The sequence below is a fragment of the Arsenicitalea aurantiaca genome (genome assembly GCF_003994485.1).
Taxonomy (GTDB): Bacteria; Pseudomonadota; Alphaproteobacteria; order Rhizobiales; family Devosiaceae; genus Arsenicitalea; species Arsenicitalea aurantiaca.
In genome coordinates, this window is sequence record NZ_RZNJ01000003.1 from 57,672 (window position 1) to 110,574 (window position 52,903).

The 52,903-nt window shown below is 68.1% G+C and carries 63 protein-coding genes (2 of these 63 only partly in view); 14 read left to right on the forward strand and 49 right to left on the reverse strand.

Annotated elements, in window-relative coordinates; all coding sequences use genetic code 11:
- From EMQ25_RS08825 to ccmI, 9 genes are all read right to left on the reverse strand, one after another.
- On the reverse strand, window positions 1-166 hold the beginning of the coding sequence (locus EMQ25_RS08825; protein WP_127188219.1) for a bifunctional [glutamine synthetase] adenylyltransferase/[glutamine synthetase]-adenylyl-L-tyrosine phosphorylase. Its footprint begins 2,612 nt before the window's first position; 166 of the gene's 2,778 nt are visible here — the first part of the coding sequence; it begins with the start codon at window positions 164-166; its stop codon lies off the left edge, out of view.
- Between the two features lie 38 nt (window positions 167-204).
- Window positions 205-1,620 (reverse strand): sensor histidine kinase, encoded by a 1,416-nt coding sequence (locus EMQ25_RS08830; RefSeq protein ID WP_127188220.1) that lies wholly within the window; start codon window positions 1,618-1,620, stop codon window positions 205-207.
- Complete coding sequence (locus tag EMQ25_RS08835; RefSeq protein WP_127188221.1) at window positions 1,613-2,284, reverse strand: response regulator transcription factor; 672 nt, start codon at window positions 2,282-2,284, stop codon at window positions 1,613-1,615. Before EMQ25_RS08835 ends, EMQ25_RS08830 begins: the two co-directional genes overlap by 8 nt.
- A 193-nt stretch (window positions 2,285-2,477) precedes the next feature.
- Window positions 2,478-4,055 (reverse strand): Do family serine endopeptidase, encoded by a 1,578-nt coding sequence (locus EMQ25_RS08840; protein ID WP_127188222.1) that lies wholly within the window; start codon window positions 4,053-4,055, stop codon window positions 2,478-2,480.
- 99 nt (window positions 4,056-4,154) lie between these two features.
- The gene (locus tag EMQ25_RS08845) at window positions 4,155-4,913 is read right to left on the reverse strand and encodes a sulfite exporter TauE/SafE family protein (protein WP_127188223.1); all 759 of its coding nucleotides are present in this window, start codon (window positions 4,911-4,913) and stop codon (window positions 4,155-4,157) included.
- A 75-nt stretch (window positions 4,914-4,988) separates the two neighbouring features.
- A complete protein-coding gene (locus EMQ25_RS08850) occupies window positions 4,989-5,480 on the reverse strand; it encodes a cytochrome c-type biogenesis protein (protein ID WP_127188224.1) in 492 nt (163 codons plus the stop codon).
- Entirely contained in the window at window positions 5,477-7,459 is a 1,983-nt protein-coding gene (locus tag EMQ25_RS08855) for a heme lyase CcmF/NrfE family subunit (protein WP_127188225.1), read from the reverse strand. Before EMQ25_RS08855 ends, EMQ25_RS08850 begins: the two co-directional genes overlap by 4 nt.
- Window positions 7,456-7,911 carry a cytochrome c maturation protein CcmE gene (gene ccmE, locus EMQ25_RS08860; RefSeq protein WP_127188226.1) on the reverse strand — a complete coding sequence of 152 codons (456 nt, stop codon included), beginning with the start codon at window positions 7,909-7,911 and terminating at the stop codon, window positions 7,456-7,458. The genes EMQ25_RS08855 and ccmE overlap by 4 nt, the downstream gene beginning before the upstream one ends.
- Window positions 7,908-9,011, reverse strand: coding sequence for a c-type cytochrome biogenesis protein CcmI (ccmI, locus tag EMQ25_RS08865; RefSeq protein ID WP_127188227.1), 1,104 nt, complete (start codon window positions 9,009-9,011; stop codon window positions 7,908-7,910). Before ccmI ends, ccmE begins: the two co-directional genes overlap by 4 nt.
- A gap of 129 nt (window positions 9,012-9,140) precedes the next feature.
- Between ccmI and EMQ25_RS08870 the strand changes: the two genes are divergently transcribed.
- Both EMQ25_RS08870 and EMQ25_RS08875 read left to right on the forward strand, forming a co-directional pair.
- A complete protein-coding gene (locus EMQ25_RS08870; RefSeq protein WP_127188228.1) occupies window positions 9,141-10,244 on the forward strand; it encodes an FAD-binding oxidoreductase/lyase in 1,104 nt (367 codons plus the stop codon).
- Window positions 10,241-12,712, forward strand: a complete 2,472-nt coding sequence (locus EMQ25_RS08875) for an FAD-dependent oxidoreductase (protein ID WP_127188229.1) — start codon at window positions 10,241-10,243, stop codon at window positions 12,710-12,712. The genes EMQ25_RS08870 and EMQ25_RS08875 overlap by 4 nt, the downstream gene beginning before the upstream one ends.
- Here the strand turns inward: EMQ25_RS08875 and EMQ25_RS08880 are convergent.
- The 21 genes from EMQ25_RS08880 to EMQ25_RS08975 all read right to left on the reverse strand — a co-directional run bounded on the left by EMQ25_RS08880 (window position 12,596) and on the right by EMQ25_RS08975 (window position 29,315).
- A complete protein-coding gene (locus EMQ25_RS08880) occupies window positions 12,596-13,813 on the reverse strand; it encodes a hypothetical protein (RefSeq protein WP_127188230.1) in 1,218 nt (405 codons plus the stop codon). The genes EMQ25_RS08875 and EMQ25_RS08880 overlap by 117 nt on opposite strands.
- Before the next feature lie 158 nt (window positions 13,814-13,971).
- Window positions 13,972-14,475, reverse strand: a complete 504-nt coding sequence (locus EMQ25_RS08885) for a hypothetical protein (RefSeq protein WP_127188231.1) — start codon at window positions 14,473-14,475, stop codon at window positions 13,972-13,974.
- Between the two features lie 55 nt (window positions 14,476-14,530).
- Window positions 14,531-15,898: a sensor histidine kinase gene (locus EMQ25_RS08890; protein WP_158626011.1), complete on the reverse strand. Its 1,368-nt coding sequence runs from the start codon at window positions 15,896-15,898 to the stop codon at window positions 14,531-14,533.
- 9 nt (window positions 15,899-15,907) lie between these two features.
- Window positions 15,908-16,567: a response regulator transcription factor gene (locus EMQ25_RS08895; protein WP_127188233.1), complete on the reverse strand. Its 660-nt coding sequence runs from the start codon at window positions 16,565-16,567 to the stop codon at window positions 15,908-15,910.
- A 78-nt stretch (window positions 16,568-16,645) separates the two neighbouring features.
- Window positions 16,646-16,933, reverse strand: coding sequence for a hypothetical protein (locus tag EMQ25_RS08900; protein ID WP_127188234.1), 288 nt, complete (start codon window positions 16,931-16,933; stop codon window positions 16,646-16,648).
- Between the two features lie 50 nt (window positions 16,934-16,983).
- Window positions 16,984-17,757: a glycoside hydrolase family 108 protein gene (locus EMQ25_RS08905; RefSeq protein WP_127188235.1), complete on the reverse strand. Its 774-nt coding sequence runs from the start codon at window positions 17,755-17,757 to the stop codon at window positions 16,984-16,986.
- Window positions 17,750-21,565, reverse strand: a complete 3,816-nt coding sequence (locus EMQ25_RS08910) for a baseplate multidomain protein megatron (protein WP_127188236.1) — start codon at window positions 21,563-21,565, stop codon at window positions 17,750-17,752. Before EMQ25_RS08910 ends, EMQ25_RS08905 begins: the two co-directional genes overlap by 8 nt.
- 192 nt (window positions 21,566-21,757) lie before the next feature.
- Window positions 21,758-22,189 (reverse strand): NlpC/P60 family protein, encoded by a 432-nt coding sequence (locus EMQ25_RS08915; protein WP_127188237.1) that lies wholly within the window; start codon window positions 22,187-22,189, stop codon window positions 21,758-21,760.
- Window positions 22,186-23,076: a DUF2163 domain-containing protein gene (locus tag EMQ25_RS08920; protein WP_127188238.1), complete on the reverse strand. Its 891-nt coding sequence runs from the start codon at window positions 23,074-23,076 to the stop codon at window positions 22,186-22,188. Before EMQ25_RS08920 ends, EMQ25_RS08915 begins: the two co-directional genes overlap by 4 nt.
- Entirely contained in the window at window positions 23,073-23,699 is a 627-nt protein-coding gene (locus tag EMQ25_RS08925; RefSeq protein WP_192895650.1) for a DUF2460 domain-containing protein, read from the reverse strand. The genes EMQ25_RS08920 and EMQ25_RS08925 overlap by 4 nt, the downstream gene beginning before the upstream one ends.
- Before the next feature lie 330 nt (window positions 23,700-24,029).
- Window positions 24,030-24,587, reverse strand: coding sequence for a phage tail tape measure protein (locus EMQ25_RS08930; RefSeq protein ID WP_127188683.1), 558 nt, complete (start codon window positions 24,585-24,587; stop codon window positions 24,030-24,032).
- Window positions 24,587-24,790 carry a rcc01693 family protein gene (locus EMQ25_RS08935; RefSeq protein WP_127188240.1) on the reverse strand — a complete coding sequence of 68 codons (204 nt, stop codon included), beginning with the start codon at window positions 24,788-24,790 and terminating at the stop codon, window positions 24,587-24,589. The genes EMQ25_RS08930 and EMQ25_RS08935 overlap by 1 nt, the downstream gene beginning before the upstream one ends.
- Window positions 24,787-25,101: a gene transfer agent family protein gene (locus EMQ25_RS08940; protein WP_127188241.1), complete on the reverse strand. Its 315-nt coding sequence runs from the start codon at window positions 25,099-25,101 to the stop codon at window positions 24,787-24,789. Before EMQ25_RS08940 ends, EMQ25_RS08935 begins: the two co-directional genes overlap by 4 nt.
- A gap of 87 nt (window positions 25,102-25,188) precedes the next feature.
- Entirely contained in the window at window positions 25,189-25,599 is a 411-nt protein-coding gene (locus EMQ25_RS08945) for a phage major tail protein, TP901-1 family (RefSeq protein WP_127188242.1), read from the reverse strand.
- 24 nt (window positions 25,600-25,623) lie between these two features.
- Complete coding sequence (locus EMQ25_RS08950; protein ID WP_158626012.1) at window positions 25,624-26,031, reverse strand: DUF3168 domain-containing protein; 408 nt, start codon at window positions 26,029-26,031, stop codon at window positions 25,624-25,626.
- On the reverse strand, window positions 26,028-26,369 hold the full coding sequence (locus EMQ25_RS08955; RefSeq protein WP_127188244.1) for a phage head closure protein: 342 nt from the start codon (window positions 26,367-26,369) through the stop codon (window positions 26,028-26,030). The genes EMQ25_RS08950 and EMQ25_RS08955 overlap by 4 nt, the downstream gene beginning before the upstream one ends.
- A complete protein-coding gene (locus tag EMQ25_RS08960; protein WP_158626013.1) occupies window positions 26,366-26,944 on the reverse strand; it encodes a head-tail connector protein in 579 nt (192 codons plus the stop codon). Before EMQ25_RS08960 ends, EMQ25_RS08955 begins: the two co-directional genes overlap by 4 nt.
- A 280-nt stretch (window positions 26,945-27,224) precedes the next feature.
- Window positions 27,225-28,451, reverse strand: coding sequence for a phage major capsid protein (locus EMQ25_RS08965; RefSeq protein WP_127188246.1), 1,227 nt, complete (start codon window positions 28,449-28,451; stop codon window positions 27,225-27,227).
- Between the two features lie 7 nt (window positions 28,452-28,458).
- Entirely contained in the window at window positions 28,459-28,953 is a 495-nt protein-coding gene (locus EMQ25_RS08970) for an HK97 family phage prohead protease (RefSeq protein WP_127188247.1), read from the reverse strand.
- Window positions 28,953-29,126 (reverse strand): hypothetical protein, encoded by a 174-nt coding sequence (locus tag EMQ25_RS18040; RefSeq protein ID WP_158626014.1) that lies wholly within the window; start codon window positions 29,124-29,126, stop codon window positions 28,953-28,955. Before EMQ25_RS18040 ends, EMQ25_RS08970 begins: the two co-directional genes overlap by 1 nt.
- Window positions 29,127-29,315 (reverse strand): hypothetical protein, encoded by a 189-nt coding sequence (locus EMQ25_RS08975; protein ID WP_127188684.1) that lies wholly within the window; start codon window positions 29,313-29,315, stop codon window positions 29,127-29,129.
- A gap of 85 nt (window positions 29,316-29,400) precedes the next feature.
- Here EMQ25_RS08975 and EMQ25_RS08980 point away from each other — a divergent pair, with 85 nt between their 5' ends.
- Both EMQ25_RS08980 and EMQ25_RS08985 read left to right on the forward strand, forming a co-directional pair.
- Window positions 29,401-29,643 (forward strand): DUF4160 domain-containing protein, encoded by a 243-nt coding sequence (locus EMQ25_RS08980; RefSeq protein ID WP_127188248.1) that lies wholly within the window; start codon window positions 29,401-29,403, stop codon window positions 29,641-29,643.
- Window positions 29,618-29,881, forward strand: coding sequence for a DUF2442 domain-containing protein (locus EMQ25_RS08985; protein ID WP_127188249.1), 264 nt, complete (start codon window positions 29,618-29,620; stop codon window positions 29,879-29,881). The genes EMQ25_RS08980 and EMQ25_RS08985 overlap by 26 nt, the downstream gene beginning before the upstream one ends.
- Window positions 29,882-29,884: 3 nt before the next feature.
- Here the strand turns inward: EMQ25_RS08985 and EMQ25_RS08990 are convergent, their stop codons facing one another.
- Complete coding sequence (locus EMQ25_RS08990) at window positions 29,885-31,033, reverse strand: phage portal protein (protein ID WP_127188250.1); 1,149 nt, start codon at window positions 31,031-31,033, stop codon at window positions 29,885-29,887.
- Between the two features lie 70 nt (window positions 31,034-31,103).
- Between EMQ25_RS08990 and EMQ25_RS08995 the strand changes: the two genes are divergently transcribed.
- On the forward strand, window positions 31,104-31,367 hold the full coding sequence (locus EMQ25_RS08995; protein ID WP_127188251.1) for a type II toxin-antitoxin system Phd/YefM family antitoxin: 264 nt from the start codon (window positions 31,104-31,106) through the stop codon (window positions 31,365-31,367).
- Window positions 31,364-31,780: a type II toxin-antitoxin system VapC family toxin gene (locus EMQ25_RS09000; RefSeq protein ID WP_127188252.1), complete on the forward strand. Its 417-nt coding sequence runs from the start codon at window positions 31,364-31,366 to the stop codon at window positions 31,778-31,780. The genes EMQ25_RS08995 and EMQ25_RS09000 overlap by 4 nt, the downstream gene beginning before the upstream one ends.
- On the opposite strand, the gene EMQ25_RS09005 is transcribed toward EMQ25_RS09000, so the two are convergent.
- Complete coding sequence (locus EMQ25_RS09005; protein WP_127188253.1) at window positions 31,777-33,033, reverse strand: DNA-packaging protein; 1,257 nt, start codon at window positions 33,031-33,033, stop codon at window positions 31,777-31,779. The genes EMQ25_RS09000 and EMQ25_RS09005 overlap by 4 nt on opposite strands.
- Window positions 33,011-33,424, reverse strand: coding sequence for a hypothetical protein (locus tag EMQ25_RS09010; protein WP_127188254.1), 414 nt, complete (start codon window positions 33,422-33,424; stop codon window positions 33,011-33,013). Before EMQ25_RS09010 ends, EMQ25_RS09005 begins: the two co-directional genes overlap by 23 nt.
- Before the next feature lie 69 nt (window positions 33,425-33,493).
- Here EMQ25_RS09010 and EMQ25_RS09015 point away from each other — a divergent pair, with 69 nt between their 5' ends.
- Complete coding sequence (locus EMQ25_RS09015) at window positions 33,494-33,718, forward strand: KTSC domain-containing protein (protein WP_127188255.1); 225 nt, start codon at window positions 33,494-33,496, stop codon at window positions 33,716-33,718.
- Between the two features lie 36 nt (window positions 33,719-33,754).
- Here EMQ25_RS09015 and EMQ25_RS09020 read toward each other — a convergent pair whose 3' ends face one another.
- The 3 genes from EMQ25_RS09020 to EMQ25_RS09030 form a co-directional block, all read right to left on the reverse strand.
- A complete protein-coding gene (locus tag EMQ25_RS09020; RefSeq protein ID WP_127188256.1) occupies window positions 33,755-35,020 on the reverse strand; it encodes a DUF2254 domain-containing protein in 1,266 nt (421 codons plus the stop codon).
- Window positions 35,021-35,093: 73 nt separating this feature from the next.
- On the reverse strand, window positions 35,094-35,294 hold the full coding sequence (locus tag EMQ25_RS09025) for a hypothetical protein (protein ID WP_127188257.1): 201 nt from the start codon (window positions 35,292-35,294) through the stop codon (window positions 35,094-35,096).
- Window positions 35,295-35,411: 117 nt separating this feature from the next.
- The gene (locus EMQ25_RS09030; RefSeq protein WP_127188258.1) at window positions 35,412-36,182 is read right to left on the reverse strand and encodes a glutaredoxin family protein; all 771 of its coding nucleotides are present in this window, start codon (window positions 36,180-36,182) and stop codon (window positions 35,412-35,414) included.
- Window positions 36,183-36,234: 52 nt separating this feature from the next.
- On the opposite strand from EMQ25_RS09030, the gene EMQ25_RS09035 reads away from it, so the two are divergent.
- Window positions 36,235-36,663 (forward strand): MerR family transcriptional regulator, encoded by a 429-nt coding sequence (locus tag EMQ25_RS09035; RefSeq protein ID WP_204569955.1) that lies wholly within the window; start codon window positions 36,235-36,237, stop codon window positions 36,661-36,663.
- Here EMQ25_RS09035 and blaOXA read toward each other — a convergent pair.
- Together blaOXA and EMQ25_RS09045 are read right to left on the reverse strand one after the other, a co-directional pair.
- A complete protein-coding gene (blaOXA, locus tag EMQ25_RS09040) occupies window positions 36,660-37,478 on the reverse strand; it encodes a class D beta-lactamase (RefSeq protein ID WP_127188260.1) in 819 nt (272 codons plus the stop codon). The two genes, EMQ25_RS09035 and blaOXA, sit on opposite strands and share 4 nt — an antisense overlap.
- Before the next feature lie 2 nt (window positions 37,479-37,480).
- Entirely contained in the window at window positions 37,481-37,936 is a 456-nt protein-coding gene (locus EMQ25_RS09045; RefSeq protein ID WP_127188261.1) for a YcgN family cysteine cluster protein, read from the reverse strand.
- Between the two features lie 151 nt (window positions 37,937-38,087).
- On the opposite strand from EMQ25_RS09045, the gene EMQ25_RS09050 reads away from it, so the two are divergent.
- The 3 genes from EMQ25_RS09050 to EMQ25_RS09060 are packed head-to-tail and all read left to right on the forward strand — an operon-like array spanning window position 38,088 to window position 41,323.
- A complete protein-coding gene (locus EMQ25_RS09050) occupies window positions 38,088-40,196 on the forward strand; it encodes a transglycosylase domain-containing protein (protein WP_244606538.1) in 2,109 nt (702 codons plus the stop codon).
- Window positions 40,197-40,199: 3 nt separating this feature from the next.
- On the forward strand, window positions 40,200-40,772 hold the full coding sequence (locus EMQ25_RS09055) for a DUF1214 domain-containing protein (RefSeq protein WP_127188263.1): 573 nt from the start codon (window positions 40,200-40,202) through the stop codon (window positions 40,770-40,772).
- Entirely contained in the window at window positions 40,772-41,323 is a 552-nt protein-coding gene (locus EMQ25_RS09060) for a DUF1254 domain-containing protein (RefSeq protein WP_127188264.1), read from the forward strand. Before EMQ25_RS09055 ends, EMQ25_RS09060 begins: the two co-directional genes overlap by 1 nt.
- Window positions 41,324-41,327: 4 nt before the next feature.
- Here EMQ25_RS09060 and EMQ25_RS09065 read toward each other — a convergent pair whose 3' ends face one another.
- Window positions 41,328-42,170 carry a hypothetical protein gene (locus tag EMQ25_RS09065; RefSeq protein ID WP_127188265.1) on the reverse strand — a complete coding sequence of 281 codons (843 nt, stop codon included), beginning with the start codon at window positions 42,168-42,170 and terminating at the stop codon, window positions 41,328-41,330.
- Window positions 42,171-42,508: 338 nt separating this feature from the next.
- Here EMQ25_RS09065 and EMQ25_RS09070 point away from each other — a divergent pair, with 338 nt between their 5' ends.
- Window positions 42,509-43,651: a DUF2336 domain-containing protein gene (locus EMQ25_RS09070; RefSeq protein WP_127188266.1), complete on the forward strand. Its 1,143-nt coding sequence runs from the start codon at window positions 42,509-42,511 to the stop codon at window positions 43,649-43,651.
- A gap of 204 nt (window positions 43,652-43,855) precedes the next feature.
- Here EMQ25_RS09070 and EMQ25_RS09075 read toward each other — a convergent pair whose 3' ends face one another.
- The 3 genes from EMQ25_RS09075 to EMQ25_RS09085 are packed head-to-tail and all read right to left on the reverse strand — an operon-like array spanning window position 43,856 to window position 47,235.
- A complete protein-coding gene (locus EMQ25_RS09075; RefSeq protein ID WP_127188267.1) occupies window positions 43,856-44,191 on the reverse strand; it encodes a DUF1491 family protein in 336 nt (111 codons plus the stop codon).
- A gap of 3 nt (window positions 44,192-44,194) precedes the next feature.
- Window positions 44,195-45,445 (reverse strand): peptidoglycan-binding domain-containing protein, encoded by a 1,251-nt coding sequence (locus EMQ25_RS09080; RefSeq protein ID WP_127188268.1) that lies wholly within the window; start codon window positions 45,443-45,445, stop codon window positions 44,195-44,197.
- Entirely contained in the window at window positions 45,442-47,235 is a 1,794-nt protein-coding gene (locus EMQ25_RS09085) for a sensor histidine kinase (RefSeq protein ID WP_127188269.1), read from the reverse strand. The genes EMQ25_RS09080 and EMQ25_RS09085 overlap by 4 nt, the downstream gene beginning before the upstream one ends.
- Before the next feature lie 319 nt (window positions 47,236-47,554).
- Between EMQ25_RS09085 and EMQ25_RS09090 the strand changes: the two genes are divergently transcribed.
- The gene (locus EMQ25_RS09090; protein WP_127188270.1) at window positions 47,555-47,857 is read left to right on the forward strand and encodes a hypothetical protein; all 303 of its coding nucleotides are present in this window, start codon (window positions 47,555-47,557) and stop codon (window positions 47,855-47,857) included.
- Between the two features lie 105 nt (window positions 47,858-47,962).
- Entirely contained in the window at window positions 47,963-48,394 is a 432-nt protein-coding gene (locus EMQ25_RS09095) for a SufE family protein (RefSeq protein ID WP_127188271.1), read from the forward strand.
- Window position 48,395: 1 nt separating this feature from the next.
- Here the strand turns inward: EMQ25_RS09095 and EMQ25_RS09100 are convergent, their stop codons facing one another.
- The 7 genes from EMQ25_RS09100 to EMQ25_RS09130 form a co-directional block, all read right to left on the reverse strand.
- Entirely contained in the window at window positions 48,396-49,160 is a 765-nt protein-coding gene (locus tag EMQ25_RS09100; protein WP_127188272.1) for a DUF6456 domain-containing protein, read from the reverse strand.
- A complete protein-coding gene (locus EMQ25_RS09105; RefSeq protein ID WP_127188273.1) occupies window positions 49,150-49,578 on the reverse strand; it encodes a helix-turn-helix domain-containing protein in 429 nt (142 codons plus the stop codon). Before EMQ25_RS09105 ends, EMQ25_RS09100 begins: the two co-directional genes overlap by 11 nt.
- Before the next feature lie 135 nt (window positions 49,579-49,713).
- Window positions 49,714-50,139: a Ros/MucR family transcriptional regulator gene (locus tag EMQ25_RS09110; RefSeq protein ID WP_127188274.1), complete on the reverse strand. Its 426-nt coding sequence runs from the start codon at window positions 50,137-50,139 to the stop codon at window positions 49,714-49,716.
- Between the two features lie 171 nt (window positions 50,140-50,310).
- Window positions 50,311-50,622 (reverse strand): monovalent cation/H(+) antiporter subunit G, encoded by a 312-nt coding sequence (gene mnhG, locus EMQ25_RS09115; protein WP_127188275.1) that lies wholly within the window; start codon window positions 50,620-50,622, stop codon window positions 50,311-50,313.
- Window positions 50,619-50,939 carry a cation:proton antiporter gene (locus tag EMQ25_RS09120; RefSeq protein ID WP_127188276.1) on the reverse strand — a complete coding sequence of 107 codons (321 nt, stop codon included), beginning with the start codon at window positions 50,937-50,939 and terminating at the stop codon, window positions 50,619-50,621. Before EMQ25_RS09120 ends, mnhG begins: the two co-directional genes overlap by 4 nt.
- A complete protein-coding gene (locus tag EMQ25_RS09125) occupies window positions 50,936-51,415 on the reverse strand; it encodes a Na+/H+ antiporter subunit E (RefSeq protein WP_127188277.1) in 480 nt (159 codons plus the stop codon). Before EMQ25_RS09125 ends, EMQ25_RS09120 begins: the two co-directional genes overlap by 4 nt.
- On the reverse strand, window positions 51,412-52,903 hold the 3' portion of the coding sequence (locus tag EMQ25_RS09130) for a proton-conducting transporter transmembrane domain-containing protein (protein ID WP_127188278.1). Its footprint extends 98 nt past the window's final position; 1,492 of the gene's 1,590 nt are visible here — the last part of the coding sequence; the start codon falls outside the window, past its right edge — the gene reads right to left on this strand; the stop codon is at window positions 51,412-51,414. Before EMQ25_RS09130 ends, EMQ25_RS09125 begins: the two co-directional genes overlap by 4 nt.

Sequence of the window (52,903 nt, forward strand, 5' to 3'; positions counted from 1 at the left end):
CTTCGGTCTGGGCCTCGCGCCCCGCACCGGCCGTAACCTTGAGGATCGCGGAAAAGGCTGCATCCGGCTCCGCCTGGGGTTCGTCTGCGAGCCATTCGCCATGGGTCACGGCAAGGCCGGCGAGATAGGGGGAAGCGGACAGAAGCGTTTCGAGAGGGACGGTCATCGGTCCGGCATAGCCCCGCCCGGCGCGGCCGGCAAGCCTTAGGCCTGAGCGGGCCGCGTTTCGGTCTGGGGCAGGTCCATGACGGCACGCACGCCTGGGCCGTTATCCTCGATGCGGAAGCTGCCGCGATGAAGCCGCGCCACCGCCGCGACGAGCGAGAGCCCGAGACCGGACCCCGCATCGGTGCGGCTGCGCTCGAGCCTCACGAAGCGTTCGATCACGCGTTCCCGATCATCCTCCGGAATTCCCGGCCCGTTGTCGCTGACGGTCAGCAGCACCCGGCCGTTCTCGGGCCGAAGCCCCACGATGATCCGCCCGGGCCGGCCCTCGGGGGGCATGCCGTATTTGAGGGCATTCTCGACGAGATTGACCAGCGCCTGCCCGATCAGTTCCCGGTTTCCGCGCAGCACGATGCCCGGCGTCACCGCCGCCTCGATCACCATGCCTTCGTCCTCGGCGAGGGGGCCGTAGAGCTCGGCGACATCGGCAACGATTGCGCTCACGTCCACGTCGGCGAATGCGCCGGAGGGTGCGCCGGCCTCGGCCCGCGCGATCATCAAGAGGGCGTTGAAGGTGCGGATCAGCTTGTCGCTCTCGGCGATCGTGGTTTCGAGCGCCTCGCGCTGCGTCTCGGGTTCGCCGCCGCTCCGCAGCGCCGCCTCGGCCTTGTTACGCATGCGGGTGAGCGGGGTCTTCAGGTCATGGGCGACGTTGTCGGTCACCTCCTTCAGCCCCTGCATCAGCCCCTCGATGCGATCGAGCATGGCGTTGAGGCTCGTTGCGAGCGCATCGAACTCGTCGTTCCGCCGCGTCACGGGCACGCGCTCGGAAAGGTTGCCGGACATGATCTGGCTCGAGGTCGAGTTGATCGCATCGATCCTCTTCAACACCCGGATCGAGGTGAAGACGCCGGCAAAGATCGCCGCCACGATGATGCCGACGACGCCCCAGAGAAAGCCCTGGAAGATGATCGCAGTGAACCCGCGACGCTCCACGACGTCCCGTCCGACGACCAGCAGCAGCCCGCTGTCGAGCACGAGCGAACGCACGAGCGCCGTCCCTTGCGGCGCATCCCCACCCCCATCGAAAGGGCGCTGCCGCGCGTAGTTGAAGCTGTAGCCGCCGGGCACCTGCAGGATCAGCGGGGGAAAGTCATCGACGTTGCCAACGATCATCATGCCCGTGGGGTCGCCCAGATAGTAGATCCCCGGCCCCGGCAACCGGGAGAGGCGCTCGACAGCGCGCACGACTTCCGTAATGCCGCGCACCCGGTCGATGTTTTGGATCTGACGCACCTCCCGCTCGATGTCGGCTGCCTGCTGGCGCTGGATCTGGATGGAGGACTGGAAGGTAATGAAGGCCAGCAGCAGGACCGAAAAGACCGCAAAGATCAGGACAAAAGTCGCCGTCAGCCTGACGGTGCTCGTGCGCCAGATCTGGACCAGCCTATTCACGGATCATGTATCCCGCGCCCCGGATCGTATGCAGCAGCGGCTGGGCGTGCCCCTTGTCGATCTTGCCGCGAAGCCGCGACATGTGCACGTCGATCACGTTCGTCTGGGGGTCGAAATGATAGTCCCAGACATTCTCGAGCAGCATGGTACGCGTCACCACCTTGCCGGCATTCTTCATGAGGTATTCGAGGAGGCGGAACTCGCGCGGCTGCAGGAGGATCACCTCCCCTGCCCGCTCCACCTTGCGGCTCAGCCGGTCCAGAGAAAGGTCCCCGACCTCATATCTGGTCGCGGCCTCCGCCGGGCTCGAGCGGCGCGCCAGCACCTCGATCCGCGCGAGGAGCTCGGTGAACGCATAAGGCTTGACGAGATAGTCGTCACCGCCGGCCCGCAGGCCCGTCACCCGGTCGTCCACTTCCCCGAGGGCCGAAAGAATGAGGACCGGCGTCTGGTCGTCCTCGGCCCTCAGCGTTTCGACGATCGAGAGCCCATCCCGTCGCGGCAGCATGCGATCGACGACCAGCACGTCGTAATCCATGCCCGAGGCCATGGCGTAGCCCGTCTCGCCATCGCTGGCATGGTGGGTGACGTGTCCGGCCTCGTCGAGGGCCTGGATCAGGTACTGGGCGGCTTCCCTGTCATCCTCGATCAGAAGGATCTTCATCCAAGGGGCTCCGGACGGGGTCTGGCGGGTCCCATTCCGGCACAGGCGGGGATCCGTATGGGGCTGGCGGCCGGGCGCGTCGGGGGAAACGCGAAATGACCGGCCGCAGTCCTAGCGGATTCCCGCCTGCGCGGGAATGGCGCCCGAAGGGGCGGGCCGCCCCGGGGATTGCTCCCCGGGGCAGGACGTCTGCTTACTGGGCCGACTCTTCGAGGGGCAGGCCGATGAAGCGGATATTGTCGTTGCGGCTGGTCTTGATCAGCACCGTGCCGCGGTCGCTGTCGCGGACGCCCTGGATGGCGGCCTCGAACTCGGCAGCGGTCGACACCGGGGTGTTGTCCACTTCGAGGATCACGTCACCGACGGCAAGCCCGCGCGATGCGGCGATGCTGGCTGCATCCACGTCCTGGATCAGGACGCCTTCGTCATCGGCATTGGGCACCACGGTGACCCCGATGCTCGACGGCGTGGGCTCGTCGGGCTGCGCAGGCTCTTCGACTTCCGCGGGCGGGGTCGGGGCTGCGGTTTCCTCGAGGGTGTCGAGCGTCACGCGCAGCGTGTCCTCGCGCCCGTTGCGCCACAGGGTCAGTTCGACCTCGGTGTTGGGGCCCTTGGAGGCGATAGTCCGCGACAGGTCGAGCGCATTGCTGATCTGCTGGCCGTCGACGGCCGTGATCACGTCTCCCGAATTGATTCCGGCCCGTTCGGCCGGACCGCCTTCGGCAGGCTCGGTCACGAGCGCACCGCGGGCATTGGGCAGGCCGAGACTGTTGGCGAGGTCGGTGTTCACGTCCTGGATCGACACGCCGAGGAACCCGCGGGTCACCTCGCCATTCTCGATCAGCTGGCCAACGATCTGCTGGACGGTGTTGGCGGGGATCGCGAACGCGATGCCCACATTTCCGCCATTGGGCGAATAGATCGCAGTATTCACGCCCACCACTTCGCCACGCAGGTTGAAGGTCGGGCCGCCCGAATTGCCGGTGTTGACCGCGGCGTCGATCTGCAGGAAATCGCCATAGGACGAGCCGCCGATGTCACGGCCGCGAGCAGAAACGATGCCGACGGTCACGGTGCCACCGAGGCCGAAGGGATTGCCGACCGCCATCACCCAGTCGCCGACGCGGGTTTCGTCGCTGGCGAAGGTGACGAAGGGCAAATCCTCGACGCCGTCGACCTTCAAGACGGCCAGATCGGTCCGCTCGTCGGTGCCCACGATCTCGGCGACGCGCTCGTCACCGTTCTCGAAGACGACCGTCACGCGGGTGGCATCGGACACCACGTGGTTGTTGGTCACGAAATAGCCGTCCGCCGAGATCGCGAAGCCGGAGCCGGCTGCCATGAAGCGGCGCGGCGTGCGCTGCTGGGGCTCGTTGCCGCGATTGCCGAAGCCGTCATTGAAACGGTCGAAGAAATCGCGGAAGGGATGGTTCTCCGGCAGGTCGGGGAAATCGAAGTTGAACCCGCCGCCGCCGCCGCCACCGCCGCCCCGGCGCTGCAGCGAAGGCGCGCGCTGCTCGGATTCGACGACGATCGACACGACCGCAGGCTGCACGGCCTCGACGAGGTCCGCAAAGCTCGCGGGCTCAGCGATCTGGGGCACCTGGATCTGCGCAGCCGGGGTAAACTGGGGCGCGTTGATCTGGGTCTGTGCTGTCGCGATCTGGCTGGTGGTGGCCATGAAGGTGGCACCTCCGCCGACGCCGGCGAGAATCGCAAGGGCCGAAGCCCCGATCCAGCGGCGGGCGCGAGAGAGGAAAGTCGAGCGCATTGTGGTCTCCTTGACGGCTCTCAACAGTAAGTGCCTCCTATATGGACCCCCGCGCCTTTCCTTGAAGTGACGCCAACATTAAACCTTGGTAATCCAGCCTCAGCCGAAGATCGCCCCGCGCAGGAGGTCGAGTCCCACGATCGTAACGACGATCTTGAAACCGATCCGGAACGCCCTGTCCGGCACGCGCATCAGCAGCATGCCGCCGAGCGCCGTGCCCCCGAGGCCGGCGAGAATCATCGCAAGGACCAGCGGCACGAAGTCGGCGAAGGCAAATCCGATGGCGATGAAGACGATGACCTTGAAGGTGTTCTGCAGCGTCATCGCCGCGGCCTGGGTCGCCACCAGCTGGCGACGGTCCGCAAGTCCGCGGAAGAACATTGCGATCAGCGGACCCACCGCGCCGACCAGCATGCTCAGCGCCGAGATCACCGCGCCGCCCACCACCAGCGTCTTGCGGCCGTGAAGGTCGAGCTTGGGCTGGGGCAGCCAGGTCGTCACGATGATGAAGAGGCCGATCGCCATGGCAAAGATGGTCTCGGGGAGCATGGCAACGAACTGCCCGCCGACCACCGTACCCACGGCCGCCCCGATGCCGAGCCAGAACACCAGCCGCCACTGCACGTGGGGAAACTGCAGCGCCACCCGACCGGCATTGGAGCCGAGCTGCACTGCGCCGAGCACCGGCACGACGATTGATGGGGGAAAGACGAGCGCCAGCGCGGCCAGCATCAGCATGCCGCCGCCAAGGCTGAACGTCGCCGTCAGCATGGAGGTGAAGAAGCTGACCACCATCAGCATCAGCGCCACGGTGGCCGAGACGCCCTCGGGCAGGAAGGATGTGAGATCGAAAGGCACGGGCGGGACCGGTTGTTTTTCCCGTGTTAGCCCTCACCCCGCCTGTGAACAAGTCGAGGGCTCTAGCCAATAAGGCTAGGTCGCGCGATCCGAGGGCGTTTCGTTCCGCGCAAGGGCTGCGAGCGCGGCTTCTTCCTCGGCGCTGAGCGTCAGCCCTTCGGCCGCCGGGATCGGTTGAGCCTTCCGCCGCCTGATCCCGAAAAAGATCGCAACCCCGCCGGCGATCAGGATCAGCGGCGCCGCCGACCAAAGCAGGATGGTGTGCCAGCCGAGCACCGGGCGCAGCAGCACGAACTCGCCATAACGGTCGACGACGAATTGCAGGACCTGCGCGTCGCTGTCGCCCTCCACCAGCCGCTCGCGCACGAGCACACGCAGGTCCGAGGCGAGCGGGGCGTCGCTGTCGTCGATCGACTGGTTCTGGCACACGAGGCAGCGCAGATTGGTCGAGATCGACCGCGCGCGACTTTCGAGCACGGGATCATCGAGGATCTCGTCCGGATTGACCGCCAGGGCCGGACCGATGGCGAGCGTCAGCGCCAAGAGAAATGCGATGAGGCCCTTCATTCGGCCGGCACCGTTCGCTCGCCCGGCCGCGCGGCCTTGGCCGGGGCGCCGACGCGCAGGCGGCGATAGCTGAGCGAAAGCAGCCCGCCGGCGGCCATGATCAGCGTGCCGATCCAGATCAGGGTTACATAGGGCTTGTACCAGAGCCGGACGACGTGGCTTTCCCCGCTGCCGTCCTCGCCGAGCTGCATGTAGACCTGCGAAAAGCCATAGGTCAGGATCGCGGCCTCGGTCGTCGGCTGGCCCGATGCGGTATAGATCCGGCGTTCCGGATGCGCAGTTCGCGTGCCCCCGTCGGGCGCGGTCACGCTGAACGTGCCTTCCTCGGAAACGAAATTGGGACCGGGCACGTCCTGAATGCCGTCAAAGGCGATGCTGTAGCCTGCGATCTCGGTCACGTCGCCGACATTCATGGTCAAGACCCGCTCGGTCTCCCAGGCGGTGACCGAGACGACGCCGATAACCGTCACCCCGACCCCCAGATGAGCGATGGCCGTCGCCCAGGCCGTACGCGGCAGGCCGAAGAGCCGGCGCATGCTTTCGCGGAAGGGAAGCCGGCCGATGCGCGCCCGGTCGATCAGCTCGGCGATGGCGCCGAAGCCGACCCAGAAACCGAGCAGCAGGCCAAGCGGCGCAAGGGAGATCGAGGCGCCCGACAAAGCGAAGATGAGAATGGCGACGAAGAGCGCGAGCCCCGCGGCGCCCGCCAGCCGCTGCGTTACCGCCACGAGGTCCCCGCGCTTCCAAGCGAGGAAAGGCCCGAAGGGTAGCACGATCAAGAGTGGCACCATGATCGCGGCGAAAGTCAGATCGAAAAAGGGCGCGCCGACCGAGATTGAGCGACCCGTCAGCGCATCGAGCACGAGCGGATAGAGCGTGCCCACGAGGATCGCCCCGGTCGCGGTCGCAAGGAAGAGATTGTTGAGGATCAGCGAGCCTTCCCGGCTGATCGGCGCGAAGAGCCCGCCCTGGCGCAGGCTCGAGGCGCGGAAGGCGAAGAGGCTGAACGCACCGCCGATCAGGATGGCGAGCATGGTGAGAATGACGAGGCCGCGCGTGGGGTCCGACGCGAAGGTGTGCACCGAGGTCAGGATGCCCGAGCGCACGAGGAAGGTGCCCAGGAGCGAGAGCGAGAAGGTGATGATGGCGAGGAACACCGTCCACACCTTCATCGCATTGCGCTTTTCCATGACGAGCGCCGAATGGAGAAGCGCGGTGCCCGCGAGCCAGGGCATGAAGCTTGCGTTCTCGACCGGATCCCAGAACCACCAGCCGCCCCAGCCGAGTTCGTAATAGGCCCAGTACGACCCCATCGAGATGCCGAGGGTGAGGAAGACCCAGGAGAGGAGCGTCCATGGCCGCACCCAGCGTGCCCATGCCGCGTCGATCCGGCCCGAGATCAGCGCCGCGATCGCGAACGAGAAGCAGACCGAGAACCCGACATAGCCGATGTAGAGAAGCGGCGGATGGATGGCGAGGCCGATGTCCTGCAGGACCGGATTGAGATCCATGCCCTGCAGCGGAGCAGGGTTCATCCGCTCGAAGGGGTTGGAGGTAAAGACGGTAAAGCCCGCAAAGGCAGCGGTCAGCAGCGATTGCATGCCCAGGACGAGCGAGAGCAGGTCCCTCGGCAACTGCCGGCCGAACGCCGCAACCGCCGCCCCGAACAGCACGAGGATGAGGACCCAGAGGAGCATCGAGCCCTCATGGTTTCCCCAGACCCCGGTGATCCGGTAGAGGAGCGGCTTGTCGGAATGGGAATGATTGACCGCAAGGGCGAGCGAGAAATCGGACAGGACGAAGGCCTGCACCAGAACCGCAAAGGCCGCCCCGATCAGCACGAACTGCAGGATCGAGGCCTGCTGTAAAAAGCCCGCGATCCGCTCGCCGCTCTTCCAGAAGCCCAGCCCCACCACGGCCGAAACGCTGGCGATGGCGAAAGCCAGAACCAGCGCGAAATGACCGAGCTCGATGCTCATCGCGAAGCCCCCAGCGCCACGTCCTCGGGCTCCCATTCGCCCCGCCGCTTCAGCTCTTCGACGAGTTCGCGCGGCATGTAGTTCTCGTCGTGCTTGGCAAGCACGTTCGACGCAAGGAAGCTGCCGGTCGGGGTCACGCTGCCCTCAGCGACGACGCCCTGCCCCTCGCGGAACAGGTCGGGCAGGATGCCCACATAGCGCGCCGACATCTCGGTCTGCCCGTCGGTCACGACGAAATCATTGGTCTCCCCGACCCGCGTCCACGAGCCGGTCTTGACGAGCCCGCCGAGCCGGATCGGCTCGCCCGCCGCAACGCCGCGCTCGGCGATGTCGCTGGGGCTGTAGAAAAAGACGATCTGGTCGCGCAGCGCGACGAGCACCAGCGTCGTCGCCAGTGCCAGCACCACGGCGAACCCGGCCAGAATGCTGAGCCTCTTCTGCTTGCGCGTCATCGGTTACCTCCACCAATCGTCAGTCCGGCCGGGGCCGCAGTGCTGTCGAGCGGCGCCCGGTCGCCGCCGTCGGGATAGGCCTCGAACGCCAGATCATAGATCCGCTGGGCCTCTTCGACCTCCCCGAGCACCAGTCTCGCCCGGACCAGGTCGGTCCATTCCTCGATCGTTCCACCCTCGGCCTCGAGCCGGGCCGTGAGCCCGTCGACCATACGGCGGATCGCGGCCTCGTCGACCTCGCCCGCTGCAGCCGGCGGCGCTTCGCCGCGCAGCGCCGCCTCGGCAACCGCCAGGCCTTCGCGTGCGCTTGCAAGCCAGGGCTCGTTGCCCTCCGCCTCGGCGAGCAGCTCCCGCCAACGCGGCGCAGCCGCGTCGTAATCCTCGCGCCGCATCGCATCGCCCGCAAGATAGAAGCGCGAGCGCATGTCGCTGGGGGCCCGCTCGGCGACACTTTCGAGCAGACCGATGATCTCCTCGTCCGCCACCCCGCCGGCCGCCAGCAGCAGCGCCTCGGCCAGGTTGCCGTCATTTGCGGGCGTCGATCCCTCGAGCGCGACGATGCGCCGATAGGCGGCAACCGCCTCGTCATAGCGCCCCATCTGGAGATAGACCGGTGCGATCACCTGCCAGCCGCGCAGATCCTCGGGGTTCGCTGCAAGCTGCCTTTCGATCTGGGCAATGGCGTCGCCGAGATCAAGATCGCGCGCGATGAACTCCGCGCGCTGGGCCAGCGGCTGGGTCGGCAGGTCGGGCCGGCCGATCAGCCCATAGGTCAGCAGCGTCACCCCGGCGATCACGGCAATCGACGCGGGCACGACGATACGATCGGCCTGCGAGGCACGGCTTTGCCGGCGCTTGGCGTCAGCGCGCAGCCGCAGCAATTCGCGCGCCAGCTCGCCCTTGGCGGCCACGCCTTCGGCCTCGCCGAGCCGGCCGCTGGCAATGTCGGCCTCCAGTTCGCGCAGCTGCAGGCGGAAATGGCTTTCAAGCGCCGCTTCCGCCGTTGTCTCCGGCGCGTTGACCGCGCGCCCGCGCGCCGCGTAATAAAGCGCAGCGCACGCGATCAGGGTGACGGCGATGGCGATTGACCAGAAGACCATGGATCCGGGGCGGTTGCGTGAGACGGCGACGGCTCAGCCATCTATAGGCGGAATTTGGCGAAAAGGGCACCGTCCTGCCCCATTCGAGGCCGGGCGCATTGCCGCAGCCCCCGGGTTTCCAGGGCGCACATGAGCGTGATTTCCCCCGCACCCTATGATTTTGCCGTCTTCGGATCGAGCCCTCTCGCCCGGCTTCTTGCCGGCCTTCTCGCCCATGAGCACGGCCAGCGGGCCTGTCTCGTCGGGGAGAGCCATGGCGCCTTCCGGCTGACGCGCGGCATCGACCTCTCGGTCGCCCCCCTCACCCGCCCCGAAACCTGGAGCGTCCTTCGCCGGGGCAGCGTCGAAACCGAGAAGCTCCTGCTGCGAATCGCGCCGCGCGGGCTCGAGCGCGCCGATCCACTCTTCGTTGCCGAAACGGCCCCTGCCCGCGAGGCGCTCGCCCATGTGCGCCACATGGCCATGGGCTATGGCTATGCCGTCGAGCGCGTCGGCGAGGGCATCGTCGCCCCGGGGGCGACCGCGCTGCGCATCCGCGACGCGTTGACGCTCAACCGGCCGCTGCTCGAAACCGCCCTCGACCCATGGCTGAAATCGGCTGGCGTGCGCTGGATCGACCCGCATGACGGCGAACCCGTCATCAAGCGCGATGGCAGCGTCCGGTTCGGTTCGGGCGGCTCCAGCCTCGAGGCCGCGCACGCCATCCTCGTCGATGACGCTCCGATCATCGCCCATCTGCCGGCTGACGAGCGGGCCCGGCTCCTCACCGTGCACAGCACGACCACGCTCCTGACTGAACCTGCGGCGCCCCTTGCGGCCCCGATCATGGATTTCCTCGATCGCGGAGTCCGGCTCAGCCAGCGCCCGCGCCGAGGCATTGCCGCGCTTGCGAGCGGCCCGGCGGATGAGGCGATTGCGCGGATCGGCGCCTCGCTCTCCCATCTGGGGCGGCTGCGCCGGGCCGGACAGGCGGTCTTCCAGACCGTCGAAACGCGTGATGGCGCGCCCCTTGTCGGGCCTGCCCGCGGGCTCAGGGCAACGCTCGTCACCGGCCTCGGTCCGATCGGGGTTTTCCTCGCGCCCAGCCTCGCGCGGTTCATTGCCGGCAAGCCCTCGGTCGAGGAAGCCGCTTATTTCGGGCCACGCGAACCCGGCCGTTTCCACCAGCGCGCGCTCGTGGCCGATTATCAGGGCCCGATCGCAGCCGAAGCCGCGCTGGAGGCCGTCTCTTGATTTCGCCCAATCGCATGCGCCCCGGGCTTCCGCATTTCGCAGGCGAGCTCATCGACCGGGACAAGCCCCTCACCTTTCGCCTCAACGGGCGCGATGTGTACGGCTTTGCGGGCGACACCGTGCTTTCGGCGGCGATCGCATCCGGGATCGAGAGTGCCGGGCGGCATCTCGGTGCCGAGCTCGCGCTCGGGGAACGTCTCGCCCCTCTCGTCATCGAACGCGGGCAGTTGCGCCGGGACCGGGCTCTCGCCCTGCCGATGAACCGCACACCGGCCATTTCTGGTCTCGACCTCGTCACGCTCGACTGGCAGCGCCATCCCCTCAATCGCGATCCCCGGCTGATCCGCGCCCGGGACTGGCTCCTCGGCGCGCCACGCACGCTCGGGGTCGATCTCACCGACGCCGCCAATCTCGACGGCCCCTGGTTCGATGCAGGGCCCGAGGAGAAGCTGGAGGCCGATCTCGTCGTTGTCGGCGGCGGGGTCGCGGGCATGGGTGCGGCCCTCACCGCCGCCGGCGCGGGGCACCGCGTGCTGCTCGTCGAGCGGCGCACCCGGCTCGGGGGCGACGCCCGCCTTTTTGGCGCCGTCGAGGGCGAGGAGGCTCCCGATGTGCTGGTCTCGCGCCTGCGGTCCGAAATCGCCGCCCACGCCAATGTCGAGGTCCTGCTGGGGACCGAGGCCTTCGCACTCTATGGTGGGCTCGTGCGCGCCCACCGTGTCGGAACCCGCGACGGGCGTCCCTTCGGGCAGACACTCGCCCTGCGCGCCCGGCGCATCGTGCTCGCCCCAGGCAGCATCGAGCGGCTGCCGGTCTTTCCGGGCAACCGCGCCGCGGGCGTCGTCGCCATGGCGAGCGCCTTTCGCCTCGCGCAGGATTTCGGCGTCTGGGTCGGCCGCAAGGCGATCTTCAGCGCCAGCACCAATCTCGCCTATCGCCTTGCGCGACAGGTGATGGAGTGCGGCATAGAGGTCCAGCGCATGACCGATACGCGCGTCAATCCGCAGTCGCGCTTCATCGATTTCTGCAAGGCGCTCGGCATCACCATGGCGCCAGGGCTGATCCCGGCCTGGGTCCGGCCCGCCAGTCGCGGCATGGGCGCGGAAGGCCTAGGCGGGCTCACCGTCCGCTTCGTTGCCACCCATGAAGAAGAGGGCGCCGAAACCGCGCCCCGATGGACCGAGCGCTTCGTCGTCTCGGGCGGATGGCAACCCGATCTCGGCCTCTGGCACATGGCTGGCGGGGGCAGCCGGTGGGCCGTCGAAACCGCGCGCCTCCTTCCCGCAGGCCAGGTCGCTGGCGTCGCGCTTGCCGGCGCCGCAGCCGGCTATCGCAGCACGGGCGCCTGCAGCCTCAGCGGAGGCGTCGCGGTCGCCCAGCTCTTTGGGCGCAAGCGGCGCGAAGTGATCGACCGCACCGTGGACGCGACCTATGAGAGCCTTGATGCGGTGACGCCGATCGCTCCGCGGCGGCGCGACCATCAGGGCGCGGCCTATCTCGATCATGGCGGCAGTCTCGCGGTTCGGCCTGCGATCGAGCGGCGGGGCCGGCGCTTCCTCGTCAGCCGCGACTGGCCGGCGCTTCTGGCCGATCAGGCCCGTGCCCTCGGGGTCGCCGACATCGCGGCGGCCATCCAGCTCGGCATCATCCCGGCGCGGGACGCCATGCTGGTCGCCCAGGAGAGGTGTGTCGTCGCGGGCAATATCACCGAGCCCGGCTCCGCCATTCCCGCCATCCTCGCGAGCCCACGCCATGCCCCCGGCCCGCCGGCCTTCCTCGCCGGCCGGTTCGGTGCCCGGCCCACGCTCTGGCATGTGGCTTCCGACGAGCCGCGGGATTTCGAGGAAGGTTCGCTTCTTTATCTCAATTCCGACGTCACCGACCCGGCCCAGGCCGTCGGGGTCATCATTGCCTCGGCGCCCGGCGGCAAGCGCGGCGGCCTTGCCGTGATCGGGCTCGAAACCGCCGAGGCTGGCGGAGCCGTCGTCCTGCGGGATGGCAGCACCACCCTGCCCGCGCGGCTCGTCGAGCATTTCGAAAGCATGGAGGCCGCCGCCGCCTTGCCGCTCGGCCCGGTTCCCGTGCCCCCGGGGCGCGAGACGACCGATGCCCCGCCGGCTCCACCGGCACCGCCCGAGCCACTCAATCCCCCCGAAGCGCCGGCGCCGACCTCTATCGAGGATGCCGCGCCACCTGTTCCGGACGAAGCGCCACACCTCCCGCCTGCACCCACCTCACCGCCACCGGCACGCGCCTTTCCGATGGTGCGCGTCGGCGTGCGCCTGCTCCCGCTCGCCTCGGTCAGGCCCGCGGTCGCGCTCGATCTCGATGGGTTGTTTCCAGCCGAAAGTTCAGGCGGCGGGTCCGAGCCTGCGCAGGGCAGCGGACATGGCACGGCGGATGACGCCGGCATAATCGGGCCCGAGCCGGAACTCGGCCATGCGGATCCCGAACTCGAGCCGCGTTGAGATCGCATCGTCATCGGGGGCCCGCCGCAAGCCCTCGAGCAGGCGATCCACATGCAGCTCCAGCGATTGCCCGGCCTGCGTCCAGCACTGTTCGAGCAGCACGTTGAGCGCAAGGGAATCGCGGCACTCGCGCACCGTGGCGAGCAGCGCGACGCCGTTGAGCGCGTCGAACAATTGCCGCTCGTCGAGGCGCCCATCCCTGCCGATCCGGAGGGCCGCCGTCATATCGGGCTGAACGCGCCGCAGCCGCGGCTCGATCCGTTCTGACACCCGCGCGACCATGCGCGCGAGAAGCGCCGCGCGCCGCCCGACCCGCAGCAGTTCGAGCGGCGTCCGCAGTGCCCGCACGAGCCGGTGGAACCGCTCGAGCGCCCGTCGCGTCGCCTCGATATCGACATGTCCGGGTGGCGCGATCTTTGGCAGCTGCGCCTGTGCATGGGCCATCAGCGCCTCGATCAGCGGCGCGAAGCCCTCGCGTTCGAAACCGAGCTCGGTCGTGCTTCCGGTCATCCGCGAGATCGTGGCGACGATCCGCCCCGGATGCTCCACCGCCCCGATCGCGGCGGTCCAGAGCAGCGCGGTCATCGGCGTGTCTTCGCGCGGCACCCGGGCGAGCGCCGCCTGCAGGCCTGCCTCGTCGGCGATGGCGTCGAGCCCCTTCCCGAAGGCCCGCGCGCGCACGAGCAAATGTCTCGATTTCAGCGCGCCGAGGACGAGCCGGAGTTGGGAGAAGGCCGCATCGCTTCCCAATTGTACGCGGAGCCGCCGCTCTGCCTCGCTTTCGGGGGTCGCCGCGTCCAGCGCTTCATGCGCGCGGGCCAGCAGTTCGGGCATCAGCGCATCGAGCGCGTCGACCGCCCCCGGCTCCACTCCCGAGATCGCAGGATCGATGAGGTCGCCGCCCAGGTCGCGGACCATCCAAATCCAGCAGGCCTCGGCAATGCCCAAGGGGATCGCACCGGCAAAGCCGGCATCGCCGTCTGGCAGGATCACCGTATCGATCAGCCCGAAGAAGGGCCGTGCCACCGGGCGCTCGAGCAAGGCGAGTCCGGCCGCTGCGCTGCGATGCGCGATCTCAGGCGTCGCCGGGCTCTTGTTCATCTGCATGGCAAGGACACAAGCGGTTTTGGCCGTTGTCCTCAGCCTATGCCGGGCGCGGTTAAGAAAAGCTGATGCCGATCGGTAGAAACGACAAAGCCGCCCCGCCCCGCTCAGGGGGCGCGACGGCCAGGCAATCGATCGGATGCGTTACGGCGCTCTTAGCTCGCAACGGTCCAGCGGCCGTCCGACTCGCGGCACGCGGTGCCGGACTTGGCGTAGCTCTGCCCGCTCCGGGTCACGGTGTGGGTGAAATCGCGGCAATCGATATTGTTGACCCGCACATAGGGGCCCACGGTGATGCTGCCGGCCGTGCCGCCGCTGCCCGACCAGGTGCGGGGCGCGCCGGGGCGGCCGAACTGCAGGGCGTTGAACTGCGCGGTCGAGGCGGTACCGCGATCGGCGGTCGAGAGGAGCGAGACCGCCTGTGGATCGAGGAAGGCGAGCCCGTCGGTCATGGCCTGCGCGGTGGCCTGCGCCTGCACGGGGTTGGTGACCGGCGGCGGGGTCAGCGAAGCGGTCTGGACCGGGGCTTCGGGCAGCGCCGTCATCGGCGCCGAACTCAGGGTCGGCCCGCTGCGCAGCTCTCCGGACGGTCCCATGCCGGTGCAGCCGGCAAGAGCGAGCAGGGCGATCAGCGGAAAGGCGATTCTGGGTGCGTGCATGTCGATCTCGGTTATGGCCATGGCCTTATTTGTCGGCCAATGCGGCGAAAGTGGGTCAGGAGCGCCCCATGCCGCCCAGCTTGGCGACGGGCAGGCGCAGCTCGGCGAGTAGTCCCCCCAGCACAGAGCGCTTCAATTGCAGCGAGCCGCCATAGACGTCAACCAGCTCCTTGACGATATCGAGCCCCAACCCGCTTCCGGGCGTCCTTTCGTCCAGCCTGACACCTCTGCGCAACACTTCGCGCGCCTCGGTCTCGCTCAGGCCCGGCCCGTCATCCTCTATGCGAATCAACAGCATGGCGCCGCTGGCCACGCGCTCGGCCTGCATCGAGACCGCCACCTGCCCCCCTGAGAACTTGCATGCATTGTCAAGCAGGTTGCCAGCCATTTCCTCCAGATCCCCCTCATCGCCCCGGAACCAGGGCAGCGAGGCATCGGGCCGCTGGAAGGCGATCACGCAATGGGGGTTGAGCTTTTCCATTACCCGCACGAGGCGCAGCATCACCATCGTGGCATCGGCCTTCTTGCCCACGATCGCGGTGCGCGCCGCGATGCGTGCGCGGTCGAGATAGGTGGACACGAGGGTTGTCATCTTCTCGCTTTCGGCAAGCACGACCGTTGCGAGCGCGCCCTGCTCCGCGCTCGCCTCGTTGCGCATCACCGCCAGCGGCGTCTTCAGCCCATGGGCGAGATTGCCCACTTGGTTTCGCGCCCGCTCGATGATCTGGGTGTTGGAGCGCAGCAGCTCGTTCACCTCCTCGGCGAGTGGCGCGATCTCGCTCGGATAGCTGCCCTCGACGGCCTGCCGCTCGCCTTCGCGCACCTGCTCGATCGCCTCGCGCAGTCGCTCCACGGGCCGCAAGGCGAGCCGGAACACGATGGCGCTCATGATGGCCAGCATCACGCCCACCGCACCCAGCACGATCAGCGTCTGCCCGCGGAAATCGTCCACCAGCACCAGAATCTCATCGAGGCTGCCGGTGACGAGGAAGCGCAGCCGCTGCCCGTTCAGCGTCACTTCGCGCTCGATCGCGCGGATCTGCGTGCCGAAGCTGTCGCGGATCACCTGGGTGCGCAGCGTGCTGGTGCCGAATGGGGTCTGTATCGACGGCGGAATGCTGCCGGCGAGACTTGCGGAGAGATTGACCACCGGTCCCTCCTGCGCGGTCACCGCCCAATACCAGCCCGAGCCCGGGCGGGAAAAGCGCGGATCCTGCACCGCGACCTCGGCGCTCGCCGGATCACCTTCGACCAGCGTCCGTTCGACCAACGTTCCGAGATGGAATTCCAGCGTTTCGGTAAGGCTCGTGTCGAGCGCCCGCGAATAGAGCTCGGTCAGGAGGAACGCGGTCGCCACCAGCGCCACGATCAGCCATCCGGCCGAGAGCCAGAACAGCGAGGCGGCGATCGAGCCTTTCTGCATCAAGGCGGCTCAGTCCTCCGCGATCTGATAGCCCAGACCGCGCACGGTCTGGATGCAGTCATCGGGCAGCTTCTTGCGCAACCGGCCCACGAACACCTCGATGGTGTTGGAGTCGCGGTCGAAATCCTGGTCGTAGAGGTGCTCGGTCAGCTCCGTGCGCGAAATGACCTTGCCCTTGTGGTGCATGAGGTAGGAGAGAAGCCGCAATTCATGGCTCGTCAGCTTCACCGCCTGCCCGTCCACGGTCACCCGCCCGGCCTTGGCATCGAGCCGGACGCGGCCCGCGACGATCTCGTTGGAGGCGTGTCCAGCCGCGCGGCGCACCAGCGCCCTGATACGCGCCAGCACCTCCTCCATGTGGAAGGGTTTGGCGACATAGTCGTCGGCGCCGGCATCGATCCCCTGCACCTTGTCGCTCCAGCGGTCGCGCGCAGTCAGCAGCAGCACCGGCATGGTCTTTCCGGCCCGCCGCCATTCCTCGAGCACGGACAGCCCGTCCATCTGCGGCAGGCCGATGTCGAGCACCACCGCGTCATAGGGCTCGGTGTCGCCCAGGAAATGGCCTTCCTCGCCGTCGAACGCCACGTCGACGGCATAGCCGGCATCCGTCAGCGCATCCTTGAGCTGCCGGTTGAGGTTGGTGTCGTCCTCGACGACCAATAGCCGCATCTTCGCCCCCCTTGCCCTGTCGGCCGCACCCTAGGCGCGACCGATCTTCATTGCGATTATGGCTGAAATGTCCCGGCCCTAGAAGCCTGCGGGCAGGGTCAGGTTCTGTGCGTTGCCGTCGGCGCCGAGCACCCCGACCACATAGACGATCCGCCCGCCTTCGTCACAGGCCCGAACTGAGAGGACCTGCTGGTCCCGGCCGACTCCCGCCCGCGCCAGCACGTCCGCCACCGGCGCCACCCGACCCGAGGACACCGCCTCCTGCAATTCCTGGTTGGACAGGCACGCCTGTGCCTGCACGCTCTCGGCGGGCGCGAGGCTGAACAGGGTTCCGGCGGCGAAGAGGGCGAGGAGGGCGTTTTTCATCGTCACAATTTAGGCGGAGGTCCCTGAACGCGGCATGAACATGAAGGTTCCTAGCGCGCCAGTGACGCCTTCAGCCCTGAGCGGAGGAAGATCAGCGCGAACGCCTCCATCACGAGGTGCCCCGCAGACTGCCCCGAAAAGCTCGGCAGCTCCACCCCCAGCATCTGCGCAACGCCCGCCAGCAGCATGGCCAGCGCCACGATATAGGTCTTGTACCCTTGCAGAAAATCCATCCCGATCGTCCTTTCCGTCCCAGTTGAACCCGTGTCCGCAAGTCCGGCCGCCCGCGCCATGGCGAGCGCGGCGCTGCGCACCGCCTCGACCCGGTTCGACCAGCCCCGCCCGAAAATCGCAAAAGTCCGCAGCGCCTTTAAAAACCCGAGCCGCCCGTCGCAGAGCGTCCCGATCAGCGCCGCAGTCCCGCCCGCGGCGACACCTGCCTCGAGCGCGCCCAGCGTCACCGGCCCGATGATCCCGTCCCGGCTGACCCCGAGTGCACCCTGCAGAGCCCGGATCGCCCGGTCGGCGCCCGAATTGACCGCAAAGTCGAATATGGCGAGATCGACGCCCGCCGGCAGCATTTCGCCCCGGCAGCGGTCCCAGTAGAGCGCCCGGTAGATCGCCTCGGCCTCGGCTCGCCCGAGGCTCCGCACCTCCGCCTTGGGCAGGGCAGTGACCGGGCTCACTCCCCGCCAGGCCGCGAGCGTCGCCCGCGTGATGCCCATGTTCGTCGCGCCGCCCGGGTCGGAGGGGTGGTCGACATAGCCCCCCTCATGGCCCAGCACCTCGTTCAGGCAGGCCGCGAAACGCCTTTCCTCAACCATCGAACTCTCCTCTTGCCTCATGTCCGCCGCCCAGAACCGGGCTCACCTGCCTCACGGCGAAGTCGAACCGCGTCGGCAGCGCGCCGAAATCGGTAATCTGCTCGGCCTCGCCGTAGATGACCGAAGGCCCGCCCGCCTCGAGCGTCCGCACCACACGGCCCTCGTCATCGAGAATGGTGACCCGATAGGCCTCGGGAACGAGATCGAGCGGGGCATCGACCCCGCTCCAGCCATCGGTCTCGGCACGGCTGCGCCGCACCCAGCTCAGCCTCACCGCCCCGCCTGGCATCTCACGCCGGGCGCGCAGATGGACCGGCGCCAGTGGCAGCGCCGGCGCCGTCGTCAGCGCAAGGCTCGCAGGCGTTCCCTCGATGTCGTCGCGACCGGCAAAGAGACGCAGGCTCATCGCCTGATCGAGCCATTCCCCGCCGATCGGCCAGCTCGCCACCGCCTCGTCCCGGAAGACGATCCGTCGCCCCACCCCGGCTGTGCCGATCGCATGATCGGTACCTTCGAGCCCCCGCAGCAGGCCTCTGAGCCGGTAGAGCCCCGGGCCCTCGAGCAGCGCCTCCGCAAAACCGATAACCTCCCAGTGCCCGTCATCGGTTTCAAGGAGCAGCCGGTTTGCGCCCGAAAGCACCTCGACCTCCGCCCGGGCCGCCAGATGCCCCGCATAAAGCCGAACGAGCGGCTGGTTTGCCCGGTCCCACAGGTCCGCCCGCCCGGGCCCCAGCGGCTCGACCAGTTCCCCCATGACCGCCGAGCGCCCGATCCGCCCGCGCACCGTGCCGGTCAGTGCGTCAGTCACCACGACATCGCCCGGCCAGGGCTCGGCGAGCGCTGCCGCGAGGACCCGAGTTTCCCCGGACGATCCGGGCAGGCCGGGCAGGTGCGCGAGCACCAGTAGCGGCATGGCGCGCGGCGATGGCGCGGTCGTCGTCTGCCGCGGGCGGTCGGTGACGATTGCCGCATTGACGCGTCCAGCGAGCCCCCGCGCCGTGATCCGCCGCGCCGCGCCGTCGCGGATCTCGGTCACCTCGAACGGGCCATCCACCTCGCCTTCGGGCGCGATCACATCGCCCGGCTCGATCCCCGCCAGCGAATGGGGCAATGTCAGCTCAATCGTTTCACGCCCCGCCATCCGGTCGGCCAGCATGCGCTCGGCCGCGCCGCGTGCACCGACGAGATCGAGCACCAGCCCCGCCCCTTCGGTCCCGAGCGCAGCGCCCTCGAGTTGTGCCGCCGTCACCGTGCCAGTGAGGTAGTCGCGCTCTCGGTCCGCATAGGCGAGCGAAAGTCGCCCGAGCGCCTCGGAGGGATCGGGCCGGCGCCGGGTCACGAGCGCCCCCTCATCGGCAACGAGGCTTTCGCGCGTGACCGACAGCGCCGATTTCGGCGTCGCCCGCGCCACCGCCAGCCCCTCGGGATGATCGTGGAGGCTAGCGCCCGTCGCCGACAGCACAGGGGCCAGCGCATCGCGCGCGCCCGCCACGGTCTCGATCAGCATGCCGTGGATCAAGGGCGGTTCAGCCTCGAGCGCGCCGAAATCGATCCCGTAGTCGGCTCCGATCGCCGCGATCAGTTCGTCCCCGGCCAGCGCCCCGAGCCGGCCAGTGAGCCAGTGCCCCGTCAGGTGATTGGGCCCGTCCGACCACGCCTCGACATTGGCCGGAAACGCCGGGAACGGCCGCGCGTCCCAGGTCCAGAGATAGATCCGGTCGGGATCGAGCATCGGCCCGCCATAGATTTCCGAGACCGGATTGTTCTCCGCCTCGCCCCAGTATTCCAGCTGCGCGCGCAGAAACTGCCGCTGCACCAGCGGATCGGGCGCACCGCTCGAAAACCAAGGCCGCCCGCTCTCCGCACTCTTGGGATCACCGAAGACATTGGGCTGGTTCGGCCCCTTGTCGACCGCCGCGCAACCGAGTTCGGTGAACCAGATCGGCTTTCCCCGCGGCACCCAGGCCGTAGGTTCGCTCGCCCGCACCCCGCCCGGCCGGTCGTGATGGGCGTTCGCCCACCAGTTCCGCAAATCCTTGAACCGCCAGATCCAGGGCTCGCCATGCACCCCGTCGGCGATCGGCGTACGCACCCCCGCGATGCGGTCGGCAAGGCTCGCATAATACCAGTCATAGCCCTCCCCGCCCGCGATGCCGGCCTTCAGATACGCCCGGTCGTAAAGCCCGCCCCACGCCTCGGCATTGGCATGGGCCTCCCCGTCCCGCCAGTCGGTCAGCGGCATGTAATTGTCGATCCCCACCGCATCGATCGCGTCCGACGCCCAGAGCGGATCGAGGTGGAAGAATTTCTCGCCCGGACTGCCCTCGGGCTGGAGCCCCGAAAATTCCGACCAGTCCGCCGCATAGGTGATCGCGGTACCGCCCCCGAGGATCGTCCGCACCTCGCCCGCCAGCCCGACGAGCCCCGCGACGAACGGAAACCCGTTGCCCCCATCGCGCAGAAAGCTCATCCCGCGCATTTCCGAGCCGATGACGAACCCGTCCACCCCGCCCGCTGCGACAGCAAGGCTCGCATAGTGTCGGACAAAGCGGCGGAACCGCCAGTCGCTCCCCGTGCCGAGGAACGCCGAGACCTGTGCCGCAACCCCTGCCGTCGTGTCGGGCGAACCCTCCCGCCCCGGCGCCGGCGCGCAGGTGATCCGCCCGCGCCAGGGATAGGCCGGCTGCCCCGCGCCGCCCCCATAGGGGTTCTCGAGCGCGTTCCCGGCCGGAATGTCCATCATCACCAGCGGATAGAGCGTGACCTTGAGCCCGCGCTCCCGCAGATCGGCGATCGCCGCCCGCACCGCACCATCCGAAGGCGTGCCGCCATAGGCCGGCCCGCCCGCATGGGTCGAAACCACGGGCACGCTCCCGCGCCCCTGCCCCGCCACCTGCCAGTCCGGCCCCGACACCGCCCGGCCCGCGCTCTCGACGCGTGGGCGGATCGTGCAGTTGCCGCATCTCAAATCATCCCCGAACCAGGCGACCACCAGCGCGACATGTTCGAGATTGGGGCAGAGCGCGGTCAATTCGTCGATCGACAGCGTCCAGTCCGACACTTCGCGCGAGAGATGGGTGTTCTCCACCCCCGTCCGCCCCGGCCCCACGAGCCGCACGCGCGGCTCGGGATCGTAGCCGAACTCGCTCGCCCCGGGGATCACCGTCACCGCCCGGATGGCGGGCTCCAGTTCCCCCACCACCCGGCAGAGCTCGACCGAGATGTTGGGAATGCGGTTGCCGAACGCCCCGAGCGGCAGGCGCTCGAAGACGAGATAGCAGAGCCCGCGATAGGCCGGCGCGCCGCCCGGCCCCTGCTTGGCCTCGATCAGGCTGTCGGGCCCCTGCGTCTGGGTCCCGCGATAAAAGCGCAGCGACAGCCCTTCGGTCTCGAGCGGCTGGCCATCCGCCCAGATCCGCCCCAACCGTTGCACCTCGCCCTCGCAGAGCGCCACCGCAAAGCTTGCGACGATGGTCGGCTCGGACGCCGCCTCGGGCGGGCGTGGGGCCAGAAACCCCTTGCCGCCCGACGCCGTCCCCGAAATCTCCTCGAGCTCGGTCGCCCAGATGATGTTGCCCGTCACCCGCGCCCAGCCATAAAGCCGCGGCACCGCTCCGCCCTCGCTCGAGCCCTGCAGGCGGATATCCGCGCCCGTCCGCGACACCGGCTCCGGCCGCGCCCCGAAGATCGCGCCATCGACCGCCGACCCCGCCAGCGCCCCCAGCGCCCGCCCCACCGTCGCCCCGATCGGCCCACCCACGAGCCCGCCGACCATCTGGCCGGCCAATGAAAATGCAAGCGTCGCCATGCCGGCTCCGATCTGAATGAATTGCAGGCCTCGCCCCCTCACCCGTCCCACGCTGCGCGCGGTCCACCCTCTCCCACGAAGGGGAGAGGGGTGACGACTGAGGCCTCAGCGCGCGCCCTTCCTTCTCCCCTTGTGGGAGAAGGTGGCTCGCGCATAGCGCGAGACGGATGAGGGGTCTGAGATTTGGCGGCTCTATCTACTGCTGGGCGGAAACCCAAAAACCCCCGCCACCCGCACCCGCCACCCATCCGACAGATGCGCCTCGACCACACCGATCTCCTCCTGGGCGTGGACGAACCGGTCGGGCGTAACGAGGATGCCGCAGTGTCGCGCCCCCGCGCCGCGCCGCAGTCGAAAGACCAGCACGTCGCCGACCGCAGCAGCGCCCTCACGCTTCACGAGATGCCGCCCGGCTACCGCAATCAGCGCCGCCCGCCCCTCCTCCTCTCGCCAGTCGGGCCGATAGGGCGGCACCGTCTCGGGCTCCCGCCCATGGATCTCCCGCCACACCCCGCGCACGAGCCCGAGGCAATCGCAGCCGGCGCCCCGAAGCGACCCCTGGTGCCGATAGGGCGTGCCGATCCACTCCCGCGCGAGCGCTGCAATCCTAATGCCCTCGCTCATCTGACCAGCGCCCGCCCGTCGCGCCGATCGCCCTTTTTGGGATAGCGCAGGACGAAATCGCTGCCCGGAATGTGCGGGAAGCCGCGGAAATTGAGCCCGTTGGCAAATTTCTCGCGGCACGTCGCAAAGCGCCGGTCGCAGCCGGCCAGCGCCGTAAATCCGTCGCCCGGCACGACCCACTCCCCCACCGCCCGCGAAAAACTCAACACGTCCACCCCGCCGACCCGGTCATGCGCGACGATCCGCTCGTCGATCCCCACGCGCCGCCCGTCGCTCCAGCGCAATCGCCCGAGCCCGAACCAGCCCGCCTCGAACCCCGACAGCCCCGCAACCCGCAGCCGGTAGCGATCCTCGATCGCCAGCACGCTCCCGCTCGCGGAAAATGCCGGGCCCTCGACATTCACCCCGCAGCGCGCATCGCCCAGCTCCGCGTCGCAGAGCGGCTGGTAGAGCCGCCCCTGCGGCCGGCTCAGTGCATGCTGGCCCGAGCGCAGTTCGGCGCGAAACACCCCATCCTCGCGCACGATCTCCCCGATGCTCGCCCGCCGCACGAGGTGCCGGATCTCCGGATCGGGCCAATGGACGCGAAACGTCTCCACCACCGCCCCGTCATAACGCCCAAGAAGGATATCCTCCTCGGTGATCGCCTCGGCCCGGAGCACGCCTACCACCTCGGTCGTATCGGTCTGGGCCCCGAGTTTCCCGCTCACCTCCCCGCCATCGAGCCCGCCCGCCGGCAGATAGGTCTCGCCCCCGAACGCCACCGGCTCGTCATGGTCGGTGAACCCCAGCACCACTCCGTCGCTCCGCGCAATGCGCCAGCAGGTGCAGAGCCGCGTCGCTCCGCTCGCGATATGAGCTGCAAATCCCGGATCGAGCGCCCTCATGCCCGGATCTCCACCAGCGGGATCACCGGCACATCCGCCGCGTCGAAAGAGGAGAGCTCGATATCGAGCCGGTCGATGTCGAACCGCACCGGCACGTCGAACAGGAACCCCGCCGTCACCACCGCACCCGCAGCCGGCGCCGCCTCGAAGGTGACGACACCCGTCACCCCGTCCACCGAAAACCCGGTCTCCACCACCACCCCGTCGACGGCAAGCACGACACTCCCCGCCACCGGCTTGGTGATCGGGCGCCAATAGGGGTCGTGCGCCGCCCCATAGCGCTTCCTCAGCGCAAAATCGGTCCGCACCCCGTCGCCGATCCCCAGCGCCTGGTCGTCCGGCCCGGGCGCGCCATTGCCGTCCCTGGATGAAAAATCGAGCCCGTCGCGCCAGAGGAACCCATGAAACCGCCCGCGCCGCTCCTCGAAAAACGACAGCACCGCCTGCATGTCGGCCCGCGATTTCACCCCATACCCGGCATTGTAGCGCCGGCGCGAATGGGCCCAGCGCTGGTTGCGCTCCTCGGACCCGCTCTGGAGCGTTACCACATCGGTCGCCCATCCCGGCCCGCCCCGCGCCCCCAGCGCCACATCGAGCGGAAACCGCACCCCATGAAATGCCATCGTCACTTCTCCCAAACCCCCACCCAACCTCCCCCTGAAAAAGGGGGAGGAGCAGCGCAGTGCCTATGGCGAAACCCCGCCCCCTCCCCCCGCGTCCCTCCCCCTCTCAGGGGGAGGCCAGGTGGGGGTAAGGCCACACGCACAGACCCATCCATTGTCTTGACGTTGAGGTGCGAAGGCGCTGTGCCCCGCCAGACCCCCACCCCACCTCCCCCTGAAGAAGGGGGAGGAGCAGCGCAGTGCCCATGGCGAAACCCCGCCCCTCCCCCCGCGTCCCTCCCCCTATCAGGGGGAGGCCAGGTGGGGGTAAGGCCCCCCGCTCGACGCCCCCTAACTCCCCCGCGTGCCCCGCCGCACCGCGCGCAGCAGCATGGCGCTCACTTCGGCCTCGCTCGCCCGGAAGCTTCGCGCATCCGGGCTCGTCACGTTGAACGTCACGTTGACCGCCCCCGCGCCGCCGCCGGTGGCCACGCCCAGCCGCCCGTCGCTCCCGCGCGCCAGCGGCAGGATCGCCTCGGGCCCGGCCTCGCCCATCAGCCCCATGCGCCCGTTCCCCATGCCGAAATAGGCGGGCGCCGCGATCACCCCGCCCTTGGCGAAGGCCGTCACGCCCCCGAGCGCGGGGTTGGTCGCGGTAAAAAGGCTCTCGACGAGCCCGCCCACCAGATTGCCCACCGGCTTCAGCGCTGCCCGGAGCGCGATGTCGGCGAACGCCTTGCCGATATCGGCGAGCAGCGTCCGCAGCGACCGGCCCTCGGTGATCGCGCCGCGAAACGCATTGGTGAGCGAGCGCGACACCCCGTCCGCCAGCCTGCCGATCCTGTCGAGCTCAAGGCTCACATCCCCGAGCTCGCGCCCGAACCCATCGGAAAACACATCGTCCGCCATCATCTCGTCTCCTCGTCCGGAAAAGCCTCCATCAGCGCTTGCAGCCCGTCGCGCCCGAGCGGTCCGCCCCCGGCGCCCCGCCCGGTTACGCCCTCATGGGCGCGGGCGAGCTCCCGCGGCGTCATCGCCCAGAACTGGGCCGGCGCCAGCCGCAAGACCCCGAGCCCGAAGCGCATCGCCTCGGCCCAGGGAAAGGCGCTCAACTCTCGTCCCCGAAGGTCGCCTGCAAGAGCCGCACCGCGATCCCGGCCGCGCCGGTCAGCCCGCCCTCGATAGACATGCGCGCCAGCTCGTCGTCGGAAATCGCATTGCCCGCCCCGCGCAGGCCCGCTCCGAGGATCGCCGTCAGGTCGCGTGCCGAAACCCGGCCCGCGCCGAACCGTTCGGCCAGCCCCGCCAGATCCCCCGCGCCGAGCCGCGCCTCGAGCTCGGCCAGCGCCCCCAGCGTCAGGCACAACACCCGCGCCTCTCCCCCGATCACCGCCCCTACCTCACCGCGCCGCGCATTCACCATCCAGCTTCTCCTGCCAAATTCACCGTTCCTCTCCCTCCCCCTCCCAGGGGGAGGGTCGGGGTGGGGGTCGCCACAGGCACCAGGCCCCTAAACCGCAAACCCCAGCTCCCCCGCACTCTCCAGCGCCAGTTCGAACACCACTTCCCCTGCGTGATCGCCGGAAAACTCCAGCGCCACGATCTGGAACGGCCCCGAGATCGTGCCGAAACCGGGCAGGATCAGCTGCCAGTCACGGATGGCGCCGGCAAAGAACAGCGCGCGGATTTCGGCATCCGATTCCCGATCCTTGAAGATCCCCGCCCCCGAAACCGCGGCGCGCTTGATGCCGCCGCCCGCGAGCAGTTCGCGCCAGCGCCCGGCGCTCTCGGCGTCGGTCACGTCGATGCTCGCCGCGTTGAAGGCGATGGCGCGCGTGCGCAGCCCCGCCACCGTCAGGAAATCGCCCGACCCCGTCCGGTCGAGCTTCAACAGCATGTCCTTGCCGCTCTGGGCCGCCATGTCCAAATCCTCTCAAAAGTGAAATCAGCGCGGCTCGGAGAAGAACCGCAGCACCAGCACGGCGCGCGCCAGCCCCGTTGCCCGATCGATCGCCGTCTCGGTCCGCTCCTGCCGGCGATGGGTCACGCGTAGCGTTTCGCCACCGAGATCGGCCGAAAACGCAACCGAGAGGATGCGCTCGACGATCGCGAGCGCCGCCGCCCGGTCGGGCGAACCGGCCCATACATGAAGCGTCACCCGATGCTCGTGCCCGGGCGCCAGATCCCCGTCGCGCGCCAGCACATCGTGCCGATCGATCGCGACATAGGGCGGTTTTCGTCCACGCGGCGGGGCGTCGAACACCCCGTTCTCGCCGGTCAGCGCAACGAGCCCCGCATCCGCGCCGAGCCCCGAAACCAGGCTTTCCTGCAAAGCCATGATGGGGTGGCTCATCCGATCACCCTCCCCGCGCTGCAGGCACAGCTGAGCCATGCCCGCCGCCCGTTGAGATCACCCGCGCTCACCACGTCGAGCGGTTCTCCGCGATAGATGATCCGGTCGCCCGGCCCGATATCGGAGCGCCAGCGCAGCACCACCGCGTGGCTGATGGTCACCGCCCGCCCGTCCGCAAGCTCGCCGCGCCGTCCGCTCAGCACCCGCACCCGCGCCCAGGCCCGCCCGAGCGGGACGTAAATCACCTCGTGCCCGCCGCCCGGCAGAGGCGCCATGTCCCGCCGCGCCAGCTCCACCCGGTCGGTCAGCGCGCCGATCCCCGGCGCCCGCTCGCTCACAGCCGTACCCGGCGATAGGGCGCGAGCACCCGGTCGAACCCGCTCGGGATCACCGCACCCGACCCCGCGACGATCACCGCGTCCCGATGCTCGAACCAGTAAGCAACGAGCGCGAGGATCGCCTGGCGCAGATCCGCCGGCACGTCGCCGGGATCTTCGCCATGGCCCGCCACATAGTCGATCTCGATCCCGCCCCGCTCGCGCAGCCCCGGCGCGCCTGCAATCATGCGCGGCAGGAAAAGCCGCGCCGGGCTCACCGCCGTCTCGCGCCGGATCTGCGCGAGCGCGATCTCGTGGGTCTCCCCGTCCGCGCCGTAGCAGACGATCTTTTGCAGCGCGATCAGCGGCCCGACCGCCAGGGCGATCACCCGGTCGGCCGGCCAGGCATCGGCCACGAGCCGCCAGGTCTGGGCCATCAGCGCCCTGCCCGTCACGCCCTCGACATGCAGCCGCGCCGCCCCGATCAGCGTCTCGACCAGCCCGTCCTCGGCGTCGTCCTCGACCCGCAGATAGGCCTTCGCCTCGGCAAGCGAAACCGGCTCGCCGGGCGGCCCGGAAAGAAGATAGGAGGTCATCTCGATGTCCTGATTGATTTGGTGGTGGGGGGCGGAGGCAAGGCCCCGCTTTGATCCCGCAGTCGTCATCCCTCTCCCCTTGTGGGAGAGGGTGGATCGCGCGCAGCGCGAGACGGGTGAGGGGACTGAGATGCAGAGGCTCTTTCACCGAAGGGCCGCCCGATCCAGACCCCTCATCCGGCCCTCCGGGCCACCTTGTTCGGCTCGGAGCGCTCCACTGGAGCGCTCCGTGGCTGCGCCACCGCCTCCAAGTCCCACAAGGGGAGAAGGAAAAGGCGCCCTACTCCGCCGCGAACTTCAAAAGCTTGATCGCGTCGAAATCCTGCACCCCGCCGCCCACGCGCTTGGTGGTGTAAAAGAGCACATACGGCTTGGCCGAATAGGGATCGCGCAACACGTTCACCCCCTGCCGGTCGACCACGAGATACCCGCGGCGGAAATCGCCAAAGGCGATCGGCGTCGTGCCCGCGCCGATATCGGGCATGTCCTCGGCCTCGACCAGTTCGAACCCCATCAGGCTCGCCCGCCCGCCCGGGCTCGCCGCCGGCTGCCAGAGATAATTGCCGTCCGCATCCTTGAGCTTGCGGAGCGCCCCTTGCGTGCGCCTGTTCATCACCCAGTTCGCGTTCTGCCGATACCCCGCCTTCAGCGCATAGACGAGGTCGATCAGCACATCGCTCTCATGGGCATCAGGAAACGCCCCCGCCTCACCCGTCGCAACATAGCCCAGGCTCTCCCACGCCCAGTCCGCCTCGGCGACCTGCGGCACGTCGAGAAAGCCGCGCGGCTTGTTGACGCCATTGCCCCCGATGAAGGCCGCCGTCTCCTGGGCCGCGAACGCCGCGTTCACCTCCTCGGCGATCCACTGGCCGACATCCACCGCCGCATCGTCGAGAAAGGCGCTGGTCGCGGCCGGCATGGCGTAGAGCTCGGCGGTCGGGAAATCGAGCGCGTCGATGGTCTGGCTCGCCGTCTGCGGCCGCGCCGCCGTCTCGGCGACCCAGCCGACCGCCGGCCCTGCCAGCGTCACCGGCTTGCGATAGACGCTGCTCGACACCTGCCGCACGCTCGCAATGGCGCGGATCGGGGAAATCCCGGTCAGCAGCCGGGAGATCTCGGTCTCGGTCTCGGCCGGCACCAGATACCCGCCATCGGGGTTCGAGCCGATCGAGAGCGCCTTTTCCTCACCGCGCTTCACATAGGCGGCAAAGCCCTGCTTGTACTCGTCATTGGCCTCGATCCGTCCGCCCTCGAGCCGGGGCCGGGCGCGGTCCAGCGCCTGCCGGTCGATGGCCGATTTCGCCCCGTCGAGCACCGCGTTCAGCCGCTCGAGCTTGTCCTCGGTCAAAACGTCGACGCGCCCCCGGCGCTCGATCTCGGCGAGCCTTGCGTCATTGGTCTGCTTGAACTGCTCGAAGGCTGACATGAAGGTCGAGAACATCCCGGCCACGTCCCCCTCCCCGCCCGTCGCCGCCTTGATCTCGAAATTGCTCGTCTCTTCGCTCATGAAACCCTCACTGGTTGGCAAAAACGGAAAGCGCGGCGGACAGGGCCCGCTGCGCCTTTTGGTGTGCGCCCTGCCCCGCGCCGGCCGCGATCCGCGCGCCGGCCATCATGGGGAAGGTGACGATGGAGATTTCCCAGAGTTCGACCTGCCAGAGCCGGCGCGGCCCGCCGCGCCCGTCCCGCGTCGCCCGCACGGTGCGAAAGCCGATGGAGAGCCCGTCGAGCGCCCGCGTCTCGATCAGGCGCCTGAGCGCATCGGCCCGCGGCACGCCCGCCAGCAGCCGTCCCCGGGCGAAAAGCCCGAAGCCATCCTCGCGCAACTCCTCCCAGAGCCCGATGGGCTCCTTGGGGTCGTGCTGGAACAGCATCCGCACCCGCCCGCGCTCGACGAGCGAGCGGGAAAAGGCGCCCGGCATAACGATGTCCCCGCCATCGTCGGGCACGCCGAAAATGCTGGCATAGCCGGCAAAACGCCCCTCGGCGTCGATCGGAATGGGCAGCATCAGCGCTTCCCGGTCCGGCCGGCCGGGCCCTCGGCAGACCGCCCCTGGGTCGCGCTCTGCCGCGCGACGCTGCCGGCGAGGTTCCAGGCGAACTGGCGGAACACCTGCTGGGCCATCTCGGCCTTGGCGTCTGCCCGCGGCTGACGCACCGGTTTCGGAGTCTTCTGAATCACTTAGTCCCTCCGCTTGAAGAGTTGATTGAGGTGGGCGATCTCGCTGACGAAGGCGTTGAACCGCCGGTTGGCGGTCGCCAGTTCGCGCAGCGTCCAGACCAGCAGCGCACTCGCGCCGCTCGCCCACAAAAACAGCGCCAGATGCGCCAGATCGCCCCGCTCGGCGACCGTCCGGGTGAGTTCGTCCATGATGATGTCTTTCAATTGCTGCCGACGACGCCGCCCTTGCGCGCTTTGGCGGCGCACGGCAGACTGGAAGGAGGGAGGGCGCAGCATGCCCACGGTCCTTCGGCTCGACGGCTTTCGCTTCTTTTTCTACAGCGGCGAAAACGACGAACCGCCGCACATCCATGTTGAAAGCGGGGACCGGATCGCCAAGTATTGGCTGACGCCCGTAGAGCTGGCGTTATCAAAGCGCTTCAGGGCGCACGAGCTATCGAGCCTGCGCGCTATCGTCACCGCTAACCGATCCATGTTCATCAAGGCCTGGCATGAGCATTTTGACACTCAACTCTGATCCGCTGGCGACCGACGTGCGTGTCGAGGACGGGTTCCTCATGGTCACGCTCGACGACGGACGCATGCTCTCGGTGCCCATCGAATGGTTCCCGCGCCTGCGCGATGCCGCTCCCGCTGCGCGGCAAAACTGGCGCCTGATCGGCCGGGGCGACGGCATCCACTGGCCCGAGATCGACGAGGATATTTCCGTCATCGGTCTCCTCGCCGGTCGTGCCGCCCGCCCCCGCGCGGCCTGATCCCTACCCCGTCACCCCCACCAGCGCGCGCTTTTCGGCGTCGCTGAGGAAGTCGGCGCTGCTTACCCGCGCCCAGAGCGCCGCTCGGTCCTCGGCCAGCGCCTCCACCCCATCGAAATCGGGCGTCAGCACCAGCTTTCCCCCGAACGCCGGCGACAGCCAGTTGCCCAGATCGTCCGCCACGCGTTCCACCAGCGGCATCACCGTCTGGCGCCAGAGCGCGCGATTGGCCTCGACGAGGTTCGCGTACGTATTGTCGCCCGGAATGCCGAGCAGCATGGGCGGCACGCCGAAGGCGAGCGCGATCTCCCGCGCCGCCCCGTTCTTGGCCTCGATGAAATCCATGTCGCGCGGGCTGAGCGCGATCGTCTTCCAGTCGAGCCCGCCTTCGAGCACCATGGGCCGGCCGGCATTGGCCGCGCCCTGAAAGCCGATCGCGAGTTCGTCCTTCAGCCGCTCGAACTGCTCGGGCGTCAGATTGCCCGCAGCCATCGAATAAACGAGCGCGCCGGATGGCCTGGCCGCATTGTCGAGCAGCGCCTTGTTCCATCTGGACGCCGCGTTGTGGATATCGAGGCTGGTCTGCGCGGCTTCGAGCGGAGCCATGCCGTAATGATCATCGAGCGGATGAAAGAGCGCCATGTGCAAGACGCTCGGGATCGGCTCGGCCTCCTGGCTCAGCCGCATCGTGCGCCCGCCGGCGGTGTAGCTATAGGCGACCGGCCAGCCATCGGCGCCCGCCACCACCCGCATCCGGTCGGGCCGGAGGCAATAGAGCCCCTTGATCTCGCCCTCCACTGTCACCGCTTCGAGATAGGCATTGCCTGCCGTCTGCAGATAGGCATAGACGCTTTCGAGCATCTCGCCACCCGACTGGCGCGGATTGGGCCGCGCCAGCAGGTCCAATGCCGGATGCTCGCTTAGCGTCTGCCCACCCTCGCGCGCCTTGAACGGCACGCGATTGGCCGCTTCCGCGATCAGCCGCACGCAGCGATAGACGATCGGGTTGCGCCCGAACCCTTCGGCGGCAAGGCTCGAAAACCCCCGCCGGCTCCACTGCGCATCCCCCGCCCCGGTCATCGCGAACACCGTCTGCGCCCCCGCAGCCTTCCGCTCCCCCGGCCCCCGCAGCCTCTCCAGCCACTTGCCCATCGCCTTGCCTTCCTTGAACCTTCACCGAATTCATATTATGTAGCAACGTAGCTACAACTGGAGCATCGCCATGCCCGAGACCGTCATCACCGCCCGCGCCTTCAACCAGGATACGAGCGCCGCCAAACGCGCCGCCGAAGCCGGCCCCGTGGTGATCACCGATCGCGGTCGCCCGACCCATGTGCTCCTGACCGAGGCCGAATACCGGCGCCTTCGCGGCCGGCCACAGAGCCTGCTTGACGCGCTGGCCCAGCCCGGCGGCCCCGATACCGATTTCGATATCGAGCTTCCCGCGCGGACCGTCGAACCTGTCGGCGCCGATATCGAACCGTGAGCTATCTGCTCGACACCAACGTCATCTCGGAAATCCGCCGACCCGAACGCGCCAATCCGCAGGTCCGGAGCTGGTTCGCCAGCATCGACATCGCCGATTGCGCCATCTCCGTCGTCACCCTGCTCGAGCTTGAAACAGGCGTTGCCCGCGCATTCCATCGCGGGCTCCCTCACGCCGAAATTCTGCGGCGCTGGCTCGACGCGCAGGTCGTGCCGGCCTTCGCCGATCGCATCCTCTCCGTCGATACCACCATCGCCCGGCGCTGCGCCGCGCTTCACCTGCCCCAGACCCGCCCCTATGCCGATGCCCTGATCGCCGCGACCGCCCTCGTCTCGGGCCGCACGCTCGTCACCCGCAATCTTACCGACTTTGCCGGCACGGGCGTGCCGCTGCTCGACCCCTGGGCCGGCTAAAGCCCCCGTAGCCGCGGTCTTGTCGCGTCCACCAGCATCAGCTCGGTCAGCGCCCAGACGAGCGCGTCCACCCGGTCGGGCGAATGGCCCTCGGCCCGTCCATCGGCGCCAAAGGCGCACATCTCGTCTTCGAGTTCGGTCAGCCCCTCGGCATGGGCGACGAGCCCGCGCCCATAGAGCGCCGCCACCGGCTCGGCCCGGAGCCATTTGCCGCGATTGGCGCGCACCGCCTTCACCGGCACATCCGGGTCGACCTGCGCGATGACGGCCTTCACCAGATCCCCACCCTGGTTGACCTCGGCGATGATCGCGTCTGCCCCATAGGCATGAAACGACGCCACCGCCCGGCGCGCCCAGCCGAGCGGGCTCGCCGGCTTCAGCGTCCGGTCCTCGAGCACCACCGCGCCCTCGCCCGCCCGGCCCGCAACGATGATCCCGCAGGCGTCCGACCGGCTCGTGCCGGTCACCGGGGGATCGACCGCAATGACGATCCGCTCGGCCGTCACGCCTTCGGCCCGGCGGAACATCGCCCGGCTCCAGAGCGCGTCGGGCAGATCCTCGATCATCTCGCCATCGAGTTCCTGGCGCCCCAGCACCGAACCGCGATACCGCCCCACCACCGCCTCGAGAAAATCGGGCGCGAGGTGAGCGGCATTGTCACCGGTCTTCATCCGCGTCACCGCCGTGCGCGGATCCGCCAGAAGGCGCTTCAGGAGCCGCGTCGGCTTCGGCGTCGTCGTCGCGATCTGGCGTGGGCAGTCCCCGAGCCGCAGCGAAAACTGCAGCATGTCCCAGGCGGCTTCCGCATCGGGCCATTTGGCGACCTCGTCGCACCACGCCGCCGCAAATTGCGGGCCGCGGAACCGGTCCGGGTCGGAGGCCGACATCACCTGCGCCACCGCGCCATTGGGCCAGTGCACCATGTTGCCGCGCACCACCGGGCGCTCATCCGAGCGGTGAATGGCGAGGAGCCCGCTCTCCCCCCGCACCATGACCGCCATCGCCTCGATCATCGTCTCGCCGACGAGCGCGATGGGCGAGACCGGGCGCTCGGCGGTCGCGATCGCCCGCACCCATTCGGCCCCCGCCCGTGTCTTGCCCGAGCCACGCCCCCCGATCAGCAGCCAGCTCGTCCAGTCCCCCGCGGGGGCCAGTTGTTCGGGCCGCGCCCAGCTCGTCCAGTCGCAAAGCAGCGCCTCCACCTCGTCATCGCCGAGCGTGGCGACGAACTCAGCCCCGCTTGAGCCGGTCAATGCGATCCGCCAGCGATCTGCGCAGCGCCTTCATGTCCCGGGCCCCGCCGCGCTCGTCTTTCGGCTGCTCGGCGGTTTCGAGCGCGATCAGCTTTTCGAGCGTGCGGGCCATGTTGCCCAGCAGCGCCACTTCCTTGTCCCCTGCGTCCTTCATTCCGTTCTCCACTTGCACCAATTGCCGGTCCAGCAGGCCGAACATCCGGCCAATGATCCGCGCCCGGTCGACCTTGCGCATCGTATTGCGCCCCAGCCACCCATCGAGCCGCGCCCGGCGGCTCACCGCCCAGGGCTTCAGCCCATGGCGTTCGGCGATCTGCGGGATGGTTTCGCCCCGGCCCTCATAGGCCTCGCGGATGGCCGCCCAGTCCGGCCCGCGCGCATCGCCATCCATTGCCCCTCCCCTTCAGCCCGACGCAACGGCATCGCCCGCCCGTTGGTTATCCACGGGCGAGGTGCCGCTATGCCGTCGAGCGTGATCGCCGACTACACTTACGATGATGAGAGCGAGACGCTCTTTGTGCGCTTCCGCCCCAGCGGGCGGCTCTACGCCTATCTCGAGGTTCTCCTCGAGACCGTCGCCGCACTCGACGCCGCGACCTCCAAGGGCCGCTATTTCAACGCCCGGATCCGGGACGCCTTCGCCTTCGTTGCGATCGAACCGTCTGACCCGATTTCCCGACCATAGCCGAACTCTAGCATTCCCCCGTCACGCGGGGATAAGTCATCGGCCGAACCGGCTTTCGAAGGCGGCCTTCACCGCCTCGCGGTCCCCTTCGTAGTCGAGCCCGGAGAGCGCTCGCGCGAGCGCCTCCTCCGCCATGCGGCGCGCGACATCGCCATAGCGCTTGGGCGCGAGCACGCAGAGCGTCGCAAGGCTGTGGAGAAGCCGCAGCACCACCTCGACCTGCCCTGCCCCGTCCCGCGCGATGGGGCGGAACGCATCCTCCATGATGTCGCGCATGTCGAGCCGCGGCACCGTCACCCGCTCATATTCCGGCGCATCCTCGAGCGTGAGGCTTTCATCGTCGAGCGTCCCCACCACCCGCACCAGCGTCCCCAGAACGTCGATCGCCGTCCCCGGATCGTTGATGCCGGGCGACAGCGCGCGCGAGGCGATCTCGTTGAGCACGATCAGCCCGAATCGCGGATCGTGCTCGAAGGTCCGGTTGTCCCCGACGACGAAGCAGCTCGCGACCTCGCCAGCCAGCGCCTCGTCGACCGGCCCGACGATGATCGCGACCGGCCGCCCCGGATCGACATAGGCGCCAGGGCGGGCGGTCACGTGAACGAGGACATTCTTCTCCTTGGCGAGCGCGTTGAGCCCGGTCGGGTTGAAATGCTGCACATAGCCGATGCGCGGGGCATGCACCGCCACCCCCTCCGGCAGGGTCTCGGGCTGCGGCGCGCACGAAAAGAGCGGCGCGTCGGCCACGGCCTGGAAGGCGCTGGTCGCGGCCTTCTCCACCCGGTCGATCGTGCCGCCCACCCGGCCCATTCCCGAGATCTGTCCGATCCAGGTGATGAGCGCCATCACCACCAGCACCACCACCCCGATGGTCACGACGAAAAGGATGAGCCGCCCCGCCTCGCTGTAGACGCCGCTCGAAAGCCCCAGGATGCCGACCACCGAGAACATGAAGGCGCCGATGAAGACCGAGATCGCCGTCTGCGCCCGCCGGTCCTCGGCGATCAGCGACACCGCGCGCGGCGTCGTCGTCTGGGTCGCGGACGAGAGCGCGCTCACAAGCGTCGACAGCGCGAAGACCGCGACCGAAAGCATGGAGGATGCAACGATGGTGAGAATGGACGTCACGGCGTCCGACGGCATGGTGAAGGGCAGTTCGTCCGGCGTGAATCCCGCCGAATAATAGGCGATCGCCACCGTCCCCGCCGCCACGAGCGAAAACGCCGCAGGCATGAACCAGATCTGCCGCGTCATCCGGTTAAGGTGGAACCGGATCTGTCCCAGCCTGTAGCCAAGCTTCATTGAAATATGCCCCCCGAAACTATCGGAGGTTAAAGCCCGGCGCGCCCGCCGGTTCCACGCATGGTGATGAAGCTCAGTGCCTGGGGCGCAGGAGGGATGGGGTCATGCCCCATGGCCGCGCGAGGAAAGCCCGTCGCACAGCCCGTGTGCCCTGCGGCTCGGTGCCGCCCGGTTCGGGCACGAAAAGCTCGTCCTCGGCCCGCCTCGCCTGGCGCGCCCTGAGCCGCTCGCGCACAAGGACGCTACGGCTCGTCGTCGAACCCTGGATCCTCATCCCTCACCTCCCTTGAACGAAAGGCAGAACCGCCCTCTTTGCGGAGCGTTGGACGGCAGGATCGTCTCTGCCGTCGTGAGGAGAACTCGGGGACCGCCGTGGGGTTCCGCCCCCACCTTACATCGGCATGCCGATCGTGATCACGCCCGTTGCGCGCAGCGTCATCCAGACCGCCATCGCGACCATCATCACATTCTCGGTCAGCGAGACGAAGCCGAGCGGCACGTTGCTCGATCCCCCCACGCAGGCGCATTTGAGTTCGCGCCGGTCGATATAGACCGCCTTGAACACCGAGACCGCCCCCACCGTGCCGATAAAGAGCGCGATCGGCACCGAAAGCCAGGTGAGCGCGCCTGCGATCATCAATATCCCCGCCGCGCCCTCGGCATAGGGGTAGATATAGGAATAGGGCACCCAGCGCTTGGCGAGCAGGTCGTAATTGAGAAACATGGTTGCAAACGTCTCGACGTTCTGGAGCTTCAAAAGCGCCAGCACTGCCATCGAAAACGCGATGAACCATTCGGCCGCCGCAATGGTCAGCGGCGAGCCGAACGCGGCGAAGCTTGCCGCCATCGCCATCAGCGCCGTCATCGAAAAGAGCGCCATCACCGGCCGGTAGCTCACCGCCTTGGGGTCGGCGACGGGCTTGCCGAAATGGCGCCGCAGATCGTCATAGCCGCCGATCCGCTCGCCCGCGATGAAGATCTGCGGGGTCGTCTTCACGTCGTGTTCGGCCTTGAACCTGTCGGTCTCGGCCCGGTCGCGCAGGGGATGGTCCTCGACGGTGAAGCCCTGGCGCTTCAGCAGGTCGAGCGCTTTGAGCCCATAGGGGCAGGTGTGGGTCGGGGTCACCATCCGGTAGAGGCTGGCCATACGGGTCGTGCTCATTGTCGTCGTCCTTGTCGGCAGGGGTCTGCGCACCCCATATGGGGTCCGTACCATGATACGGAGTCAAGGGATGGACACGACAATCGGTGGCCTCGCCCGCGCCGGCGGGGTCGGGGTCGAGACGATCCGCTACTACCAGCGCCGCGGCCTCCTGCGCACCCCTGCGCCCGGCCCGGGTTACCGCCATTACGATGCCGAGGACCTGCGCCGGCTGCGCTTCATCCGCTCGGCCCAGACCGCCGGCTTCACCCTCGCCGAGATCGCCGAGCTCATCGCGCTCGATGCGAGAAGCGACCGCCCCCGGGCCCGCGAGATCGCGCGCTCGCGCATCGCGGTGCTCGACGAGAAGATCGCCGAACTCACCGCCGCCCGCGCCGCCCTCACCCATCTCGCCGACGCCTGTGGCGCCTCGGACGACGGCCCCTGCCCGATCATCGATGCGTTCGCCCTCGACCACCACGAGAAGCGGATCGCGCCCTAGTCCGCGCCGCCGGCTGCCATCAGCGCCGGCCAGTCCGCCAGCAGATGCTCGCGGGCGCGTAGGCCGCCCGACCGGCTGGGGCGTTCCTCGTCCTGGTCGAGCCGGGCGAACACCAGCCGCCGCCCGTCGCGTTCGGCCCACCCCACGAACCAGCCCCAGCCGCGCGCGCGGTCGAAACTGCCATCAGCCCGGCGCGGATAGGCCGAACCGGTCTTGCCCCAGACCCTCCACCCCCCGCCCGGGGTGCTCTCTTCGATGATCGCCATCGTCCTGTCGCGCGCTCCGGCCGGTATGGGCAGTGTCCCGTTGACGAGCCCGGAGAGGAACGCGACCTGTTCGATAGGCGAGATCTTCAGCGAGGAGCTGATCCAGCCCCGTTCCAGCCCATTGTTCTGCCCCGGATCGCCCGAAAAATCGGCGTTGCCATAGCCGAGCCGTCGGGCCCAGTCGGTCAGCTTGGCCTCGCCCAGTTCAGCGGCGAGGAGCTGCGAATACCAGACGATCGAATGGCGCATCCAGCGCGCGGGGTCGGCGGGCCGTGTCCATTCCGCCCCGCCCCAGTCGGGATAACCCGGTCGGAAGTCCCGCGTCGGCGCATCGGCGCTCTCGAGCAGCCCTTCGGCAAATCCGATCGTGGCGAGCGCGATCTTGAAGGTCGAAGCGGGGGTCACCTGCGTCCGGCAATCGCCGGTCTCGACGAGCAATTGTCCTGTTGCCGCATCGGCGAGCACCGTGCAGACCATGCGCGCCTGCGCCGCGCCGCCCGTGACGCCGAGGCCGAGCGCAAAAAATCCGGCAAGCAGGACTTTGCGCATGCCTAAAACCCCTCCGGCGGCTCCCAGTCGGGCCAGTCGGCCACATGGTCTTCCCATTCGCCCGGCTTCACGTCCTTTTCGTTGATCGTGCGTCCGCGCACCGAAACGCCCACCTGCACCACCGTTTCGGGATCGCCCGAAACCAGCGGATGCCACCAGGCGAGCCCCCTTCCCTCGGCAAGCCGGCGATAGGCGCAGGATTTGGGGATCCAGCCGATGGTCCGCACGTTCTGCGGGTCGAGCTTGATGCAGTCGGGCACCTTGGCCTGGCGGTTCGGGTAATCGGTGCAGGCGCAGCTTTCCCCGTCCAGCAGCCGGCAGCGCACGTCCGAGGTATAGATTTCGCCCTCGTCCTCGTCCTCGAGCTTGACGAGGCAGCAGCGCCCGCAGCCATCGCAGAGCGCCTCCCATTCCTCGGGGCTCATCTCTTCGAGAGTTTTTTCTTCCCAAAAGGGCATAGCGTAACCTTGCCTGAACGCCGTCACGATCATATTCGAGCGAGTGCCTTGCGCTCGAAGCGCGATTTCACGAAAATCGGCACTTCAGGTTCAGAGGTCGCACGTGCAGGATCCCTTCTACCATAAAGAGAAGCGGCGCAAGAAAACCAGCATGCTGGCCGCCGACGCCTGGCTGGATTCCACGCTCTACGAGTTCTGGCAGTCGCTGGGCCAGGGCTATCGGCGCTTCCAGGACTTCATGTCGGTCTTTCACGTCTCCGGCATCAAGCGCTTCTTCGTCGAGATCACCTCCGATGCCCTGACCTTCGGGGCCATCGGCGCCGTCCTCATGACCGCGCTCGCGCTGCCGGCGTTCGATGCCACCATTTCGGGCCGTTTCAATCAGGCCGAGGACATCTCGGTCATCTTCCTTGATCGCTACGGCAACGAGGTCGGCCGGCGCGGCATCCGCACCGATGATTCGGTCGCGCTCGACAAGATGCCCGATTCCCTGATCAAGGCGACGCTCGCGACCGAGGACCGGCGCTTCTACGAGCATTTCGGCATCGACATCATCGGCACCGCCCGCGCGCTCGTCTCCAATACCGGGGGCGACAGCAGCCTGCAGGGCGGCTCCTCGCTCACCCAGCAGCTGGCCAAGAACCTCTTTCTGACCTCCGAGCGCACGCTTGAGCGCAAGATCAAGGAGGCCTTCCTCGCCCTCTGGCTCGAAAGCCATTACACCAAGGACGAGATCCTCAAGCTCTATCTCGACCGCGCCTATATGGGCGGCGGCAATTTCGGCGCGGCAGCCGCCGCCGAGTTCTATTTTGGCAAGAAGGTCACCGACATCAGCCTCGCCGAGGCGGCAATGCTCGCCGCGCTCTACAAGGCGCCCACCCGCTTCGCCCCCCATGTCGATCTCGCGGCCGCGCGTGGACGCGCCAATCAGGTGCTGACCAACCTGGTGGACGCAGGCTTCCTCACCGAGGGCCAGGTGACCGCCGCCCGGCGCAATCCGGCAACCCCGATCGACCGCTCGGCCGAAGCCAATTCGCCCAATCACTTCCTCGACTGGGCCTTCCAGCAGACCAAGCAGATCATCGGCAACAACCCCTCGCCCTCCTATGTGGTGCGCACCACGATCGATCCTGTGCTGCAGTCCTATGCGGAGGATGCGGTCATCTCGACCGTGCGCGAGCAGGGCGAGCAATATGGCGTCTCCGAAGCCGCCATGGTCGTCACCGAGCCCAATGGCGCCATCCGGGCCATGGTCGGGGGCACCGATTACGGCAACAGCCAGTTCAACCGCGCCATCGTCTCCACCCGCCAGCCCGGCTCGGCCTTCAAGCCCTTCGTTTATGCCGAGGCCTTCGAGCAATTGGGCATGGATCCCTCCACCACCATGTCGGACCGGCCGGTCTGCATCGGGGACTGGTGCCCGCAGAATTACGGTCGCAACTATCGCGGCTCGGTGTCGCTCGAATCGGCCTTCGCCTCCTCGATCAACACCGTGCCGGTCACCCTTTCGATCCGCACCGGCCGCGAGCCGATCGCCGAGCTCGCCCATCGCATGGGCATCCAGAACGAGTTCCCGGTCACCCGCTCCCTCGCGCTCGGGGTGGCTTCGGTCAGCGTGCTCGACATGACGTCGGCCTACGCCGTCTTTGCCAATGGCGGCTACAAGGCGCAGGGCTATGGCATCACGCGCATCACCACCCTGCGCGGCGACGTGGTCTACGATGTCGATGACAATCCCCCGCCTGAGCGCATCCTCTCCGAGCGCACCGTTGCGGGCATGAACAAGATGATGCGCACCGTGGTCACGGGCGGCACCGGCCGGCGTGCCGATGTGCAGGGCGTCCCCGCCGTCGGCAAGACCGGCACCACCACCTCCTATCGCGATGCGTGGTTCTGCGGCTTCACCGGCAATTACGTGGCGTCCGTCTGGTTCGGCAATGACGACTACCGCCCCACCCGCGACCTCACCGGCGGCCTCCTGCCCACCATCGCCTGGCAGAAATTCATGGCCTACGCCCACACCAATACCGAGATCAGGCCGGTCTTCGGTGTGGATTTCACGCCTGAGCCCTTCATCATCATGGCCGCTGAGGATGGCGCTGCGCCCGAGCTCACCGCCGAGCGTCCCCCTTCGCTGAAGCCGGCTGCCGCAAACAAGCTCGTCGATGTCGCCGAGCGCTTCCGCAACTCGCTGCGCACCGTCCTGCCCCAGAGCGACCAGGCCTCGCTCGCCGTCACCGCCGCCGAAGAAAGCCTTTAGCGATTGCGCTTCGTACTGAACCTTCTCGCCATGTTCGCGGTGGCGCTGGCGGTCGGATTCGGGCTGAGCTATTACGCGCTCACCGATGGCCGGCTTTTTGCCGCCGTGCAGGTGGGCCCCTGGTCCACCTGGCCGCAGATCGGCGCGCCGAGCCCCGATCCCTACACCCGCGCCTATCTCGCCCGCACCGGCGCGATGCAGCTGGGCCAGGCCGAGGGGCTGCAGTTCATCGCGCATACCGATAGCGACGGCCAGCCGCTCGAGCGCGCCTGCACCTATCGGCTCGCGGGCACGACGCCCGTCGCGAGCTTCTGGACGCTGGTCGCGGTCTCGCCCCAATGGGTCAATATCGCACCCTCCGGCAGCGCCCCGGCGCTCCACAGCACCCGCATCGCGCGCGAAAACGATGGCAGCGCCGTCATCGCCGTCTCCCCCCGGCTCGCCACCGGCAACTGGCTCGAAACCACGGGCGTGGGTCCGTTCTGGCTCGTCCTCACCCTTTACGATGCCACCGCCTTCTCGGGCTTCGGCGGCACGGTCTCGAGCCTGCCGGCGATCACGCGGGAGGCCTGCTGATGGTGCGTACGCTCCTCTGGCTGCTCTCGGGCCTCGTGCTCGGCATCATCATCCATATTGGGGTGATCCTCGCGCTGCCGGCCTATGCCACCAACGACGTCTGGAGCCGGGTCATGGCGCTCGGGGGCGGCAATGGCGAGATCGTCGTGCTCGATCCGGTCGTCCCGGGCACGCCCAATCCCGTGCAGCTCGATCCCGAACTCGCCTATGCGCTCTGCCGGATCGACCTGCGCGAAGGCCCCGGCGTCGTCAGCGGCACCATGCCCGACGGGTTCTGGTCGCTCGCGGTCTACAATCGCAACGGGGTCGTCCTCTACTCCACCACTAATCGCGACGGCATCGGGGACACGCTCGATCTCGGCATCTTCAACGCCCAGCAGACGCGGCTCCTCGCACGCCAGCAACTCGATATCGCCGAGGGCCTGCTGATCGTCGAATCGCCGGTGGACGACGTCTTCGTGCTCGTGCGCCTCGCCCTGCCGCACCAGGCGGTCCGCGCCCGCTATTCGGCGGCGCTCGCCGACATCGTCTGCGACAATCTGCAGTCCTGAGCGCTCACTTGGGCACCACCGGCCCCGAATACGGCCGCCCGTACCGCGAGGGGATCGGCCCGGCGCTCACCCCCGGCGCGACGCCCTTGCTGCCATCCCCGCTGAAGGCGAGCCCGCCGCAAAACCGCCCGCTCATCGCAAGCGCCACATCGGGCGCCATGGCGTTCAGCAACGCGTCCACCTCCCGCACCTCGGCATGCGGGGTCTCGACCAGGAGATTGTCGAGCGCGAACCGGTAGGACTGGTAGCGATAATCGAGCGCCCGAGCGAACCAGGCGATATGGGCATCGTTCTCGGCCCGCCGCGCCCGCACATCGGGGCCCGCATTGGCCGTCAGCCGCCCCAGCTCCCCAAGCGCGATCGCGCGCTGCCGGTCGATCTCGATCACCCTGCAGATGATCGCGAACGTCGCCGGGATGGTCGCCATATCGGCCTTCACATCGTCCGCAATCCGGTTGTAGCGCGTGCGCGAGGAGCCGAATCGGGTCGAGACCAGCCAGTGGTGATAGCGGTTGATCTCGAAGGAGAGATCGGTTGGCCCGGTGAGCCGCGTCCGCTGCAGTTCCACCGCCGCATCGAACATCCAGTCGCGCGCATGCGGCGCAGTCAGGAACCGCCAGACGCGGTCGTGCATCTCGCGCTCTTCGTCGGACTGGTTGAAGCCCGAGACCGGCTCGCCGGCATAGCGGGCGCGATGCGCACCGGCGGCCGGCAGGATCCGGTCGTGGATCACATCGGGCGCGGCGCGGCCGAAATCCCCCGTCGGGCGCGTCACGCACCCGGCGAGCATCAGGCAGGCGAGCGTCAGCCCCGCCCCCTGCGCGATCACGCGCGAAAGCCTAGCCACGCTTGCGCTTCGGCTTTGCCGATTGCGGCGGCTTGCCCGGCAGAACCGGTGCTCCGCGCTCATATCGAATACCTGTGAACAGCACCACCTTCGCCCCCCCGGGCGGCGCCGACCGAAGGCTGGGCTTGCGGGCCTCGCCATCCAGTCTGATCAGCTGTCCCACGAGTCCTGCCTCCGTGGTCTGCCGGAAGGCGCACCATGCCCTTCCGCCGGCGGGGACGACGCAACCCCGCCAATGCCATTAAGGGTTCGTCAAGGTTAACAGTCCGCTAACGAATTCTCTGAAATAGTGGCACAACCTGTTGCGCGCCTGCGCATGGGGGGTATCAGGACGTTTCATGATCGGTTTCCAGCCCTACGAAACCTTCCAGCTGCTGATCGAAAGCGGGGGGGTCGAACGCACCAACACGCTGCTCGTCGCAGCGTGCGACGCCTATGCGCGCCGGGGCAAGCCGACGGCAGCCGAAACCGAGCAGTTCACCGCGCTCGCCACCCGCCTCTTTCCAGAAGCCGCGCCCGCCGCGCGGGTCAAGGCGGCCACGACGCTCGGGCGCTCCGAGCATCTGTCCGCGGCCCTCGAGCAGCTCGTCACCGCCCATCTGGGCGAGGACCTCGCCGACTACATCGTCACCGCCCCGCGCCTCTCCGAGCCGACGCTCCTCAAGCTCCTCGCCGATCCCGCGCCCCATATCGGCGCGGCCATCGCCCGGCGCGGCGATCTCACCGCCCCGGTCCTTGCCCGGCTCTTCCAGATGAACAGCCGCAAGGTCTATCGCGCACTCGCGTCCAACATTGCGATCGTGCCGCGCGGCCCCTTCCTCAGCGCGCTCGCCCGCTCCGCCCAGATGGACCACCAGGTCGCCTGGTCGCTGGCGGCCCGCGGCGATTTCGATTGCGCGCTCCTTGCCCCGGCCTTTTTCGACCTCACCGAGACCGACCGGCTCAAGGTGATCACCGCCTTTGCCCGACGCGAGACCCCGAACGCGCCCATCCGGCGCACGCTCGAGCAGCTGTCCGTCGCCATGGACGAGCTCACCCGCGCGCTCATGAAGCTCTTTTCGGAGAATCGCCGCCCCGAGGTCACCCGGCTCCTCCACCAGATCACCGGGCTCGACGAGGTCCGCTGCGGCCAGATCGCCCATGATACGAGCGGCGCCGCGCTTTTCGTCGTCCTGCGCGCCTTCGGCTGCACCGCCCAGACCGGGCTCAAGGTGCTGATCCACGCCACCTCCCATGATGAGGATCGCTCACCGGCCCTCGCCATGTTCACCCGGCTCTTCGAAACCGTCGGCGTCGATGCCATGGCCTTCCTGATGAGCGCCTGGCGGGGCGATGTGAACCTGCTCGAACTCACCCGCCCCCAATACCAGCCCTTCACCCCCGAAAGCCGCCGCACCCCTCAATCCGCCTCCATCCCCAATCCCCGCCTCGAAGAAGCCATCCAGGCCCTCGCCCGCTTCGGCACCCGCGAAGCCGGCTGAGCGGGATTTTCCGGGGTTGCGAGGGGGCGCGCTCGAACCCCCACCCAACCTCCCCCTGAAGAAGGGGGAGGAGCAGCTCGGTGCCCCCGCCAGCCTCCGAACCCTCTCCCCGCGTCCCTCCCCCTATCAGGGGGAGGCCAGGTGGGGGTAAAGCCACACGCTCAAACCCATCCAAAACACACGAAAACCCGACCCGGCCGGGGCCTACCCCACCACCGTTACGCCAAGATCGAGTCCGCGCATGTCGATGCTGATCACCCAGAAATCGGGGTCGAACTCCGCCTCGCGGGCGATGCGCGCGCGGATCTCGGCGGCCGGAACGCGGGAGAGGCGCAGCTGGAACTGGTGGTCGGCCTCGTCGGTGCGCAGCACCGATGGCAGCGGGGTCAGAAGGCTCCCGGTGCCGTCGAGATGGTCGACTTCGATGAGGATCTGCCCGGCGATCGGGTCGCCCCGGCGCGAGATCACGCAGAGCCGGCCCAGATCATTGTGCCGGCGCACGAAGGCGCCGACCCAGAGGTCAGACCGGAGCGCGGCCATCGTCTAGATCTGCGCGCCCGCGGCCGTCAGCAGGTCGACGAGTTCCGGGGTCACCTGCCCGGTCACCTCGTAATTGTAGTAGACCTCGAAATTGCGGATGGCACGCGCCGTCGCTTCGCCGGCAACGCCATCGGCCTTGCCATGGAGGAAGCCGAGGCTCGCAAGCCCGCGCTGCACGCGCGCAACGACGTTCTGGTCGGTGGCCGCAGGGGGCGTCGTCATGGCGAGGGTCTGCATGGCGGCCGGTTCGGCCACCGATGCGGTGACGATCTCGGCCACTGCCGCGTCCGCTGGACGGGGCGGCATGGGCTGGCTCGGCGCGCTCGCCTGGGTCACCGGCACGGTGGCGACGGGCTGCGCAGCGGGCACCACCGGCATGACGGGCGCGCGCGCTTCGGCGATTGGGGCCGCCGGGCGGATGGGCTCTGCAGCCGCCGCCGGCCGCGGCGCGGGCTGGCCGGCCACCTGCCCCACCGCCGCAACGATGGTGTCGATTGCTTCGCCAGCAGTGCTGACGGCAATGTCGAGGGCCTCATTGGGCGAATTCGGCATCTGCCGGCGCAGCACCGGCGGCTCGCTGTCGGCCACCGGCACGGTCTCGGGCACGGGCACGCTCGGGGTCAGCTGGGCGTAGTTCATCAGCTGCGCCGGCTCGACCTCTGGCTCGACGGGCCGGATCGGGGCCGGCTGCGCCACCTGCTGGCCGGGCGTCGCGGCGAGAATCGCCGTCACCACTTCGCGGTTGAGCGCGCCAAGCGGGCGCATGCCGCGCTCGGTCTCGAAAGCGCGGATCGCGCTTGCGGTCTTGGGGCCGTAATAGCCGTCCACCGTGCCCTCGAAATAGCCGAGCGCCATCAGCTTGCGCTGCACTTCGGCCACGTCCTCATTGCCCACGGGCCGCTGGTCGGCGCTCGCGCTTTGGGTGGCAGTGACGGCCGGCGCCGGGGTCGCCGGCTGGGCCGGCATCGCGGTACGCTGCACCGGCTCGAGCACGGGCAGCGCCTCGGGCGTCGCGGGCGCGGCGGCGCTCGCCACCCGGTCGGGCGCGTAGAAGGGCGCCGGATGCATCCCGGTCTGGAAATAGAGCGCGTTGGAGGCGGCCGTCAGGGTGAGGCCGGCCATGGCGAGGATCGCGGTGTTGGTCAGGGGCGCGCGCATGTAATAGCCAAGCGCCTTGAGCGCCGCGCGACCGGCCAGGGTCGCCACGGCGCTGCCTGCCGCCAGAGGCAGGTGCGTCAGGGTAGCTGCGGTCATTGAGCTCTTCTTCTTGCGTCTTGCCATGAGGGCGTTTGCTGGGAAACCTGGTCTTTGTGGAGCGGAGTGACCACGCCAGTGTGCCCCAGCTTTATTGCCGGACCGTTTATGGGCAGAAGAACGGTCATCGTCGTGCCTTCTTCCAGCGCCGAGCGGGCGTGCAGCCGCCCCCCATGCAGGTCCACCAGCCCCTTGACGATCGACAGTCCGAGCCCGGTCCCCTCGAAACGGCGCGTCATTGCGTCGCTGGCCTGGTAGAAGGGCTCGCCGATCCGCTCGAGCTCCTCGGGGCCCATGCCGATGCCCCCATCGGCGACCGAGAAGAGGACATGCGCGCCCTGGCGCTTGATCGAGACGCTGATCCCCGCCCCGTCCGGGGAAAACTTGATGGCGTTCGAGAGCAGGTTGATCAGGATCTGCCGGCAGGCGCGCTCGTCCGCGTTGAGCGCGGGCAGGCTCGGCTGCACCTCGGCGGCGATGGTGATGCCGCGCTCGGCCGCCATGGCGCCGACCATGTCGAGGCAGGGCTCGACGAGGCTTTCGGGCGCGAAGGGCTCGGGCAGGATCTCGAACTTGCCCGCCTCGATCCGCGACATGTCGAGCAGCATGCCCACGACGTCCAGCAGATGTCGGCCACTCTTGTGGATGAGCCCGGCATATTCCTTGTGCACCGGCGCGATGTCGCCAGCGACGCCCGTCGTCATCATTTCGGAGAACCCGACAATGGCGTTGAGCGGGGTGCGCAGTTCGTGCCCGATGGTCGCGAGGAACCGCGTCTTGGCACGCGAAGCCTCCTCGGCTGCCCGGCGGGCCGCCTGCATCTCGGCTTCGAAATCCTTGCGCTCGGAAATGTCGCGCAGAAGCGTCACCACCTCGTGCCGCCCGGCCCCGCCCGCATCGATCACCGGGGAGAGCGAGAGCTCGATCCAGACGAAATTGGGAACCCGGTTCTCGCCGGGCAGGTCGCGCCGCAGCCGCACCTCCAGCGTCCGGCGCACGCCGAGCCGGCAGGCTTCATCGATTGCCGAAAGAAAGGCGGGCCGGTCGAGCACGTGCAGCCGGGCAAAAAGGCCCTTGCCGCTCAGTTCATAGCGCTGGCAACCGAGCAGCGTCTCGCTCGAGGCCGAGGCGAAGACCACCTCCCCACCGGCGGCGAGGCGCAGCACCGCATCGGGCACCGCCTCCACGAGGTGATGATAGGCCGTCCGCTCACCTTGGGCGAGCGCATCGGTCTCGGCGCGCACCCGGCCCGCCGATCGCGCGATCAGCACGCCGAGAAGGCCGAGCACCAGAAGCGCCGGCGCCGTCGGATCCATAGTCCCGAACGCGAACCCGGCCTGGCCGAGGCCTGCCGCAACCGCCGCGCCCGCAAGTCCGAGCCCGACGGCCAGGCGCCGCGTGCCGGCCGTCCCGACGATCCCGGCATAGGCAGGGGCGAGCAGCATGATGGCGAGCCCCGCATCGAGCGGCGCCGGATCGGCGAGCGAAAGCCCCAAGCCGAGCGCGAGCAGCCCGAGCCCCTGCACGGCGGCGGCCTCGTCGGCACGGCGCGCGCGCAGCAGCGTCAGGCTCGCCATGAAGATCGCGACGCCGAGGGTCGAAAGAAGAAACGGCAAGGTCATCCCGCCCAGCATCAGGTGGAGCCCGAAGGGCATGGCGAGCAGGCCCGCCCCCAGCCCCATCGCCCCATTGCCGGCGAGCAGCGTTCCGCGTCCGTCGGGCGCATGGCCGAGCAGGCGGGCAACCCATTTTCCGCCGTCGACCGCAAGGAGAGACCAGACGCTACGCATATACACTTCCGTTCCGATATCCAGCGGCGGGGCAATCGGCTTGCATGCCCCTCTTCGCTCTGGCTCGAACCTTCCATCGAAGAGCTAAGACACGATTAAGTGGAGCTGCCCGCCGGCCCGGGGATAAGCAGGGCGGGGATAAATCGGGGTGCTTTCTCGGCTTATCCTAAACAAGCCCTTGCCGCGGCCCGCGAAGTGCAAGATCTGCAATTTGCATCAAATTTTACGCATATTCCGCACCACGGTTTAAAGGCCCGTGGCCATGATCGCTCACATCGGGCCGCCGCACCGGCAGCCCCCAGCAAGGGATGCACCGATCATGTTTCTCGTCCGCTCTGCATTCTGGCTCGCCCTCGCCTTCATCGTCATCGGCCCCAGGGACGTCGATTTCGAAAAAGGCGCGGAGGCGCTCTCGGCCTCGGCACTCGCCGCCGGCCAGCAGATCGTCACCGAGCAATTGCTGGGCACCGAGTGCGACACCCTGCACTGCGCCGGCGGAAAGGCCCTGCTTTCAGCCGCATTGACCTCCAATGCTCCGACTATGCGCACCGAAGTCGCCGCCGATCCCATGCACCCTCAGATGGCGACCCCGGTGCCGCTGCCCCGCCAGCGGCCGAACTGAAGCGAACTCCACTCCGTGGGGGTTGCAGGCCACAGTGCCTGCGGCCCTTTTTCTTTTTTGCCGCAGCCCGTTGGCGGCGCCGCATCGCTGCATTAGATAGTGGCCATGGCACACCCTGCAGCATTCCAGGATATCGCGGACAATCTCGGCTTCCTCGACGATTGGGAAGACCGGTACCGCTACCTCATCGAGCTCGGGCAGGCGCTTCCGCCCCTGTCGGAGACTGAGCGCAACCCGGCCAACAAGGTCAATGGCTGTGCTTCCCAGGTCTGGCTCGTCTCCGAGGCCGGCGAGGCCGATGGACGCAAGGCGTTGATCTATCGCGGGGAATCCGACGCGATGATCGTGCGCGGCCTCGTTGCCGTCCTCATCGCGCTCTATTCGGGCCGCCCGGTCGACGAGATCGCCGCGACCGATGCCCTCGCCGAATTCGACGCCCTGGGGCTGCGCGAGCACCTCACGACGCAGCGCGCCAATGGCGTCGCCTCCATGGTCGATCGCATCCGCAGCGAAGCCCGGGCCGCCGCGGCCGCCTGAGCTATTCGAACCGATCGGGCCGGCCATCGGGGGCCATCCACCCGTTGATCGGCGCCGCCCCCAGCCCCTGCCCCACCGCGCTGATCCCGAAATGCCGCGCCAGCTGGTCGAGCCCGATGCGCAGCACCAGCTTGGCGCTCCGCCGCGGCCAGCCACGCTCGGCTTCCACGGTCTGCAAGCCCTTGAGGAGACCGCAGACGTCGATGACGACGCCTGCACAATCGGGCGGTAGCGCCTCGCGGATCCGGGCGATCTTCTTTCGCGCATCGATGGCGCTCTCGCCCGGCTCAAGACCCCGTGCAATGCCCCGCGGAGCCCTCGGGCTGCCGTCATATCGCATGGTAACCCGTTGCGAAAGCGACGCCTTTTCCCAAAGACGACGCAGGCGCTCGCCTGCCTCGACCTGATGGGCCTCAAGAAACGGCGCATCGCCCCTCAGTCCGACGGCCAGCCTTGCCAGAGGGCTCTCGGCAAGATTGACCGTCAGTCCTCCGGTCGAGCGGTCGAGCACGCGGTCCGCAACCTGCTCACTCTCTCCCGGTGAGGCGAGGCGTCTGCGGATCCAGCTTCGCGTCTCGGCATTGGCCCTGACGGCCCGCGCATCTCCCGCGATGGCGCCGCAGCTCAGCAGGCCCCGGACCAGCGCAGCATCGAGCGTTGCCCGGGCCGATCCCGCAGCCGCGAGATACCGCCCGTCTGGTCCGGCCACGGCGTCCTCGGCCCGCAGCAATACCCGCATAAATTTGAGCGTGAGGTCAGGCGACATGGCGCACCGCCACCTGTTCGGCCCGGTCGTCCGAAAAATCCTCGGGGGCCGCGGCCTCGGCCAGGATCTCGTCCTCGATCGGGTCGAGTTCGGCATCGAATGCGGTTTCTCGGAGGTCTTCGATCAGCGCACAGGCATGGGCGACGGTGGTCCGGTCACGGCCGAAGACACGGCCGGTCTCGGTAAGGCTTTTGTCGAGAAGCGTGCTCATCAGATACATGGCGATCTGCCGGGCAAAGGCGATCTCGGCGCGGCAGCGGGAGGTATGGAACAGGGATTCGGGCCTGAGGCCCCGGTGATGGGCGACGATTTCGACGAGGCGGCGCACCGGTTCCGAACACCGCCTGAACCTCAGCAGCGCGCCATCGTCGCGCGTCTCGCCGCCATTTCTTCCACCTGCTCCTGCACCCCTCGGCATCTGCGACTTCCCCCAGTCTCCAAATTATAGGACATTATTCCTATATCGGGAATGTGGCGGAGCGGGGATAAGTCACAAAAGCAAACGGCCGCCAGATGGCGGCCGTGTGGCTTAGCTTGGGGGCTAATTGTCGTTTCAGGCCGAGGCTTTACGCCCGAGGCCATTGTCCTTGGCGAGGCGCGAGCGCGTCGCCGAGTAGTTCGGTGCGACCATCGGATAGTCGGCGGGCAGGCCCCACTTCTCCCGATATTCCTCGGGGGAGAGATTGTAGTGCGTGCGCAGGTGGCGCTTGAGCGACTTGAACTTCTTCCCGTCCTCAAGACAGATGATGTAGTCGGGCGCAACGGACTTGCGCACGGGTACGGCGGGCTTCAGTTCTTCGACCGGCTCCTGGACGCCTTCGGTCCTGAGGGCGCGCAAAGCAGTATGCACGTCGGCGATCAGCTTGGGCAGATCGGCGACACTCAATGCATTGTGCCCCACATAGGCGCTGACAATATCGGCACTCAGCTCGATGAGGTCATAGTCAGCCCCCGGCCCTGCGCCGTTGAGTTCGTTCATATCTTATCCCTTTTCTAGATGCTGATGACGCTTCGGGCTTCGGGTGCCCGCTCGCGAACTATTTAGTCGCTTTGCGTACACTTCGCAATGATATCTAGCGTTGATCTATGACCACAAAACGACGCAGGCCATATTTCCTGTAGGAGACTTCTATTCGTCGCCCAGGAAACTTCACTTGGTACGTACAAATGAAAAGTCACGCGCTTTCGCGGCGGCACGTCCAAGCAGATGCGCGGACACCGGCGTCGTCAGGATCAGGAACACGACGCCCAGGATTGCACGCAGCGCGACCCCGAAATCCAAGGCAACCAGCGCGATTGCGATGAGGATCAGGCCTGCCCCGACCACGCCGGCCTTGGAGCCGGCATGCATGCGTGACAGCAGGTCGGGCAGCCGCAACAATCCGATCGCCGCAAGCAACGCGAATAGAGATCCGATGATCACGAGAATTGCGGCAACATATTGAAGAATTTCGGAAATCATTGCCCCACTCCGGCGCCCGTCCCGGTACTGACGGCCTCCGCCTCGGCCTTCTTGAGCAGATATCGGGCGAAAGCCACGGTCGCGAGAAAGCCCACCAGCGCCAGTGAAACGGCGATGTCGAGATAGAGAAAGTATCCGGTCCTCAGCGCAATGGCGCCGATGAAACCGAGAGCCACGGTGGTCAGCGTATCGAGTGCGAGAATGCGGTCGGCGAGTGTCGGCCCCAGGATGAGACGGACTAGCACCAGCAGTAAAGCGATGCCCAGAACGACCAGCGCAAAAGTCGTACTATATGCCAGTATTTCACCACCGCTCATCCGAACACCTCCATTACTTTGGCTTCGAAGCCAGAAGCGATCGCGGCAATCACCGCGTCGGCATCGTCGGCCTCCAGCGCGTGGATGAAGAGCGTGCTCCGATCATCGGAGACGTCGACGCTCAGCGTGCCCGGGGTCAGGGTAATCAGATTGGCCAGAACGGTGATCTGCACGTCGCTCCGCGCCTTCAGCGGATAGGCGATGATGCCCGGCGAGAGCCGCTGCTTCAGGTCCGGACGCAGGACCAGCAGCGCCACCTTGGTCGCACTGATCATGAGCTCGACGAGAAACAGCCAGGCGAGAGAGACGAAAGCGCCGAGCCGCCGCAGCGAGGCCGGGCCACGCATGCTGTTGCGCAGGAGCAGCGCCGCGATGCCCCCGACCAGCCCGCCGAAGAGCAGGTTGGGCAGTGTGAAGCTGCCCCCGATGGCCGCCCAGAGGATCGCCATCCCGATAATGAACCCGGCAAGACTCATTGGCCACCTCCGAGCCCGACGGCTGCGAGATATCGCGCCGGATCAAGCAGATCGGTCGCCGCGATCCGCGCTGCGCCGATCGCGAAATCGGGCAGCAGCCCGGCAATGACGATGCCCCCCACGAGGAGCCCGGTGCTTCCAAGGCCGATCAGTGCCTCGCGGCGGCCGAGCCGCACCAGCCGGTCATTGGGCTGCTCGGAGAGCGCGCCCTCGCGGCCGGGCCGCAGGAAGATATGGGCCCAGAGCCGCGTCCCTGCAATCAGCGTCAGCCAGGCATTGAGAATGATCGCGCCGACCAGCAGCAGCGGCACCGCCTCGTAGCCGGGCGCTCCATCGAAGAACCCCGACAGATCGAACCCGGCTTCGACCAGCATCAGCTTGGGCCAGAAGCCGAGGAAGGGCGGCACGCCCGCGGCCGCGAGCATGACGACGAAAAAGAGAATGGAGAGCCAGGACTGCGCGCCGTAAACGCCGCCCATGGCGCGGGAATCGGTTTCACCCGTCACCTTCTCGACGAAGCCGGCGAGAAGATAGAGTGCCGTCATGGTCACCATGGCATGGCCGAGATAAAAGCTCGTTCCGGCAAGCCCGTCGACCGAAGGCAGGGCAAGGCCGGCAAGGCACGCCCCGATCCCGCCCATGACCAGAAAGCCGATTGCGCGCCTCAGATTGGTCTCGGCAATGGCGCCGAGCGGGGACAGCAGGAGCGTCGCGATCGCTGCCGTGACGATCACCGGGTCGAGCAATGCGCGGGCGTCCGGAAACATGGTGATGAGCGTGCGCAGCAGCGCGTAAACGCCCACCTTGGTCAGAAGCGCGCCCATCAGTGCCGAAATCACTGCCGGGGGCGTGTGATAGGATGCGGGCAGCCAGGCGTTGACCGGAAACGCAGCGGCCTTGATGCCAAAGGCGAGCAGCAACAGCGCCGCAATCACGCCCATGGCCGCCGGGTTCGCGTCCCCTGCGAGGATCGCCATATCGGCCATGTTCAGAGTGCCGAGCAGCCCATAGGCGAGCCCGAGCGCGGCCAGAAAGAGCGAGGTCGCAAGGAAGTTGATGAAGCCGTACTTGATCGTGCCGTCGAGCACGAGGGGCGTCCCGGTGATGGCCATGAGGCCGAACGAGGCGATCAGCATCACCTCGAACCAGACATAGAGGTTGAAGAGATCGCCGGTCAGGAAGGCGCCGCTGACCCCGCAGAGCAGCATCAGCACGAGCGGATAGAGCGAGTCGCGCCCTGCATGCCGCCGGGGCTCGGCGCCGAGCACGACGAGAATGACGAGCGTCACCAGCGCCGAAATCGCCGCGAGCCCTGCGCCCAGGAGGTCAGCCGTGAAGCTGATCCCGAAGGGCGGCAGCCAGCGTCCCATCGTCATCGCGATCGGCCCGGTCTCTAGGACGCGAAGAAAGAGGGCGATATCGAAGACCAGGACGGCCAGCGTGACGAGGAAAGCGACCGGAGCCTGCGTTCCGCGTATGGCGCGCAGC

Coding starts and splice junctions, on each gene's coding strand:
- EMQ25_RS08835 (WP_127188221.1), bottom strand. CDS start 2,284: ATGAAGATCCTTCTGATCGAGGATGACAGGGAAGCCGCCCAGTACCTG.
- EMQ25_RS08840 (WP_127188222.1), bottom strand. CDS start 4,055: ATGCGCTCGACTTTCCTCTCTCGCGCCCGCCGCTGGATCGGGGCTTCG.
- EMQ25_RS08850 (WP_127188224.1), bottom strand. CDS start 5,480: ATGAAGGGCCTCATCGCATTTCTCTTGGCGCTGACGCTCGCCATCGGT.
- EMQ25_RS08855 (WP_127188225.1), bottom strand. CDS start 7,459: ATGAGCATCGAGCTCGGTCATTTCGCGCTGGTTCTGGCTTTCGCCATC.
- ccmE (WP_127188226.1), bottom strand. CDS start 7,911: ATGACGCGCAAGCAGAAGAGGCTCAGCATTCTGGCCGGGTTCGCCGTG.
- ccmI (WP_127188227.1), bottom strand. CDS start 9,011: ATGGTCTTCTGGTCAATCGCCATCGCCGTCACCCTGATCGCGTGCGCT.
- EMQ25_RS08870 (WP_127188228.1), top strand. CDS start 9,141: ATGAGCGTGATTTCCCCCGCACCCTATGATTTTGCCGTCTTCGGATCG.
- EMQ25_RS08880 (WP_127188230.1), bottom strand. CDS start 13,813: ATGAACAAGAGCCCGGCGACGCCTGAGATCGCGCATCGCAGCGCAGCG.
- EMQ25_RS08885 (WP_127188231.1), bottom strand. CDS start 14,475: ATGCACGCACCCAGAATCGCCTTTCCGCTGATCGCCCTGCTCGCTCTT.
- EMQ25_RS08890 (WP_158626011.1), bottom strand. CDS start 15,898: ATGCAGAAAGGCTCGATCGCCGCCTCGCTGTTCTGGCTCTCGGCCGGA.
- EMQ25_RS08895 (WP_127188233.1), bottom strand. CDS start 16,567: ATGCGGCTATTGGTCGTCGAGGACGACACCAACCTCAACCGGCAGCTC.
- EMQ25_RS08900 (WP_127188234.1), bottom strand. CDS start 16,933: ATGAAAAACGCCCTCCTCGCCCTCTTCGCCGCCGGAACCCTGTTCAGC.
- EMQ25_RS08905 (WP_127188235.1), bottom strand. CDS start 17,757: ATGGTTGAGGAAAGGCGTTTCGCGGCCTGCCTGAACGAGGTGCTGGGC.
- EMQ25_RS08910 (WP_127188236.1), bottom strand. CDS start 21,565: ATGGCGACGCTTGCATTTTCATTGGCCGGCCAGATGGTCGGCGGGCTC.
- EMQ25_RS08915 (WP_127188237.1), bottom strand. CDS start 22,189: ATGAGCGAGGGCATTAGGATTGCAGCGCTCGCGCGGGAGTGGATCGGC.
- EMQ25_RS08920 (WP_127188238.1), bottom strand. CDS start 23,076: ATGAGGGCGCTCGATCCGGGATTTGCAGCTCATATCGCGAGCGGAGCG.
- EMQ25_RS08925 (WP_192895650.1), bottom strand. CDS start 23,699: ATGGCATTTCATGGGGTGCGGTTTCCGCTCGATGTGGCGCTGGGGGCG.
- EMQ25_RS08930 (WP_127188683.1), bottom strand. CDS start 24,587: ATGGCGGACGATGTGTTTTCCGATGGGTTCGGGCGCGAGCTCGGGGAT.
- EMQ25_RS08940 (WP_127188241.1), bottom strand. CDS start 25,101: ATGGTGAATGCGCGGCGCGGTGAGGTAGGGGCGGTGATCGGGGGAGAG.
- EMQ25_RS08945 (WP_127188242.1), bottom strand. CDS start 25,599: ATGGCGGCCCAGAGCGGCAAGGACATGCTGTTGAAGCTCGACCGGACG.
- EMQ25_RS08950 (WP_158626012.1), bottom strand. CDS start 26,031: ATGAGCCACCCCATCATGGCTTTGCAGGAAAGCCTGGTTTCGGGGCTC.
- EMQ25_RS08960 (WP_158626013.1), bottom strand. CDS start 26,944: ATGACCTCCTATCTTCTTTCCGGGCCGCCCGGCGAGCCGGTTTCGCTT.
- EMQ25_RS08965 (WP_127188246.1), bottom strand. CDS start 28,451: ATGAGCGAAGAGACGAGCAATTTCGAGATCAAGGCGGCGACGGGCGGG.
- EMQ25_RS08970 (WP_127188247.1), bottom strand. CDS start 28,953: ATGCTGCCCATTCCGATCGACGCCGAGGGGCGTTTTGCCGGCTATGCC.
- EMQ25_RS08975 (WP_127188684.1), bottom strand. CDS start 29,315: ATGGACGAACTCACCCGGACGGTCGCCGAGCGGGGCGATCTGGCGCAT.
- EMQ25_RS08980 (WP_127188248.1), top strand. CDS start 29,401: ATGCCCACGGTCCTTCGGCTCGACGGCTTTCGCTTCTTTTTCTACAGC.
- EMQ25_RS08985 (WP_127188249.1), top strand. CDS start 29,618: ATGAGCATTTTGACACTCAACTCTGATCCGCTGGCGACCGACGTGCGT.
- EMQ25_RS08990 (WP_127188250.1), bottom strand. CDS start 31,033: ATGGGCAAGTGGCTGGAGAGGCTGCGGGGGCCGGGGGAGCGGAAGGCT.
- EMQ25_RS08995 (WP_127188251.1), top strand. CDS start 31,104: ATGCCCGAGACCGTCATCACCGCCCGCGCCTTCAACCAGGATACGAGC.
- EMQ25_RS09010 (WP_127188254.1), bottom strand. CDS start 33,424: ATGGATGGCGATGCGCGCGGGCCGGACTGGGCGGCCATCCGCGAGGCC.
- EMQ25_RS09015 (WP_127188255.1), top strand. CDS start 33,494: ATGCCGTCGAGCGTGATCGCCGACTACACTTACGATGATGAGAGCGAG.
- EMQ25_RS09020 (WP_127188256.1), bottom strand. CDS start 35,020: ATGAAGCTTGGCTACAGGCTGGGACAGATCCGGTTCCACCTTAACCGG.
- EMQ25_RS09025 (WP_127188257.1), bottom strand. CDS start 35,294: ATGAGGATCCAGGGTTCGACGACGAGCCGTAGCGTCCTTGTGCGCGAG.
- EMQ25_RS09030 (WP_127188258.1), bottom strand. CDS start 36,182: ATGAGCACGACCCGTATGGCCAGCCTCTACCGGATGGTGACCCCGACC.
- EMQ25_RS09035 (WP_204569955.1), top strand. CDS start 36,235: ATGATACGGAGTCAAGGGATGGACACGACAATCGGTGGCCTCGCCCGC.
- blaOXA (WP_127188260.1), bottom strand. CDS start 37,478: ATGCGCAAAGTCCTGCTTGCCGGATTTTTTGCGCTCGGCCTCGGCGTC.
- EMQ25_RS09045 (WP_127188261.1), bottom strand. CDS start 37,936: ATGCCCTTTTGGGAAGAAAAAACTCTCGAAGAGATGAGCCCCGAGGAA.
- EMQ25_RS09050 (WP_244606538.1), top strand. CDS start 38,088: ATGCTGGCCGCCGACGCCTGGCTGGATTCCACGCTCTACGAGTTCTGG.
- EMQ25_RS09060 (WP_127188264.1), top strand. CDS start 40,772: ATGGTGCGTACGCTCCTCTGGCTGCTCTCGGGCCTCGTGCTCGGCATC.
- EMQ25_RS09070 (WP_127188266.1), top strand. CDS start 42,509: ATGATCGGTTTCCAGCCCTACGAAACCTTCCAGCTGCTGATCGAAAGC.
- EMQ25_RS09075 (WP_127188267.1), bottom strand. CDS start 44,191: ATGGCCGCGCTCCGGTCTGACCTCTGGGTCGGCGCCTTCGTGCGCCGG.
- EMQ25_RS09080 (WP_127188268.1), bottom strand. CDS start 45,445: ATGACCGCAGCTACCCTGACGCACCTGCCTCTGGCGGCAGGCAGCGCC.
- EMQ25_RS09085 (WP_127188269.1), bottom strand. CDS start 47,235: ATGCGTAGCGTCTGGTCTCTCCTTGCGGTCGACGGCGGAAAATGGGTT.
- EMQ25_RS09090 (WP_127188270.1), top strand. CDS start 47,555: ATGTTTCTCGTCCGCTCTGCATTCTGGCTCGCCCTCGCCTTCATCGTC.
- EMQ25_RS09095 (WP_127188271.1), top strand. CDS start 47,963: ATGGCACACCCTGCAGCATTCCAGGATATCGCGGACAATCTCGGCTTC.
- EMQ25_RS09100 (WP_127188272.1), bottom strand. CDS start 49,160: ATGTCGCCTGACCTCACGCTCAAATTTATGCGGGTATTGCTGCGGGCC.
- EMQ25_RS09105 (WP_127188273.1), bottom strand. CDS start 49,578: ATGCCGAGGGGTGCAGGAGCAGGTGGAAGAAATGGCGGCGAGACGCGC.
- EMQ25_RS09110 (WP_127188274.1), bottom strand. CDS start 50,139: ATGAACGAACTCAACGGCGCAGGGCCGGGGGCTGACTATGACCTCATC.
- mnhG (WP_127188275.1), bottom strand. CDS start 50,622: ATGATTTCCGAAATTCTTCAATATGTTGCCGCAATTCTCGTGATCATC.
- EMQ25_RS09120 (WP_127188276.1), bottom strand. CDS start 50,939: ATGAGCGGTGGTGAAATACTGGCATATAGTACGACTTTTGCGCTGGTC.
- EMQ25_RS09125 (WP_127188277.1), bottom strand. CDS start 51,415: ATGAGTCTTGCCGGGTTCATTATCGGGATGGCGATCCTCTGGGCGGCC.